Origin of the sequence: Poseidonibacter lekithochrous (genome assembly GCF_018861145.1) — a bacterium.
Classification (GTDB): Bacteria; Campylobacterota; Campylobacteria; order Campylobacterales; family Arcobacteraceae; genus Poseidonibacter; species Poseidonibacter lekithochrous_A.
This window is the reverse complement of record NZ_JAHKQT010000032.1, coordinates 115,344-162,929: the sequence shown is the minus strand read 5'-3', so window position 1 is coordinate 162,929 and position 47,586 is coordinate 115,344. Positions and strand designations below refer to the sequence as shown.

At 27.5% G+C, this 47,586-nt stretch carries 55 protein-coding genes (1 of these 55 cut by a window edge); 26 read left to right on the top strand and 29 right to left on the bottom strand.

Going from position 1 to position 47,586, the window contains the following annotated elements; all coding sequences use genetic code 11:
• The 4 genes from KO488_RS12495 to KO488_RS12480 all read left to right on the top strand — a co-directional run.
• The coding region (locus KO488_RS12495; protein ID WP_216057343.1) for an aldehyde dehydrogenase family protein at window positions 1–258 on the top strand (258 nt) is incomplete at its 5' end.
• A 66-nt stretch (window positions 259–324) separates the two neighbouring features.
• Window positions 325–1,290 carry a multidrug resistance efflux transporter family protein gene (locus tag KO488_RS12490; RefSeq protein ID WP_216059146.1) on the top strand — a complete coding sequence of 322 codons (966 nt, stop codon included), beginning with the start codon at window positions 325–327 and terminating at the stop codon, window positions 1,288–1,290.
• 95 nt (window positions 1,291–1,385) lie between these two features.
• Window positions 1,386–2,249 (top strand): hypothetical protein, encoded by an 864-nt coding sequence (locus tag KO488_RS12485; RefSeq protein ID WP_216059145.1) that lies wholly within the window; start codon window positions 1,386–1,388, stop codon window positions 2,247–2,249.
• A gap of 117 nt (window positions 2,250–2,366) precedes the next feature.
• Entirely contained in the window at window positions 2,367–3,110 is a 744-nt protein-coding gene (locus tag KO488_RS12480; protein ID WP_216059144.1) for a DsbA family oxidoreductase, read from the top strand.
• 44 nt (window positions 3,111–3,154) lie between these two features.
• On the opposite strand, the gene KO488_RS12475 is transcribed toward KO488_RS12480, so the two are convergent.
• The 7 genes from KO488_RS12475 to KO488_RS12445 form a co-directional block, all read right to left on the bottom strand.
• Window positions 3,155–3,988 (bottom strand): universal stress protein, encoded by an 834-nt coding sequence (locus KO488_RS12475; protein ID WP_216059143.1) that lies wholly within the window; start codon window positions 3,986–3,988, stop codon window positions 3,155–3,157.
• Between the two features lie 8 nt (window positions 3,989–3,996).
• The gene (locus KO488_RS12470; protein WP_216059142.1) at window positions 3,997–5,595 is read right to left on the bottom strand and encodes a cation:proton antiporter; all 1,599 of its coding nucleotides are present in this window, start codon (window positions 5,593–5,595) and stop codon (window positions 3,997–3,999) included.
• A gap of 112 nt (window positions 5,596–5,707) precedes the next feature.
• On the bottom strand, window positions 5,708–6,742 hold the full coding sequence (locus KO488_RS12465; RefSeq protein WP_216059141.1) for a hypothetical protein: 1,035 nt from the start codon (window positions 6,740–6,742) through the stop codon (window positions 5,708–5,710).
• Between the two features lie 73 nt (window positions 6,743–6,815).
• Window positions 6,816–7,748 (bottom strand): ferrochelatase, encoded by a 933-nt coding sequence (hemH, locus tag KO488_RS12460; RefSeq protein ID WP_216059140.1) that lies wholly within the window; start codon window positions 7,746–7,748, stop codon window positions 6,816–6,818.
• Between the two features lie 87 nt (window positions 7,749–7,835).
• A complete protein-coding gene (locus tag KO488_RS12455) occupies window positions 7,836–8,030 on the bottom strand; it encodes a CPXCG motif-containing cysteine-rich protein (protein WP_216059139.1) in 195 nt (64 codons plus the stop codon).
• Between the two features lie 11 nt (window positions 8,031–8,041).
• Window positions 8,042–8,302 (bottom strand): hypothetical protein, encoded by a 261-nt coding sequence (locus tag KO488_RS12450; protein WP_216059138.1) that lies wholly within the window; start codon window positions 8,300–8,302, stop codon window positions 8,042–8,044.
• A gap of 21 nt (window positions 8,303–8,323) precedes the next feature.
• Entirely contained in the window at window positions 8,324–8,911 is a 588-nt protein-coding gene (locus tag KO488_RS12445; RefSeq protein WP_216059137.1) for a ParA family protein, read from the bottom strand.
• A gap of 170 nt (window positions 8,912–9,081) precedes the next feature.
• Between KO488_RS12445 and KO488_RS12440 the strand changes: the two genes are divergently transcribed.
• The 5 genes from KO488_RS12440 (at window position 9,082) to KO488_RS12420 (ending at window position 11,736) form a co-directional block, all read left to right on the top strand.
• Window positions 9,082–9,513, top strand: coding sequence for an NUDIX hydrolase (locus KO488_RS12440; RefSeq protein WP_323134188.1), 432 nt, complete (start codon window positions 9,082–9,084; stop codon window positions 9,511–9,513).
• A 63-nt stretch (window positions 9,514–9,576) separates the two neighbouring features.
• On the top strand, window positions 9,577–9,891 hold the full coding sequence (locus KO488_RS12435; protein WP_216059136.1) for a hypothetical protein: 315 nt from the start codon (window positions 9,577–9,579) through the stop codon (window positions 9,889–9,891).
• Window positions 9,892–10,137: 246 nt separating this feature from the next.
• Window positions 10,138–10,464, top strand: a complete 327-nt coding sequence (locus KO488_RS12430) for a DUF2325 domain-containing protein (RefSeq protein ID WP_216059135.1) — start codon at window positions 10,138–10,140, stop codon at window positions 10,462–10,464.
• A gap of 2 nt (window positions 10,465–10,466) precedes the next feature.
• Window positions 10,467–11,228 carry a hypothetical protein gene (locus tag KO488_RS12425; protein WP_216059134.1) on the top strand — a complete coding sequence of 254 codons (762 nt, stop codon included), beginning with the start codon at window positions 10,467–10,469 and terminating at the stop codon, window positions 11,226–11,228.
• 10 nt (window positions 11,229–11,238) lie between these two features.
• Window positions 11,239–11,736, top strand: coding sequence for a flavodoxin (locus KO488_RS12420; RefSeq protein WP_216059133.1), 498 nt, complete (start codon window positions 11,239–11,241; stop codon window positions 11,734–11,736).
• A gap of 41 nt (window positions 11,737–11,777) precedes the next feature.
• Here KO488_RS12420 and KO488_RS12415 read toward each other — a convergent pair whose 3' ends face one another.
• On the bottom strand, window positions 11,778–12,215 hold the full coding sequence (locus KO488_RS12415) for a Fur family transcriptional regulator (protein WP_216059132.1): 438 nt from the start codon (window positions 12,213–12,215) through the stop codon (window positions 11,778–11,780).
• 202 nt (window positions 12,216–12,417) lie between these two features.
• On the opposite strand from KO488_RS12415, the gene KO488_RS12410 reads away from it, so the two are divergent.
• A complete protein-coding gene (locus tag KO488_RS12410) occupies window positions 12,418–12,651 on the top strand; it encodes a FeoA family protein (protein WP_216059131.1) in 234 nt (77 codons plus the stop codon).
• On the top strand, window positions 12,641–14,746 hold the full coding sequence (gene feoB / locus KO488_RS12405) for a ferrous iron transport protein B (protein WP_216059130.1): 2,106 nt from the start codon (window positions 12,641–12,643) through the stop codon (window positions 14,744–14,746). Before KO488_RS12410 ends, feoB begins: the two co-directional genes overlap by 11 nt.
• A 21-nt stretch (window positions 14,747–14,767) precedes the next feature.
• Here feoB and KO488_RS12400 read toward each other — a convergent pair whose 3' ends face one another.
• Genes KO488_RS12400 through trpA form a run of 4 tightly spaced genes read right to left on the bottom strand, consistent with a single transcriptional unit; the run spans window position 14,768 to window position 16,859 of the window.
• Window positions 14,768–15,157, bottom strand: a complete 390-nt coding sequence (locus tag KO488_RS12400) for a hypothetical protein (RefSeq protein WP_216059129.1) — start codon at window positions 15,155–15,157, stop codon at window positions 14,768–14,770.
• On the bottom strand, window positions 15,150–15,374 hold the full coding sequence (locus tag KO488_RS12395; protein WP_216059128.1) for a hypothetical protein: 225 nt from the start codon (window positions 15,372–15,374) through the stop codon (window positions 15,150–15,152). The genes KO488_RS12400 and KO488_RS12395 overlap by 8 nt, the downstream gene beginning before the upstream one ends.
• Window positions 15,364–16,101, bottom strand: coding sequence for an arginyltransferase (locus KO488_RS12390; RefSeq protein WP_216059127.1), 738 nt, complete (start codon window positions 16,099–16,101; stop codon window positions 15,364–15,366). The genes KO488_RS12395 and KO488_RS12390 overlap by 11 nt, the downstream gene beginning before the upstream one ends.
• 2 nt (window positions 16,102–16,103) lie before the next feature.
• Entirely contained in the window at window positions 16,104–16,859 is a 756-nt protein-coding gene (gene trpA / locus KO488_RS12385) for a tryptophan synthase subunit alpha (RefSeq protein WP_216059126.1), read from the bottom strand.
• 150 nt (window positions 16,860–17,009) lie between these two features.
• Here trpA and panB point away from each other — a divergent pair, with 150 nt between their 5' ends.
• From panB to KO488_RS12370, 3 genes are read left to right on the top strand one after another with little or no spacing between them, the layout of a single operon-like run.
• Window positions 17,010–17,819 (top strand): 3-methyl-2-oxobutanoate hydroxymethyltransferase, encoded by an 810-nt coding sequence (panB, locus tag KO488_RS12380; protein ID WP_216059125.1) that lies wholly within the window; start codon window positions 17,010–17,012, stop codon window positions 17,817–17,819.
• Window positions 17,820–17,822: 3 nt separating this feature from the next.
• Window positions 17,823–18,851 (top strand): Holliday junction branch migration DNA helicase RuvB, encoded by a 1,029-nt coding sequence (gene ruvB / locus KO488_RS12375; RefSeq protein WP_216059124.1) that lies wholly within the window; start codon window positions 17,823–17,825, stop codon window positions 18,849–18,851.
• Window positions 18,848–19,897 (top strand): AI-2E family transporter, encoded by a 1,050-nt coding sequence (locus KO488_RS12370; protein ID WP_216059123.1) that lies wholly within the window; start codon window positions 18,848–18,850, stop codon window positions 19,895–19,897. Before ruvB ends, KO488_RS12370 begins: the two co-directional genes overlap by 4 nt.
• A gap of 29 nt (window positions 19,898–19,926) precedes the next feature.
• Here KO488_RS12370 and KO488_RS12365 read toward each other — a convergent pair whose 3' ends face one another.
• The 3 genes from KO488_RS12365 to aat all read right to left on the bottom strand — a co-directional run bounded on the left by KO488_RS12365 (window position 19,927) and on the right by aat (window position 21,645).
• The gene (locus KO488_RS12365; protein WP_216059122.1) at window positions 19,927–20,673 is read right to left on the bottom strand and encodes a ferredoxin-thioredoxin reductase catalytic domain-containing protein; all 747 of its coding nucleotides are present in this window, start codon (window positions 20,671–20,673) and stop codon (window positions 19,927–19,929) included.
• 62 nt (window positions 20,674–20,735) lie between these two features.
• Window positions 20,736–20,960 carry a VF530 family DNA-binding protein gene (locus KO488_RS12360; protein WP_216059121.1) on the bottom strand — a complete coding sequence of 75 codons (225 nt, stop codon included), beginning with the start codon at window positions 20,958–20,960 and terminating at the stop codon, window positions 20,736–20,738.
• Between the two features lie 16 nt (window positions 20,961–20,976).
• The gene (gene aat / locus KO488_RS12355; protein WP_228319167.1) at window positions 20,977–21,645 is read right to left on the bottom strand and encodes a leucyl/phenylalanyl-tRNA--protein transferase; all 669 of its coding nucleotides are present in this window, start codon (window positions 21,643–21,645) and stop codon (window positions 20,977–20,979) included.
• 167 nt (window positions 21,646–21,812) lie between these two features.
• Here aat and KO488_RS12350 point away from each other — a divergent pair, with 167 nt between their 5' ends.
• Genes KO488_RS12350 through KO488_RS12335 form a run of 4 tightly spaced genes read left to right on the top strand, consistent with a single transcriptional unit; the run spans window position 21,813 to window position 24,271 of the window.
• Window positions 21,813–22,328, top strand: a complete 516-nt coding sequence (locus tag KO488_RS12350; protein WP_216059120.1) for a hypothetical protein — start codon at window positions 21,813–21,815, stop codon at window positions 22,326–22,328.
• The gene (locus KO488_RS12345) at window positions 22,325–22,582 is read left to right on the top strand and encodes a hypothetical protein (protein WP_216059119.1); all 258 of its coding nucleotides are present in this window, start codon (window positions 22,325–22,327) and stop codon (window positions 22,580–22,582) included. Before KO488_RS12350 ends, KO488_RS12345 begins: the two co-directional genes overlap by 4 nt.
• 23 nt (window positions 22,583–22,605) lie before the next feature.
• Window positions 22,606–23,250 carry a response regulator transcription factor gene (locus KO488_RS12340; RefSeq protein ID WP_216059118.1) on the top strand — a complete coding sequence of 215 codons (645 nt, stop codon included), beginning with the start codon at window positions 22,606–22,608 and terminating at the stop codon, window positions 23,248–23,250.
• Window positions 23,237–24,271 (top strand): sensor histidine kinase, encoded by a 1,035-nt coding sequence (locus KO488_RS12335; RefSeq protein ID WP_216059117.1) that lies wholly within the window; start codon window positions 23,237–23,239, stop codon window positions 24,269–24,271. The genes KO488_RS12340 and KO488_RS12335 overlap by 14 nt, the downstream gene beginning before the upstream one ends.
• Window positions 24,272–24,278: 7 nt before the next feature.
• Here KO488_RS12335 and KO488_RS12330 read toward each other — a convergent pair whose 3' ends face one another.
• The 6 genes from KO488_RS12330 to KO488_RS12305 form a co-directional block, all read right to left on the bottom strand.
• A complete protein-coding gene (locus KO488_RS12330; protein WP_216059116.1) occupies window positions 24,279–24,503 on the bottom strand; it encodes a hypothetical protein in 225 nt (74 codons plus the stop codon).
• A 16-nt stretch (window positions 24,504–24,519) separates the two neighbouring features.
• Window positions 24,520–24,711, bottom strand: coding sequence for a hypothetical protein (locus KO488_RS12325; protein WP_216059115.1), 192 nt, complete (start codon window positions 24,709–24,711; stop codon window positions 24,520–24,522).
• Between the two features lie 297 nt (window positions 24,712–25,008).
• Entirely contained in the window at window positions 25,009–25,242 is a 234-nt protein-coding gene (locus KO488_RS12320) for a hypothetical protein (protein WP_216059114.1), read from the bottom strand.
• Between the two features lie 145 nt (window positions 25,243–25,387).
• Complete coding sequence (locus tag KO488_RS12315; RefSeq protein WP_216059113.1) at window positions 25,388–26,248, bottom strand: c-type cytochrome; 861 nt, start codon at window positions 26,246–26,248, stop codon at window positions 25,388–25,390.
• 106 nt (window positions 26,249–26,354) lie between these two features.
• Window positions 26,355–28,565 carry an ATP-dependent Clp protease ATP-binding subunit ClpA gene (gene clpA, locus KO488_RS12310; protein ID WP_216059112.1) on the bottom strand — a complete coding sequence of 737 codons (2,211 nt, stop codon included), beginning with the start codon at window positions 28,563–28,565 and terminating at the stop codon, window positions 26,355–26,357.
• Window positions 28,566–28,865, bottom strand: coding sequence for an ATP-dependent Clp protease adaptor ClpS (locus KO488_RS12305; protein WP_216059111.1), 300 nt, complete (start codon window positions 28,863–28,865; stop codon window positions 28,566–28,568).
• Between the two features lie 74 nt (window positions 28,866–28,939).
• On the opposite strand from KO488_RS12305, the gene bioD reads away from it, so the two are divergent.
• The 8 genes from bioD to mscL all read left to right on the top strand — a co-directional run bounded on the left by bioD (window position 28,940) and on the right by mscL (window position 39,092).
• Window positions 28,940–29,581 carry a dethiobiotin synthase gene (gene bioD / locus KO488_RS12300; RefSeq protein WP_216059110.1) on the top strand — a complete coding sequence of 214 codons (642 nt, stop codon included), beginning with the start codon at window positions 28,940–28,942 and terminating at the stop codon, window positions 29,579–29,581.
• Between the two features lie 337 nt (window positions 29,582–29,918).
• On the top strand, window positions 29,919–31,049 hold the full coding sequence (locus KO488_RS12295) for an HpcH/HpaI aldolase/citrate lyase family protein (RefSeq protein WP_216059109.1): 1,131 nt from the start codon (window positions 29,919–29,921) through the stop codon (window positions 31,047–31,049).
• A 15-nt stretch (window positions 31,050–31,064) separates the two neighbouring features.
• Window positions 31,065–33,584 carry an aldolase/citrate lyase family protein gene (locus KO488_RS12290; RefSeq protein ID WP_216059108.1) on the top strand — a complete coding sequence of 840 codons (2,520 nt, stop codon included), beginning with the start codon at window positions 31,065–31,067 and terminating at the stop codon, window positions 33,582–33,584.
• 10 nt (window positions 33,585–33,594) lie between these two features.
• Complete coding sequence (locus tag KO488_RS12285; protein ID WP_216059107.1) at window positions 33,595–34,665, top strand: MaoC family dehydratase; 1,071 nt, start codon at window positions 33,595–33,597, stop codon at window positions 34,663–34,665.
• A 114-nt stretch (window positions 34,666–34,779) separates the two neighbouring features.
• On the top strand, window positions 34,780–35,763 hold the full coding sequence (locus tag KO488_RS12280) for an HpcH/HpaI aldolase/citrate lyase family protein (RefSeq protein ID WP_216059106.1): 984 nt from the start codon (window positions 34,780–34,782) through the stop codon (window positions 35,761–35,763).
• 204 nt (window positions 35,764–35,967) lie between these two features.
• Window positions 35,968–37,461: a fumarate hydratase gene (locus KO488_RS12275; protein ID WP_216059105.1), complete on the top strand. Its 1,494-nt coding sequence runs from the start codon at window positions 35,968–35,970 to the stop codon at window positions 37,459–37,461.
• 174 nt (window positions 37,462–37,635) lie between these two features.
• The gene (locus KO488_RS12270) at window positions 37,636–38,469 is read left to right on the top strand and encodes a DUF5718 family protein (protein ID WP_216059104.1); all 834 of its coding nucleotides are present in this window, start codon (window positions 37,636–37,638) and stop codon (window positions 38,467–38,469) included.
• Window positions 38,470–38,654: 185 nt separating this feature from the next.
• Window positions 38,655–39,092: a large conductance mechanosensitive channel protein MscL gene (gene mscL / locus KO488_RS12265; RefSeq protein WP_216059103.1), complete on the top strand. Its 438-nt coding sequence runs from the start codon at window positions 38,655–38,657 to the stop codon at window positions 39,090–39,092.
• Window positions 39,093–39,141: 49 nt separating this feature from the next.
• Here mscL and KO488_RS12260 read toward each other — a convergent pair whose 3' ends face one another.
• The 8 genes in view from KO488_RS12260 to flgL are tightly spaced (at most 28 nt apart) and all read right to left on the bottom strand, a layout consistent with a single transcriptional unit that may run on beyond the window.
• On the bottom strand, window positions 39,142–39,705 hold the full coding sequence (locus tag KO488_RS12260; protein ID WP_216059102.1) for a flavin reductase family protein: 564 nt from the start codon (window positions 39,703–39,705) through the stop codon (window positions 39,142–39,144).
• A 28-nt stretch (window positions 39,706–39,733) separates the two neighbouring features.
• Window positions 39,734–39,958 carry a hypothetical protein gene (locus tag KO488_RS12255; protein ID WP_216059101.1) on the bottom strand — a complete coding sequence of 75 codons (225 nt, stop codon included), beginning with the start codon at window positions 39,956–39,958 and terminating at the stop codon, window positions 39,734–39,736.
• Window positions 39,949–41,130 (bottom strand): MFS transporter, encoded by a 1,182-nt coding sequence (locus tag KO488_RS12250; RefSeq protein WP_216059100.1) that lies wholly within the window; start codon window positions 41,128–41,130, stop codon window positions 39,949–39,951. The genes KO488_RS12255 and KO488_RS12250 overlap by 10 nt, the downstream gene beginning before the upstream one ends.
• Window positions 41,117–42,823: a molybdopterin-dependent oxidoreductase gene (locus tag KO488_RS12245; RefSeq protein ID WP_216059099.1), complete on the bottom strand. Its 1,707-nt coding sequence runs from the start codon at window positions 42,821–42,823 to the stop codon at window positions 41,117–41,119. Before KO488_RS12245 ends, KO488_RS12250 begins: the two co-directional genes overlap by 14 nt.
• Entirely contained in the window at window positions 42,810–43,517 is a 708-nt protein-coding gene (locus KO488_RS12240) for an HlyD family secretion protein (RefSeq protein WP_216059098.1), read from the bottom strand. Before KO488_RS12240 ends, KO488_RS12245 begins: the two co-directional genes overlap by 14 nt.
• A gap of 11 nt (window positions 43,518–43,528) precedes the next feature.
• A complete protein-coding gene (locus tag KO488_RS12235) occupies window positions 43,529–44,989 on the bottom strand; it encodes a BatD family protein (RefSeq protein ID WP_216059097.1) in 1,461 nt (486 codons plus the stop codon).
• Between the two features lie 2 nt (window positions 44,990–44,991).
• Window positions 44,992–47,103 carry a flagellar biosynthesis protein FlhA gene (gene flhA, locus KO488_RS12230; RefSeq protein WP_216059096.1) on the bottom strand — a complete coding sequence of 704 codons (2,112 nt, stop codon included), beginning with the start codon at window positions 47,101–47,103 and terminating at the stop codon, window positions 44,992–44,994.
• Window positions 47,104–47,120: 17 nt separating this feature from the next.
• Window positions 47,121–47,586 carry the 3' end of a flagellar hook-associated protein FlgL gene (gene flgL / locus KO488_RS12225; protein WP_216059095.1) on the bottom strand. 665 nt of this gene lie beyond the right edge of the window, so 466 of the gene's 1,131 nt are visible here — the last part of the coding sequence; its start codon lies off the right edge, out of view; the stop codon is at window positions 47,121–47,123.

Genomic DNA, 47,586 nt, shown 5'->3' with positions numbered 1-47,586 from the left:
GAAGCATTTGATAGAGCTAATGCTTTAGATGTATCTTTCCAAGCAGCGGTATTTACAAAAAATCTTGATACTGCATTAAAAGCAGTAAAAAGACTTAATGGAACTGCCGTTATGGTTAATGATCATACAGCATTTAGAGTTGACTGGATGCCATTTGGAGGAGCAAAAGCTTCTGGACTTGGATTAGGTGGGATTCACCATTCTATGGAAGAATGTTCAAATGAAAAACTGATGGTAATCAAATCACCTGTTTTATAAACTTTCATTTATTCCTAAAAGGGAAGAAAAGATTTCTTCCCTTTTTTTAAATTATTAGGATATCACTTGAATCAAATCAAAACCTTTATAGAAAAGTATGAAAAAAAGCCTTTATATTTACTTATTATTGGACTTATTGCTGCACTTTTTTTTTCTGCAACTTTTTTAATTAATAGAGCTATTTCACTTGATGGAGGACATTGGTATTGGTCAGCATCACTTCGTTTTATTTTCACAGTGTTTTTTTTGACTATTGGATTTATTTTATTTAAAGGACTTAATTATTTTAATAAAATTCTTACAGAATATATTAAAAATTTCAAATTTTGGAGCATTGCAGGAACCATAGGTTTTGGTTTTTTCTATTCATTAATTTGTTATGCTTCATATTTTTCTCCTGCATGGGTGATAGCAACAACTTTTCAATTTACTATATTAGCATCACTAATTGTTTTATCTTTTTTTGGACAAAAACTATCCAAAAAAATATGGGCAATAACTATTATTGTTTTTATAGGAGTTACATTAGTTAATATTAGTCACTTTGATTTAAGTAATACAGATCTTCTTTTAGGAGGCTTTTTACCTGTCTTAATTGCAGCATTCTCATTTCCAGTGGGAAATCAAATGGTTTGGGAAGAAAAAGAAAAAAGAAAAATTCACAATAATGATATTTCCATAATAAAAAACAATTTTGTAAAAATTTTCTTACTTACACTTGGAAGTTTTCCTTTTTGGATTATACTTTACTTTTTAAATGATGCAGGAATACCTAGTCGGGGACAATATATTAATGTGTCATTAATTGCACTCTTATCTGGAATCATTGCAGGTTCACTATTTTTATATGCACGTTCTTTGTGTGATACTCCAAATAAGCTTGTATTAGTAGATACAAGCCAATCAGGAGATGTGTTTTTTGCACTTTTTGGCGAAATAATATTTTTGGGTACTGCATTTCCTAATATAATAGGAATAATAGGAATATTTATTACAATAATAGGACTTCTATTTTTAATGAAGTTTAAATAACAACTATTAACTTTAAGATAAACATAGTTTAACGAATCTCAGTTACTTTACATTTACTTTCAAATTGTATACTTTTAATATATAAAGGAAATATTATGATAGATACAGCAAACATGGGAATTATGGCAAACCTTATACAGCAAAGTTCTAGTTCTATTTCAACACAGATGATATCAAAAAAAGATACGGATGAGGATTCTTCTCTTAGTATTGAAGAAATAGGTGTTAGTGATAATATCTTTGCATCATATGATTCTGATTCAAGTGGCTTAATAAATCAATCTGAGTTAACAACAGCTATTGATAGTGCAATGTCTGAATTTAGTGAAGGAATGCCTTCAAAAGAAGATTTTCAATCTATGCTTTCTTCTTTTGGTTTTGAAGCACCTACTGCTACTGAAAATAATACATCATCTTCATCTAATGAAGAGACAATTTCATCAGTTTTAGCAGAATATGATGCTGACAACTTAACTCAAAGTGATGCACAAGCTATTGTAGCTGCTTTTCAAGATGCAGGTATTGAACCATCTGAAGAGTTAGCATCTGCTATGGAAGAAGCTGGCTTTGATGCTAGAGAAGTAGGAACATTAGCAGGTGTAGAACAAGGTGGAACTCCTCCCTCTCCTCCAAATGGAGGAGATACAATATCTCAAACTGATGAATATGACTCGCTTGACACAAATGAAGATGGCATAGTTTCTTTTGATGAACTTCAAGAAGCATTTGGAAATAGTAATAATGAAACTACGTCATTAACTCAAAACCAACAAAATGCACTTGATAATTTAGGTATTCTAATGGATATGTTAAAAGCTGGTACAGACGGTCAAGAATCTTCAGTTGATACAAAAGATTTTGATGGATTATTAAAAGCTATAAACAATCAAAATAACAATAGTAATATCAACTTATACTTACAAAATACAAATACAAGTTCATTATCTGGTTACGCATAATAGCGTAACTAGATTGTAAATATTTCAAAACCTTTATACCTTATTTTTATTAAGTCATATTTTAGAACAGATATTCTATAATTGAAGATTAAAAAATTAAAATCAAAGTGAAGAAATATGAAAAATATAATTAAGACCCTTGTAAAAATTACAATGATAGCACAGTTAAGTTTCTTAAGTCTAAATGCATATGCAGCAGAAACTAAAGATAAAATACAAATTGATATCATCTCTGATGTGGTATGTCCTTGGTGTGCAATTGGATATAAAAGATTGAGCCAAGCTATAGATGAGTTAGGTATAAAAGACGATGTGCATGTTCAATGGCATCCTTTTCAACTTAATCCAGATATGCCAAGAGAAGGACAAAATGCAAATAAATACTTGATGAAGAAATTAAATCTTAGTAAAGATGAATTAATTCAAAATAGAGAAAGAGTAACAAAACTTGGTGAAACATCTGGATTCAAATTCAATTATTTTGAAGAAATGAAAAAAGTAAATACTTTTAATTCTCATATATTACTTGATTATGCAAAAGAGTTTGATAAACAAACTGAATTAAAAGTACGATTACAAGAAGCATACTTTGGTGAAGGAAAAGATATTAGTAATCGAGAAATTTTAGCTATAGAAGTAAAAAAAGTGGGGTTAGATGTAGCTCAAGCAATGGCAAGACTAGATGATAAAGAAGCAATTAAACGTGTAAAAGATCATGAGAAATATTGGAGAGATCAAGGAGCTAGAGCAATTCCTATTATGATATTTAATAATACAATAGTAAGAGTAGGAGCAAATAAAGCTTCTGAATATAAACAATTATTAACAGATATAATCAACAAAGATATTAAAAAAGAATAAAAAGAAACACTCTTAATCTAATATAAGAGTGTTTCAAAGCTAAATTATTTTCTAATTATCAAAACATCTTTATCTGATCTTTCTAACATTTCAAAAGTAAAAAAGCTAATATTTCCTGTAGTATGAAGAGAAATTAAATCAACCCCATCAAGTAAATCACTATTCCCCTCTGTAAAATATTCTGATGTTAACACATCATTCTCTATAGTCAAAGTTAACTTCTTTTTATTATCTATAAATCTATCTATGAAATTATAACCTTCTTCTAAATTTTGGCTTGCAATATTTGAAACATATTGTTTTGCATTTGTATCATCAATTCCATACATATTTAAACGATTCCCAAAAGGTACACTGTATACATGAAGTAAGTTAATTCGGCATTCAGGAAATAATTTAAAGGAATCTTCAATTGATTTTTTTGACTCATCAGTAAAATCTGTAGGAACTAAAATATATTTATAATCAATAATTTTATTGTTCTTAATCACTAAAGTAGGAATATCTAAAGTACGAATAATCTTTTTTGTAGTACTTCCCATAATTAGTTTTTCAAAACTAAAATTCTCACCACTGTTTCCAATAACAAGCATAGAAGCTTTTATTTCATTTGCAAGCTTTGCAATTTCATCCTCTATACTTCCTACTTTAAAATAAAATCTATTTAATTCTATTTGAGGAAAATTCTTCATTAAAAATTTAATACAATTTGCTTTAATTTTTTCTGGTTTATCTTCAAATTTAAAAATACTATCTTCTACAACATGAACTATATTTAATTTAAGTCCTTTACTATTTGCTAAAGCAAATGCTTTTGTAAGTACTTGATCACAATGTTCAGAAAAATCTGTTGCTACTAATATTGAAGGTTGCTGCATCATAACTCCTATTCTTTTATAATTAAATTTCTAATATTTTGACTTGTAATAATATTTTCTACAAAAATATTTGATATTGAAAAATCCTTAATTATCTCAGCTTCCGCCTGCGTATGAACTTTTACAATAATTTTATCAGTTGATACCATTTGTTGAACTGCATCACATACTTGATATAATTTATGAGGATTATCAATAGCTATAATTATATGTTTCGCTTCTTTTAAATTCACACTTTTTAGTAAATCTTTATTTGTTACATTTCCAAATACTACGTTATATCCACTCTTTGAAGATCTATAAAAACTTTCAACATTGTTTTCAATAGCAAGATATGGTTCTGAATTTATTCTTAGTTCATCTGCAATATTTCGTCCAAACTCCCCTAATCCTAAAATAACAGTATGATTACTTAGATTAGTTGATTTAACTTCTTCTACATCTGGTTCAATACTTTCTATAAAATAATCTGCAATTGAACTAAGATTTTTTAAGATTATTGGTGTAATTATCATTGATAATACAATAGTAATAATCATAATTTGACCATGAGGAGAAGGGATTAAACCTCCAGTTCTTGCTAATTCTAATAAAGCTAGTGAAAACTCACCTATTTGAACTAAAGAAAGTGCTGTTTTTAAACTAACTCTTTTATTTTCATTTATTCTCATAATTACATAAATAATAATAAATTTTAAGAACATTACAGCAAATAATAATACTAATATTATATGAATATATGAAGTAATAATATCAAACTTTAATTGCATTCCTACAGTTACAAAGAAAATTCCTAGTAACAAATCTCTAAAAGGAACAAGATCCGCTTCTGCTTGATGTTTATATCTAGTTTCGGCAATCAACATACCTGCAATAAATGCACCTAAGGAGTAAGAAAAACCTAATTTATGAGCTAACAATGAAGCCCCTATAGCTAAAAATAGAATAGAACCTACAAAAAGTTCATCAGAATTTGTTTTTGTAATCGCTTTAAAAAATGGCTCTAATAAATATTTACCAATAATTACCATTAAAGCTAATAAGATAACTGCATGAAACAACATCTCAAATATTACATCTGAAATATTTGAACTAGATGTTGTTGACATAAAACCTATAATTAATAATATAGGAATAACTGCAATATCTTGCATGATAAGAACACCTAAACTTCTTTGTCCATATCTTTTATTTATTTCACTTGTTTCATTAAAAGTTTTAAGAACAATTGCAGTTGAAGATAGAGCAATAGCTAAGGACAAGATAAATGAAACATTCTTTTCAATATCTAATAAATAATAACTTGTTAAAAATACGATAATCGCAGTAACTGATATTTGCAAACTTCCTGCTACAAATACCTCATTTTTCATTTTCTTTAGATGTTCAATAGAAAACTCTAACCCTATTGTAAACATTAAAAATACTACACCAAACTCTGCAATTTCTTTTAAAGTATGATTATTTACAGCATCATGTAAGTCAAAAGAATAGGCAATAACTGTTCCTGTGAATATATATCCAATAATTGTTGGTAAATGTATTTTCTTTAAAAATATATTAATAACTAAAGCAAAAAATAATGTAGTCACTATAATAGTTAACATTGTTCTCCTTGTTTATTTTATGTAACTTACACTATAGCAAATAATTTTTTTAATTAGGATTAAATAAGCTAAAAATACAAAGTATTTTGAGCTAATAAGAAGTAAATAATATTTAATTTCTATTTTCTTCATCATATAAATTTTTTGTCTTAATTACATGCCAACTTGAATATCTACCTTTTTTTAAAGCTTCTTTATCTTTTATTTCACGTAGTTTATGTAAACCCCAATTATTCAATGCATCAATAATCTTTAAATCAAATCCAATAAAAGGGTTAAAAGGATTAGTTCTACTCATTCCCCAAATCTCAGAACGTATACTTTTTTTATCAGTATCACCTCTTCTATGAAAGCCAAAAGTATTCACTATTACTAATGTATTTTTTAAAACACATATTTCTTCAGGTAAAGGTAAACCTAAATATTTTAGCTCCTCTTCTTCAATTCTAAAAGAACCACTTTGTGAATAAGAAGTTTTTTCTTTATCCATACTAATACTTTTTTGATATTCCCATTTTAACCTTTTAATTGTAAGCTTATTTGAACCTTTTACATATGTAAAAGGAGCCATATTTGGTCCAACATTTTCTAAAAAGTACCAATATTTCATCGTAGGATGAAAAGTATCACTATGAAGATTTTTTTGAGGATCACTCTCTCCTTTAATATAATTACTTTTAATAACTTGAATATGGGAAAGAGGAAGATGATTTTTACCAGCAGCAAATTTAAATAAATTTACGATATCTTTTCTTTTAATTAAATTATTAATTGCAGGTGTTTGAGATAAATTATATTTATCTAAATGTATTCTTTGAGTTAAGGTATTTCCTTGTATGCATTCTCTAATTTCAGATCTAATTTCTTTTGTTTCTTTATGAATTTCATTGTAGTTATCTTCACTTTCTATATCTTCAATAAGCATATATCCCTTTTGATAATATTGTTCTCTTAAATGCTTAGGTATTCTCCTAGATAAACACATCATTCTAAAATTCATAATACTATGAGAAATAATTAATCTTAATACATGAAGTCCCATAATATTTAAAAATTTATTGCCTATAACTGGATTTGATTTAAATGATTTTGAGACAGTAAATAACTGAAGAAAAAACAAAGGTAATAAAAAAAATTTTTTAATCAAAATAACACCTTTATATAAAATATAATTAAAGAAATACTTTTATTATACACTTTTTAACTATAAAGAAATACTTTTATTTCATTTTTTCATATATCTCTTTTATTGCTTCAATAAAAAAAGGATGATGATTTGGTGTTCTTGCAACTCTATAATCTTCAAGACCTAATTCTTCTGCAATTTCTAAATACTCCATATCTAACTCATATTTAGTTTCTGAGTTATCAACTGTAAAAGATATAGGATAAATAATTACTTTAGATTCAATTTCTGCTAGTTTATCTTCTAAATATGGTCTTAACCACTCTAAAGGACCTAGTCTTGATTGATATGCTACATGTATTTTTTTAAACTTTATTCCTTGCTCTTCTAACTCTTTTTTAGCATATTCAACATTTGCTAAAATATGTTTTTGGTATAAATCCCCTTTATCAATAATTCTTTTTGTTAATCCATGAGCTGAAAAAATTAATTCAAAATCCTCTGTTTTCTCATCCTCTTTAATTGTTTCTTTTATTCTTTCAACAATTGCTTTGTTATAATTCTTATTCTTATAATAACTATTTATAGTTTTTACTTTTTTATCAAGATTATATTCTTTTGCAATTTTCATAAAATTTTCAATTGATGATTTTGTTGTTGTACTTGAATAATGTGGATACATTGGAATCGCATATATCTCATCATATTTTACAAGTTTTTTCATTACTTCTGAAGCAAAAGGAGGAGTATATCTCATTTCATAAAATACATCTGCATCTAATTCTTTGTTGAGTCTTCGTACTAGTCTTTTTGTATGCCCTACAATTGGTGACATACCACCTAATTTATTATAATTTTCTTGTGATTCTTTTAACCTCTTAAAGATAATTAATTCACTAATTATTGCCCTAATTGGCTGGGGAGCTCCTATAATATACTTATCATTAAACATATTTCTTAAAAAAACTTTTACTTCATTTACATCATTAGGTCCACCCATATTCATTAAAACAACTGCTCTTTTCAAACTCTTATACCTCTTTTGTAAATATTTTATATACTTTACAATATTGATATATTTTTCATAGGTATTTTTTGTTAATTAATAAATATTTTAAAATTCATTCCCGTCAATACTGTTATAAGAAAGACTAGAGACTTCACCATTTTCAACACTGTAAGATATCTCAATTGGTCTACAACAAACTTCACAATCATCAACTAAAGTTGTATATTCATAAACTCCTGTATCTACTAAAACAGTAATTGCTTGTAAACAATATGGGCACTGGATATTCATTTCTTCCATAATTTTAATCCTTATTCATTTATTCTTATAATATCATTTTTTATTAAGAGCATTTTTATTACACTTCCAACTGATCTATACTCTTTTTTTGCATACTCTTCTAATTCTTCTTTTTGACTTGGCGTTAGTGCTATTGTTAAAGAAGCATTAGATTGCTCCTTTTTTACTTTACTTCCATTTGGACGTCCAGCTTTTTTTTGTTGTAAATCTTTATGGGTAAAAGTTTCTCTATTTTCTATATTTTTCAAGTTTTCAAATTTTGCTCTTGCCATAATATACCTTTTTATAATTATCTATAAATATTCTTCTACAGTATTAACAAATTCTTTCATTGTAGCACTAATTTTTCTATATGTGTGTTTTCTTAAACCATTTGTATTTGCAAACTCTATGATACTCACACCTTCATTTTCTACTGTTTGAAGTGCTCTAGTATGTGGAATTACAAAATACTCAATTTCATCTTTTGTATTCTCTTTTATAAAATTTATTGATTCATCTACATCTTTTTCATTTAAGACAGCATTTACAACAAATAATATTGGAATATTTTGTTCTTTAACTCTTTTGTAACTTTTAAGAGTAGTTCCAAGTGAATTTATTGTTGGATTAAAAGGGATAATGATCAAATCTGCATTTTTTGATATATCATCAAGTCTTAAATCATCAAAACCACCAAAATCAAAAATTACATCACCCTCTTTTATATTAGGAACAGTCTCATTTAATCCTACTTTATAAACTATCTCATCTCCTAAAGTATCACTTAACATTCCATATGGATCAAGTTCTACAATAGTTGCATCAAAACTAAGTGCTAATTGTGTTGCAATCATTGATTTACCTACACCACCTTTTTGATTATATATAATTATTTGCATTTAAATACCTTTTAGTATATTTATTTACAATATATTACAATTGTTTATCTTATAATAAATTTAATTTAATTTTTTACATTTAAATACACTTATATATATTTAATTACCTTGTATTTAATTAGAGTTTATTATTTATATTATGATAAAATACTTTTTTTAATAAAGGATAAATTATCGCAAATTTTGAACTAAAGACTCCATATTTAGCAAGTGATGGAATAATAAAGTTATATGATGAAAAAGATGTTTTTCAAGGTATTGTATTAATTCAAAGACTAAATGAACCAAAAGGTATTGCAATTCCAGGTGGTTTTGTAGATATTGGTGAAAGTGTCGAAGATGCAGTTATAAGAGAAATGAAAGAAGAAGTTACACTTGATGTCACAATAGAAAAACTTTTAGGTGTTTATTCAAATCCATTAAGAGATAAAAGATTTCATTGTGTATCTTGTGTTTTTATATGTAAAGCTAATGGAATTCCAAAAGCAGCAGATGATGCAAAAGATGTATACATATACAAACTAGAAGATATCCCTTTTGAAAAACTAGTTTTTGATCATTCTCTGATTTTAAGAGATTTTATAAAAGATTTTAACAAATAAACATAAGTGTTCTTTAAGTACATAATACATAGAATATAGCACTTTATAATAAGGATAATAATATTGGAAGCACAATATGAAGAAATGACGGTACTTGTAATAGTATTACTTGCAGCGTTTATAACTTGGAAAATGGTAAAAGATTTCTATATTACAAAATTACATAGGATCGTAGCACACTTAATAGCAGTTACAACTGCATCTTTCATGCTTTTATCTGGTATGTTTTTATTTATGCCTAAAAATTACCAAAGAACATTAGATGGTACGGGTTCAGAAGTTGAACTTAGCTTTATGTCTGTATTTACACTAGTAGTTATGATTGCAGTTCTATATGTATTTTTTAAATACTCTCCACAAAGTACTAAAAAGAAATAGGTTTATCGAACCTATTCTCTTCTCTTAAATTCTTTTAACTTACTATACACTTAAAATAAAACACATTTTCTATTCTTTCTTATTAATGATATTTATTATCAATATTAATATATATTTAAGTTTCCTACTGATACTATTACAATAATGATTATCAATACAAGGAATTTAAAATGTATGAATTTAATATATCAAATAAAAAAAACTTAGTAAAACCGACCGGTTGCACTTGTTAACATAGGAGTTAATATGAGTATCTTAATTATAGGTGGAGATAAAATTTCACACATTTCTACTATGCTAGAAAGTCTTGGTGCAAAAACAATTAATCATTGGGATGCAAGAAAAAAATCTTCTGCACCTAAGAAAAAAGTCCCTCAAGACACAGACTGTATTTTGATGCTTACTTCTTTTTTAAATCATAATACAATGCTTAAATATAAAAGTGAAGCAAAAAAAAGAAATATTCCATTTGTATGTGCAAAGAGGTCAGTATCTTGTGTATATGAAGAGTATGTAAAAATAATGGGTATAAAAGATTGCAGTGAATGCTATGCAGACTGTAAAGGAAAATAAAAATGAATTATAATAATTTTGTAGGTTTTAATGGAGATAAAGAATTATTAACAAAAGATTTTGATACTTTTGATTCAGAATTTAAATTAAGACAGTTATTTTTACACCTTAGTAATTTTGTTACAAATTCTATTTGTAATTTCACAAAATATGAGCAAAAAACTTTTGCAAAGCTACCTTTAAAAGTTGCATTTGAATCAAAGATAAATGCCCTTCTTCCAAAATCAAATATAAAAAAACAGCCACGTAATAGAATTTTTAATTTGTGTATAAATTCAACAAAAATTATAAATAATTATACTTCATTAAAAGCTAAGAAGCAAATTATTGTAAATAATAAAAACTTGTTACCAGCTGCAAAGTTAATATCGCATTGTTACATTAACAATAAAATGCAACTACTAATAGATAAAAACTTATTATTTCATGAATTTGTACTTGAAAAATTAAGAAATTTACATAAAGATAAAGAAGTGAAAGATTTAGGTGATTCAATATCAATTAAACAAAAAGATGTTTGTGCTCTTAAAATATATACTTCATGGAAAAATATTCAAAGAAAAAATCCAAATATAGAAAATGAAGTAAATCATGCAATTAAAGTTATAAACAAAGGTGAATTTAATCAAGTATACTTGGTATATCCAAAAGACAATGACTTTACAAGACATATTCCAGTTTACGTTGATGAATTGAAATATAAAAATTATCAAATAAAAGCAATACCTTATTCTTTAAGGTCAATAATTAGAAAAAATATATAGAGGAGTTAAAATGGCAACAGCATTATTCTACGCAAGTAGTACAGGAAATTCAGAAGAAATAGCAAGTAAAATTTCAAAAGAACTAGGGGATATAGAAGTATTTGATTTAAGTGATACTAATATAGAAAAAATAAATGATTATGAAAAAGTAATTTTAGGTGGTTCTACTTGGGGTGATGGTGAGCTAAATGATGATTGGGATGAAGCGTGGGATTCATTTAAAACACTTAAATTAGATGATAAAACAGTAGCTTTATTTGGTTTAGGTGATCAAGATGGTTATCCTGATGATTTTTGTAGTGCATTAGGAATTATCTATGAACAAGTAAATACAAGTGGTGCTAAAATAATTGGATTTACTTCAAGTGAAGGTTATGATTTTGATGATTCAAAAGCTCAAATTGATGGAAAATTTGTTGGTTTAGTAATTGATGAAGATAATCAAGATGATTTAACAGATGAAAGAATTAAAAATTGGGCTGAAAATATAAAAGATGAAATTTTATAAAGGATAAAATAAAAATATATTAAGAAGAAATTCTTAATATATTATTGGCAAGCTCCACAAATTCCATATAATTGCATAGAATGATTAGTTATTTTAAACTTATTTTTCTTTGCAATTCTTTCTTGTCTTTTTTCGATTTCATCATCTAAAAACTCTACAATTTTCCCACACTCAGTACAAATTAAATGATCATGATGTGATTTTGTATTACTTTCATATTTTTTGCCATCACTACCAAAGGTAATTGATGTAATTAAATCTACTTCTTCTAGAAAACTTAAAGCTCTATATACTGTTGCAATTCCAATATTTGATTCAGGATGCTCCAATTTTACTTCATGATAAACTTCTTCAGCACTTAAATGATCTTTTGCATGAATTAAAATACTTAATACAATTTCTCTTTGTTCTGTATACTTAAGACCTTTTTGCTTAACAATTTTTTTTAACTCATCAATAACATCTTCACTATTAATCATTATAAATATACCTTTTGTAATTACCTATGTAATTATCTAATTTAAAGTAGTATAGCTAAAGTCTTTTAAAAAAACAATAGCATATATAGCTAATTATTAGCATAAATAATTATAACTTTTTATAAGAATTATTGATACTAATCAAGATATGATAAGTATCAATAAGTTATAATAATCATTATTAGTTTTAAAAAGGTAGAAGATGACTCTTGATAAGTTAAATATCGGTGATAAAGCAGTTATTAAGGCTGTAAATTGTGATAATGAGTTAAAAAATAGATTTTATTCATTTGGAATGGTAAAAGAATCAATTATAACTGTTGAAGAAATTACTCTTACAAGAAGCACTATGGAAATAAGAATCAAAAATACAAAAGTAGCTATAAGATTTTCAGAAGCTGCAAAAATAGAAATAGAGATAGTAAATGAAAAATAAAATTATAAAAGTAGCACTAGTTGGTCAACCAAATGTTGGTAAATCAATGCTTATTAATTCAATTTCAAATGCGAGATTAAAAGTTGGCAATTTTTCAGGAGTTACAGTTGCAAAAGAAGAGGTTTTTTTAACTTACAAAGATTATAAGATTGAAATTACTGATTTACCAGGAGCTTACTCTTTAAATGAATATACACTAGAAGAAAAAGTCACTAAAGAATTTTTGGATAATTCACCCTATGATATCATTCTAAATGTTTTAGATTCAACAAACCTAGAAAGAAACTTGTTTTTAACATCAGAACTACTTGCATTAGATAAAAAAATGATTATTGCATTGAATATGATAGATGAAGCGCAAAAAGAAGAAATACAAATTGATGAAAAACAATTAAGTAAAATTCTTGGGAAACCTTGTTTTAAAACAAGTGCAGCTAAAAATATTGGTATTACTGAAGTTATTGAAGCAATAGTTACAAAATTCGAGAATGAAAAACTTCCGACAAAACTTATTTTCTCAGATGTAATAGAAGAAGAAATTAAAAATATTTCAAAACTATTTAAAGAAACAGGATTTAAAACTCATTGTACCTATAGAGAATTAGCTTTAAAACTTTTAAAAGAAGATAAACAAACATATAAAATATTCCATGATGAACCAATTTGGGTTCAATTACAACCTATTTTAAATCAAGCTTTTGAGCATTTAAATATTCATTATAATACAAGAAATATAGAAGATATTTTTAATGATGAAAAGTTTGCTTTTGCAAAGGGTGCTGCTACTGAAACTGTTAAACAAAAAATTTCTACAAAAAAAACTCTTACAGAAAAAATTGATGGTCTTTTAATTCATAAGTTTTTTGGTATTCCAATTTTTCTATTTTTAATGTGGGGATTATTTCAATTAACTTTTGTACTTGGAAATATTCCAATGGAGATGATTGATGCATTCTTTGCTTCATTAATTGACTCAACAAAAGAAGTTCTAGGAGACAATGAAATCTCATCTATTATTGCTGATGGTGCAATTGCAGGTGTTGGTGCTGTAATCTTATTTCTTCCTAATATTGTAATTTTATTTTTTGGTATTGCCTTACTTGAAACAACAGGATATATGAGTAGAGTTGCTTTTCTTTTAGATGGCTTCTTCCATAAATTCGGATTACATGGAAAATCATTTATTCCTTTAGTTACAGGTTTTGGATGTTCAGTTCCTGCATATATGGCTGCACGAACTCTAAAAAATGAAAAAGACAGATTACTTACATTGTTTATCATTGGATTCATGTCTTGTGGAGCTAGATTACCTATTTATGTTTTATTTACTGGTGCATTTTTTTCTGCTGAAAATGCAGGGAATATAATATTCTTAATATATATTTCTGGTGCAATTTTAGGTTTAGTTGCTGCAAAAGTATTAAAAATTGTAGTATTTAAAAGTGAAGATGAACCTTTTGTAATGGAAATGCCAAAGTATAGAATGCCATCTTTTAAACTTATAAGACATACAGTTTCAAATCAAGCGTATATGTATTTAAAGAAGGCGGGAACTTATATCTTAGCAGCATCTCTTTTAATATGGTTTGCTTCAAATTATCCAAAATATCCATTAATTGAAGAAGAATATTCTATAAAAATTGAGCAAGCAATTAGTGAAGAAGAACAAAGTTATTTAGCAGGAAAACTTTCATTATATAATTTAGAGAATTCATACTTAGGTAAAATAGGAAAATTTTCTGAACCACTTTTTGCACCATTAGGTTTTGATTGGAAAATGTCTATAGCACTAGAAACAGGGTTAGCAGCAAAAGAAATTGTTGTATCAACTTTAGGTATTTTATATGGATTAGGTGAAGATAGTGATGAAAATTCTAAAGGCTTATTAGAAAAGATTCAAAATAATATACCTTTTCCATCAGCTATATCATTTATAGTATTTGTCATGATATATTTACCTTGTTTAGCTGCATCAATGGTATTTGCTAGAGAAGCTGGAGGATGGAAATATTTAGCTTACTTATTTGTATTTACAACTGCAACGGCATGGATATTCTCATTTATTGCATATAATATAACAAGATTAATTGTATAAGAAAATTCTTATACAATTAATCTATTTTAGCTCAAAGTTAGTTGTATATTCTTTTTCATCCTCAATAACTTTAAAAGTCCAAGAACCTGTTAGTCTACCATTAATATATCTGTAATCATAAATTGAAGCATGTCCAGCTGGTACTAGCATATTTCTACTTCTTGAAATATCACCTTGGGGATCAATCCATTGAATTACAATTTCTTGATCTTTTAAAACTCTATTTGTTTCGAACTTACATATAATAGAATTTTCATCTTCTAAAATTAAACAATCAACTGAAGGTTCAATTTTTACGTCATCTATATTTTCTATTGGATATTCATCTTCCAATACATCATTATCAGTATTAATATTTTCGGCATTAACAATTGTTAAAAATAATAAAAAAGGGAATAAATATTTAATCATCTATTGTCTCACTTTCATCTATATTCATATATTTTAATAATATATGTTTAATTGGAGCATAAAATGTCGTCATTGACACTATTGCTATAATTAATTGTGCTATTTTAAAAAGACCACTATTTTCATCTAAAATTAGTAATACTCCATAATAACTTAATAACAAAGAAAGTATAGCACAAATAATAATACTTACAATTACTATAATATTATAATTCATATTTTTCCCATATAGTTTCTTCATCTAAATCTGGTCTATTTACTAAAACTTCAAAAGGAGTATATGCTTCTTTATAACCCATAGAAAAATGATCTTTTATCCAATATCCTAAGTATATATAAGGAATATTCATTTCTTTTGCTATTTTAATCTGTGCTAAAATTGAAAACTTTCCTATAGATAAATCTGCATAATCATGATCATAATAGCAATAAATTGAAGACATTGCATTAGGTAAAATATCTACCAAAGCAACACCAATTAATTGATTATCCCTCATATACAAAAACTCTTTGGCATAATCTTCTTTAGCTTCAACATAAGATTTTGAGTATTCATTTGCTTCAATTGGTGAATAAGGCCAATCCTTTTTCTTATTCATAAACTCATGATATTTATCATATAACTCTAAATGCTCCATTGTCATTGAGGGAGGTCTAATATAAAGTTTAGTATCTCTATTTTTATTTATAACTCTATTTTCAGATTTTGAAAACTTGTAATTTGCAACGTCAATTCTCATTGAAACACACTTTGTACAAGCTCTACATTCTGGAACAAAATGCATTTTTCCAAAACGTCTCCAACCTCTTTCTAACATCTCTTGATAAGAACTAGGTGGACATGAAAACATATATTTGTATCTAATATCAGATATTTTTTCTTCGAAATAAGAACAATCCCTTTGCTCTTCTAAAAATTCAATATCTTTGTTTAAAATATGCATAATTATTCGTTTATTTTTTCTTTAATTTCTTTAGCTAGTGCTGTTATTTTACTAATTTTTTCATTATTAGATAAAGAGTCATCTATTATATGTTTAACAAAAGCACTTCCAACAATTACGCCATCAACACCTTTTGCTTTTTCTTTACAAGTATTTTCATCCACACCAAAACCAATATATAAAGGAGTTTTCGTATATTTTCTTACATTTTCAATAATTTTAGATAAATTTTCACTTTGACCACTACCAGTTATTCCTGCATATGCAACCATGTAAATAAACTTTTTACTATCACTAATAATTTCTTTTATTCGCTCTTGGCTATCAGTGGGTGCAACAAATGAAATATTCGCTTTATTATATTTTTCATATAAAGGTAAAACATTTTCTGCCATTTCAAAAGGAAGATCGGGAATAATTGTTCCACTAACTCCTAATTCTTGGGCTTTTTGCAAAAAGTTTTCAACACCATATTTATAAAAAGGATTCATATATCCCATCCATAAAGTATCCATGTGAGGTGCTATTTTTGAAGAAACATCAAAAAGGTCCTTCAATTTAAAACCATTATTTAAAGCAATCAAATTAGCTTTTTCAATTACAGGACCATCTGCAACAGGATCTGAAAAAGGAATTCCAAGTTCCAAAGTATCAACTCCAACTTCTTTCATGCTTAAGCTTAAATCTACTGTAAAATTGTTATTTGGGTAGCAAGCTGTTATATAACCTACAAGTTTCTTATCAATATTTTTACTCATTAAAATATATCCTAATTAATTAATAGTTTATATATTATCTAAACTCATGTTTAATTTGACTTTATAAAAGTTCATAATCCTCTTATTTATTTATAAAAAAGATTTTTGTGATAAAATATCTCTTAAGTTAAATAATGGGACGAATATAAAATGAGTATTATAAAAAATGATTTTGAAAAAATGAATGTTACTAAAATAAAAAATTCTAAAAATAATAAAAAGCTTACAATGATAACTGCATATGATGCACTTTTTGCCAAACTTTTTGATGAAATTGCAGATATGATTTTAGTAGGTGATAGTTTAAATATGAGCTTTGCTGGTATGCCTGACACACTTTCAGCAACACTTGATCAAATGATTTATCATACAAATGCAGTATGCAAAGGTGCACCAAAAGCTTTTGTAATTTTAGATATGCCATTTGGTACATATATAAATGAAAATCAAGCCTTACAAAACGCAGTAAAAGTTTACCAAGAAACACCAGCTGCTGCTGTTAAAATTGAAGGTGGAGCAGATAGAGCTAATATTATAAAACATCTAACTTCAAATTCAATTGCAGTTATGGGACATATTGGTCTTATGCCACAATATGTACGAAGTGAAGGTGGATATAAAGTTAGAGGTAAAACAGTAGAAGATACAGAACAATTAATCCAAGATGCAATTGCTGTTGAAAAAGCAGGTGCTTTTGCAATTGTTGTAGAAGGTGTTATGAGTGATGCTGCTTTAAAAATAACACAAGCTGTAAATATACCAATAATTGGAATTGGTGCAGGTAATGTTACAGATGGTCAAGTATTAGTTTGGTCAGATATGTTAGGTTTTTTTGAAGATTTTAAACCAAAATTTGTAAGACACTATTTAAATGGTGCCCAATTAGTTAAAGATTCTGTGAATCAATACAGAAGTGACGTACAAGATGCTTCATTCCCTTCAAAAGAAGAAGAATACTAGGATATGGAAAGAATTGTAGAAGTTGAATCCGTATCTTTTGAAGAAGATAATACTGAAGTAAGTTTAAGACCATCCTCTTGGGATGACTATATTGGTCAAGAAAAGATAAAAAGAAATTTAAAAGTTTTTATTGAAGCTAGTAAAAAAAGAAATGAAGCTTTAGATCATATACTTTTTTACGGGCCTCCAGGACTTGGTAAAACTACAATTTCATATTTAATTTCTAATGAAATGAATACAAATATTAAAATTACAGCGGGGCCTATGATTGAGAAATCAGGAGATTTAGCAGCAATTTTAACAAACTTAGAAGAAGGTGATATCTTATTTATTGATGAAATACATAGACTCTCACCTGCTGTTGAAGAGATACTTTATCCTGCTATGGAAGATTATCGATTAGATATAATAATTGGTTCAGGACCTGCTGCTCAAACTGTAAAAATAGACTTACCAAGATTCACATTAATAGGTGCAACAACAAGAGCAGGAATGCTTTCTAATCCTCTAAGAGAAAGATTTGGAATGCACTTTAGAATGCAATTTTATAATCATGAAGAGTTAGCAAAAATCATTCAAATAGCATCTGAAAAATTAAATAAATATTGTGAGGATAATGCAGCAAATGAAATTTCAAGAAGAAGTAGAGGGACTCCTCGAGTTGCCTTGAGATTACTTAGACGTGTAAGAGATTTTGCTGAAGTTGCAAATGAAGATAGTATAAATTTATCTAGATGTAAATTTGCCTTAGATGAATTAGGAGTTAATGAAAGTGGTTTTGATGAAATGGATATAAATCTTCTTGAGCTATTAGTTTCAAATAAAGGGAAACCTATGGGACTTTCAACTATGGCTGCAGCTTTAAGTGAAGATGAGGGAACAATCGAAGATGCAATTGAGCCTTATTTACTTGCAAATGGGTTTATTGAAAGAACAGCTAGAGGAAGAGTTGCTTCAATTAAAACATATGAAATGTTTAGACTCTCATATCCAGCAAGCGAAAAATTAGACGAAGAAAGTAGTTTGTTTTGAAACCCGTTTACTTTTTAATCTTTATAGCAGCAGTAACTATATTTTTTATGGTGGAGTTATTTAGTCCATTTTTAAAAGCAATGTTCGTTGCCCTACTTTTAGCAGTTGCAACAAACTCTTTAACACTTTATATAGAAAATAGATTAAAAAGTAGAGCTATGTCTTCAGTAATTATGACAATAACACTTGCTGGAATATTTTTTATTCCTGTAATGTATTGTATTTTTGCCTTTGCTAACTTTTTTAACCATGTAGATAAACAAGCTCTATTTAGTGTTTTTGAAAATATTAAATTTTGGGTTGAAAATATATCTGATGATTTTTTATTTTTAAAACAACAGTTAAATCAAATTTTAGCAAAAATTGACGTAAGAGAAGTTGTTCAAAAGATACTATCTATTGGAGCTTACCTAGGTAGGAATTCTGCTAACTTTATGATTGATATGGTTATGATTTTGATATTTTTCTTTTTCTTTACACTTTATGCAACTGGTTTATCAACATTTGTAAAAGGATTATTACCAATAAAAAAAGATGATTCTATTACACTTTTTTATGAATCATCTAATGTTATGACAGTAGTTTTATACTCTATTTTAATTACAGCAATATTCCAAGGCTTTTTATTTGGATTCTTCTTAACATTTTATAGATATGATGGATTATTACTTGGAGTTTTATATGGCTTTGCATCACTAATTCCAGTTATTGGAGGAATTATTATGTGGTTACCTGTAGTAATTTATGAAGCAATGACAGGTTCAATTACAAATGCTATTGTAATTGCTGCATACTCGATAATTATGATTTCAGTTTTTGCAGATACTTTTGCTAAACCTGTAATTATAAAATATATAAATCAAAAAGTTGTAAAAACACCTACTAAAGTAAATGAAATATTAATATTCTTTTCGATTGTAGCTGGACTTTCAACATTTGGTTTTTGGGGAATGATTATAGGACCTGCAATGGTGACATTCTTCATATCAATTATGCATTTATTAAAAACTTATACAGAAGATTATAAAGATAATGTATCCGAATAAGGATACATTATCTACTAAATTATACTCTTTTACTCTTCTCCACTTTCTCTTTCACCTTGATAAGTAGAAATTCCATAATCTAAATTTGCAACTGACTTATACCCTAAATCAAGCATAATTCTTTGACAATAAGCAGATCTACTACCACTTAAACAATATACAATTACAGGAGTGTCTTTTTGGTCATCAACTCTTTCAAGTGCTTGATAAAAAGATGTTGTAGGAATTAAATAATCTGTACCTTTAATTCTTGTACCAACCCACTCCATCCACTCTCGTGTATCAATAAGATTAAATTTAACAAACCCTAAATCTCTAGCTTCTAATAAAGATTCTAGTTCTTGAGAATTCAATTCTTGTTTTAAAAGTAAATCTTCACACTCTTCTTTTGAAATACCTCTTGAATGAGTTGCAATCGCATCATGTAAATCTTCTTCTTTAGCAGATTTAGAAGCAAACTCTTGAGTACAGAAAATACCACAGTGACAGTTTCCATTTTCTGGTATTTCTTTTTCAAGAGCAGGTTTACAGGGACATAATCTATTATCTGCTGCTTTTTGTTCTTCTTTAGTCTCACCAATAACCATAAAACATGGACAAAACCTTTTTCCATATATCATCTTATTTCTAGTAAGTCCCATTTGAATTGATTCATTTACTTCATCATTTGGATTATATGCAAAGCTAAAATTTTTAACAACTTTATCTGTAAATTGCTTTGTTAATTCAAATTCAGTTTGAAACTCTTCACTATTTGTATCTATTTTTTTTATCATTTTAAATATCCTATAAATTTTTGAAAACGTATCTTAGTATAATTTTCATTAGTTTTGATATATTATGATTTTTTAAAAGTTGCAATATATAAGTTTTCTACTTTAGTTCTAGCCCAAGGAGTTCTTCTTAAAAACTTCAAAGAAGATTTAATAGATGGATTATTATAAAAACAATTTAACTTTATCCTTTTATCTAATTCTTCCCACCCAAATTCATCTACTAATTCATTTAGAATCATTTCTAGTTTTATTCCATGTAAGGGATTATTTTCATTATTACCTGCCATTTTTTTCCTTTATATTTTAAAATTCTTTTAAGTTCTCAGATGATTTTTTAACACTTAAGAGAAACTCTTTTCTCTCCATTGTTTTAGCACCAAGTGACAATAAGTGAGGTGTTGGGATTTGACAATCAATAAAAGAAAACCCTTTTTCTTTTAATCTTTGAATCAAAAAATAAAGAGCAACTTTTGAAGCATCAGTTTTTTTTGCAAACATTGATTCCCCACAAAAAATATTTCCAACGTTAATTCCATAACCACCACCAACTAACTCATTATTGTAATAAGCTTCAAAAGAATGGGCAAATCCCATCTTATGTATTTTAGTATAAGCTTCAATCAACTCATCTTGTATCCAAGTACCTTCTTGATTCTGTCTATTAATATTTTTACACTCTTTCATAACTTGCGTAAAATTAGTATCAAACTTAATTTCAAATATATTTTTATCTATAACTTTACGAAGACTTTTAGATACTTTAAAATCTTCAAAACCTAATATACATCTAGGATTTGGGCTCCACCACAAAATTGGATCACTTTCGTTATACCAAGGGAAGATTCCATTTAAATATGCAGTCATAATTCTTGATGGATTTAAATCTCCACCATAAGCTAATAAGCCTTCATCTTCAGCATAAATTGGATCAGGAAAAATATATGAGTTTTTATCTAAAGGATAGACATCCAAATATAAGCCTTATTTTTTAAAAATATTATACCTAAAAGTTAATAATATATTGAAAAACAGGTTGTTTTAACTAAAAATAATGAACTCAAATTTAATTTAGTTTTTAATGACTTTTCCTATATAATTATATTCAAAATAATTATTATATTCAAAAAAGAAAGGACAAAATGTTTATTCAAAAATATACATATTTTATCACAGTTTTTATATTGATTTTTTCAGGATGTACTTTAACAAACACTAATAAAACTCCAATTCCACAAGTAGAAGTAAAACAAGAAATTAAGGAACCTGTAGTTGTTGAAAAAGTTGTAAAAGAACCTGTTAAAATAAAACCACCTAAGATTAAAAAGAAAAAAATTCCTATATATAAATTTTGCCATAAACATACAAGTATTATGTCACATGCCTCTAAATATATTCAAGATGAATTTAAAAAAGGTTATTTTATTCAAGAAGATATTATAGGAGCAAAAGCACAACTTTTTTTAATTGAAAGTAACTCTAAAAGTATTTTTTCAGAAAATATAAATAATGCAATAAAGTCATATGATAAACAATATAACTTAGCAAAAAAAAATAAATGTAATTTAAAAAAGTTTAAAACACCTCCTCTTGAAATTGTTAAAAAGGAAATTAAAACTCTTGAAAAACAGATAAAAGAAAAAGAGAATAAAAAATGAAAAGAGCAAATTTAATAATTATTTCTTTACTATTTTTTAAAAGTATTTTATTTGCACAAAATAAAGAAGTAAGTAATCTACTCGAAAAAGTAAATCAGGCCCCATCAACTAATGAAAGAAAAGAGCTTATTGAAGAATTAAAAGAAAAATTAGCAGCAGAGAATAAAAAAGCACAAGAAGAAGCAGATGCAATAATAAAAGCAAAAGAGAAAATGCCTATTAAAATTTATAAAGAAAAAGCACCATTAAAATAAATTTCTTACAAAAATGGATAAATATGAATAAAAAATCTAAAATTCTATTATTAGAAGATGACGAAATATTGGCACAAACCATGGTACAAATTTTAGAACAAGAAAAATACGAAGTTACTCTAGTTAATGATGGAGAAGAAGTACTTGAATACACCTATGAAAATAAGTTTGATTTATACTTATTTGATATTAATGTTCCTTTGCTTAATGGCTTAGAAACTTTAAAACTTTTAAGACAAGCTGATGATTCAACTCCTACATTTTTTATTACAGCAAATCGGGATACACAAACAACATTAGAAGGTTTTGATTGTGGATGTGATGATTATATTAAAAAACCATTTGATTTGGATGAACTATTAGCACGAATAAAAGCTATCTTAAAAAGAAAAAATCCAATTATTCAATATAAAAATATAACTTTTGATTTACTAGAAAATAGAGTTTTTATTGATGAAGAAGAAATAGCTTTAGGAATAGTTGAAAAAGAGATTTTTTCACTTCTTATACGAAATATAAATATGACGGTAAATAAATCTACATTTTTTGACTATATGAATAAACCAAGTGATAGTGCACTTCGTGTGTTAATAAGTAAATTAAAGAAAGTATTAGATTTAAATATCTCGAATACAAAAGGTATAGGATATAAACTTGAAAAAGTATGAAAAAAAATCGTTTTTTACAACACTATTTCTTTTCTTTGTTCCTCTACTTTTACTTTCAAGTATTGTGTTATACATGTATCATCAAGATAAAATTCAAGATATAGAACAAAATATCCTTTATCAAATGAAAGATTATACCTTTGATTTCAAAGGAGATAAATTTTCACTAGATATCATCGAAAATGATAAAGAAAAACAACTATTTAAAATCTATCATTGTAAAGAAGGTCTTTGTGCATATTTTCAAACAGTTTCAACTAGTCCTTATTTATTAAAAATAGTATATGATAAAGAAAAATATAAAAAACTATATAATGAATTTTTAATAAAAATTTTTAAATTTAGTATTATTGTTCTTTTTTCTCTTTTTATTATTTCAATTGGTTTTGCTATTTATTCTTTAAGACCTATAAGGGAAGCACTCTATCTTTTAGAAAATTTTTTAAAAGATATTATTCATGATTTAAATACTCCTGCAACATCTATTTTATTAAACTCGAAACTCTTAAGAAAACGTGGAAATTTTGAAGAAATAGAAAGAATAGAACTTAGTGCACAAAGTATTGCATCATTATATAAAAACTTAGAATTTATGAATCCAAATAATATTCAAAGAGATGAGAATGTATCAATAGAAGAAATTGTAAATGGTAAAATAGAGATTTTACAAAAGATATATCCAAAAATTTATTTTACTAAAGATTTAACTCCATTAGTAATTAAAAGTAATCAAAATGGAATTGAACGAATTATTGATAATATTATAACAAATGCATGTAAATATAATAAAAAAAATGGACAAGTACATTTAAGTATCCATAAGAACAAACTTATAATTAAAGATACGGGTATAGGAATAAAAAATACTAAAAAAGTATTTCAAAGACATTATAAAGAAAATACATTAGGTCTTGGAATTGGTATGAGTATTGTAAAGCAGTTATGTGAGGTATTAAATATAGGTATTGAGATAAAAAGTACTATAGGGGAAGGAACTCAAGTTACACTTGAATTCCCCTAGGTTACTTTTATTTTTTTAGTTTAGTTTCAATAATTGCTTTTGCTTTTGGAACATCTTTTTTATCCATAACAGCAATTTCAACATCTAACTTTTTCATTAAAACACTTTTTTCTTTTGCATCTGTAGTTTTATTAATCTGATCCACTAATGCATCAACATTACTAATCCCATCTGCAAATAAACTAACCGCTCCAGCAATTGCTAAGATTGCTAATAATTTTTTTAATTTCATTTAAATATCCTTTGAATTATTTAGTTTTAGTTTTAATAACATCTTTAACTTTTTTAACATCTTCTTTAACTTTTTTTTCTAACTTTTTTTCTTGAAGACCTTTTTCTTTTAAATCAATAGTTTTATTACTTTGAGATGCTGTCCCCTCTGCAAATAAACTAACTGCTCCAGCAATTGCTAACATTGCTAATATTTTTTGTAATTTCATTTAATTCTCCTTAATTTGAATGTGTGAAATTATAGGATTGTAGTGTTAGTTGAATGTAAGTTTTACATTAATTTTTATTTTTTTAATTAGTTTATAGGATTATTTCAAATTTAATATAATAAATAAGTTAAGTTTTAAATGAGGAAAGAAAAAGAGATATAAAAACTTATGATTTGGTATAAAGTAGAAGATAGTAGATAAAAGAAGGTAAATCCTTCTTTTATAATATTTAGTATTCAGAATTAAAATAAACCATGCTGACAAGTCTATTTCAACTCCAGATATTAAAAAACAATTTTATTTTGAATTTATTTTGAGTTTAGAATCAATAATCTCTTTTGCTTTTGAAACATCTTTTTTATCCATAACTGAAAGTTCAGTATTTAATTTTTTCATTAAAGCACTTTTTTCTTTAACATCTGTAGTTTTATTAATTTGATCCACTAATGCATCAACATTACTAATCCCATCTGCAAATAAACTAAGCGCTCCAGCAATAGTTAACATTGCTAATATTTTTCTTAATTTCATTTAATTCTCCTTAATTTGAATGTATGAAATTATATGATTGTAGTATTAGTTAAATGTAAGTTTTAAATTAATTTGTTTTTTAGAAAAAATAGAATTTTAGAAGTGAAGTAAATAAAAGAAGGAAAACCTTCTTTTATTTTATATATTATAAGTTAGAAATAAATTCTGCTAAGGCATCAATCTCAGCGTCAGATTTAGTTACAACTTGACCTTTCATAACACCTTTCATAACTCCACCATAAGAACCATCTTTATATCCATTTAAAGCAGCGATAACTTTAGCTTTATCCCAACCTTGAATAATTTGTGATTTACCTAATGCAGCTTTTTCACCATTTTGACCATGACACGCTGCACAAGCTCCAAATAATACTTTTGCATTAATAGAAGGTGCTGCTGCTGCAACTTTTGCAACAGTTTCAGTTTTAACTGCTTCTGCTTTTTCAGTTGTTGCTTCTTTTGTAGCAGTAACTGCTGCAACTGTACTTGCAACTTTAGCTGTAGCACTTTCTGCAACACTTGATACAGCTTCTTTAGTTTTTTCAACTGTTGCAGATACTGCAGCAGTTGTAGTTTCTTTTGCTTTTTCAACAGAAGCTGCAACTGCTTCTTTAGCTGTATCTTTAACTTCAACAGCTTTTTGCGTAACTGCAGTAACAGAGCTATTAGCCATTTCTTTTGAATCAGTAGAACCAGTTGCCATTGCAGTCTTTGCAGTCTCAACAACAGATGCTGTAGTTTCTTTAACTACAGCAGTAGTGTTATCAACAACTTTAGTAGCTGCTTCGCTTACTGTAGTTTTTAATTCAGTTGCTGCTTTCATTACAGTATCTTTAACATCAGTAGTAGCTTCTTTTACAACTGATGTTGTAGATTCTGCTGCTTTAGCCATTTCAGCTTTAGCAGGTTCAGTTACTTTTGCTACTTCTGTTGTAACCTTTTTATCTTCGCCACACCCTGTTAATAGTAAAACTGCAACTGCAGAACTTATTAAAATTTTTCTCATTTGTTTTGATCCTTTTATTAAATAATTTTGAATTTTACTTTCTTTATCTTAAGAAAGTAATTAAACTTTATATATATTAAATTACAATTGTATATAAATCGTGTTATTACACAACATATTCAAATGTAAACTCATCCTTGTAATCTATATTTACTATTCCACCTTTTTTAAGTTTCCCAAATAAAATTTCATCTGTTAATACATTTTTGATTTTATCAGAAATCACTCTATTAAGAGGTCTAGCACCCATTGCTTTGTCATAACCAATTGTTGCAAGTTCTTTTTTTGCTTTATTAGTAATATTAATTTTAATATTTTTATCACCTAATTGTTCTTCTAAATCACTAATAAATTTACTAACTACTTTTGTTACAACATCAATTGATAAACTTTCAAAAGAAACTACACTATCAAGTCTATTTCTAAATTCAGGAGCAAAGAATTTTGTAATTGCTTTATTTTCATTTAAATTATCATCTTTTGCAAATCCCATAACATTTGCTTCTGTTGCACCTAAATTTGATGTCATTACAAGTATTACATTTTGGAAATCTGCTTTATTTCCTGCATTATCAGTTAATTCTGCATTATCCATTACTTGAAGTAATACTGACATTAAATCAGGATGAGCTTTTTCAATTTCATCAAGTAATAAAACTGTATGTGGATGCTTTCTAATAGCTTCTGTTAATAATCCACCTTGTTCGAACCCAACATAGCCAGCAGGTGCTCCAATAAGTCTTGAAATTGTATGAGCTTCCATATACTCACTCATATCAAATCTTTCAAAATGAACACCCAATTGTAAAGATAACTCTTTAGCAACTTCTGTTTTACCAACACCAGTAGGTCCTGTAAATAAGAAACTTCCGATTGGTTTTTTATCCAATCCTAATCCAGCTTTATTTCTCTTAATAGACTGAACAATTGTAGTAATTGCAGAGTCCTGTCCATAAACTCTTTTTTGCATATTTTTTTCTAATGATTTTAATAAAGATAAATCAGATTTAGTTGCAGATTTAGCTGGGATATGAGCCATTTTTGCAACTGTATTTTCAATATCTTCTTGTGAAACTGTAATATTATTCTTACTTTTTGTTTTTAAAGTTGCTACTAAAGAAATCTTCTTTGAAGCCCCAACCTCATCAATTACATCAATAGCACAATCAGGTAAAAATCTATCAGTAATATATTTTTTACTTAATTCAACAGCACTTCTAATTGCTGCTTTTGAATACTTAATACCATGGAACTCTTCATATTTAGATTTTAATCCATCTAAAATTAATATTGAATCTTCAATTGAAGGCTCTTCCACATCAACTTTTGCAAATCTTCTAGAAAGTGCTTTATCTTTTGAAAAATCATTTCTGTATTCTGCAAAAGTTGTAGCACCAATACATCTTAATTTTCCATTGGAAAGCATTGGTTTTAAAATATTTGAAGCATCCATCGCAGATCCACCAACACTTCCTGCTCCAACTATTGTATGAATTTCATCAATAAATAAAATTGCATTAGGAACTTTTATAACTTCTTGTAATAAAGATTTTAATTTTTTCTCAAAATCTCCTCTATACTTAGTTCCTGCAATCATAGAACCCATATCAAGAGAGAATACTTTTGCATCAAATAAAAACTCCGGTACTTTTTGCTCTGCAATTTGTAAGGCTAAACCTTCAGCTATTGCAGTTTTACCAACACCTGGTTCCCCTACTAAAATAGGATTATTCTTTTTTCTTCTACTTAAAATTTCGATAACTCTTGAAATTTCTTTTTCTCTTCCAATTACAGGATCAATTTCACCTTTTTGTGCAACAGCCACTAATTCACTAGAGTTTTTATCTAATACTTTATTATTCTTATCCTCCGTCTCTTCTATAACCTCATCTTCTTCTTTATGAGAAATCTCTTCTAAGATATCAATTCTTTCAATACCAAGAGTTCTTAAAAGATAAAGAGCATAAGACTTTTCATCTTTTAAAATTGCCACAAACATATCTTCTACTGTTGCATTTCCTCTCCCTGATGTTTGAGTATGTGCTACCATATATTCTATAGTCGAAGTTAAAGAGATAGTCTCTAAGGGTTCATCTTCAACATCTTCTGGAAGTTTAGGCGTATTCTCATCTATATACTTTTTTGTATCATCAAATAACTTATTTGAATCAACTCCTAGATCTATAAATAAATTTTCTATAGACTCATCATGTAATAACATTAAAAAAATATGTTCAATTGTTAAATATTCATGTTTACTACTTTTTGCATAACCAACAGCTTGCGAAAAAATACTTCTTAATTCTTTACTTATCATTTATTCTTCTTCCATTACAGCTTTCAATGGAAAGCCTTTCTCTCTTGCAAGTGTTTTAACTTGTCCAACTTTAGTAGCTGCTATTTCATGTGTATAAACACCGCATACTTCTCTACCATTATTATGTATGTTTAACATTATAGTTGCTGATTCATCTACACTTTTTCTAAATACTTTAACTAATACATCAATTACAAAATCCATTGTTGAATAATCGTCATTCAATAAAAAAACTTTATATTTTTTTGGCTCTTGTAAATCTAAATCATTATCTAATTCTATTTCAATCTCATTACTCACTTAAAACCTTTTTTTATGATAAAATATCATTCTAATTTTTAATATAGAAAATATTATACCAAAAAAGAAATTATATGAATGAAGAGATAAACTACTATAAAAATAAATCAATTTTTATAAGTGCTACAAATACAGATGTTGGTAAAACTTATGCATGCGAAAAGTTTCTAAGATACTTTGCAAGTAAAGGTTTTAAAGTTGGTTATTTTAAACCTTGTGAAACTGGTGTTATTGATTTACCTATTGATGGTTCTAAGATGTTAACATTAACAAAAGAGCTAAATCCAGATTTTAATGTATCTATAAATGATGTAGTACCTTATCAATTTAAACTTCCAGCAGCTCCTTATGTTGCAAAAGAAGAAACTACAATATCTTTACCTTATTTAAAACAGAAAAAAGAATACCTATCCTCTTTATGTGACATTTTAATAATTGAAGGGGCTGGAGGTCTTATGGTACCTTTAGAAGAAGACTTATTTATTATTGATTTAATAAAAGAATTTAAAAGTGAAGCTATTTTAATAACTCCTTCTAAACTAGGATGTATTAATGACACCCTACTTTCTATTGAAGCTTTAAAAAATAGAAATATAGATTTTGAATTTTTTATCAATTTATATGAAGATAAAGATAGTTTTGAAAAAGTATCAAAACCTTTTTTACAAAAGTACTTTAAAAAGCTATCATTTTTAGATGAATTGCAGATAGTTTAAATTTCATTAAATTTTTTGCAAATTTATCAAATATGAGTAAATTTGCAAAAGAATTTGCAAATTTGCAAATTTATATTATTTTTTATCCTTAATTTTTCAAGCCATTTCATATCATTTTGACTATATTTTACTACTGCTTTAAGTTTATTTCTCCTAATTTAAGGGCTTTCTTAGAGTTTTTTGAATCTAAGCTTAAGTTAAAACACTATTTTTTTTTACATAAAAACAATTCATTTTAAATGATGTATAACTTTCACATCAGTTTTATTCTATATACTTATAGAGTTACAAACAGTGATTAAAAAGCACAAATTAACAAAAGAAAGGTAGATAAAAAATGACTTCTGCAATAGATTTATCAAAATTAACAGCAAACGATGATTTAACACCGGTTCTTGGTGGATACTGGCCTGGTATTCAAATTTATTACCCACCAATTAAATTCAATCCACTTGATGGTACGTACGAGAGTATGGAGCAAGCTAAATTAAGATTACAAAAACATGCTTATAAAACAAAAGCACATACAGTATTATTCGATTTAGAAGATGGTTGTAGACAAAAAGCTATGTCTAGAGAATTATTAATTCAAGAACTTCCAAAGTTTCCTGAAAGAACTTTCCAAATTGCCGTGAGAATAAATCCATTCAGAACAGATGAGTATGAAGAAGATTTAAAAATGTTAAAACAAATTCATAAATATATTGATGTAATTGTTTTAGCAAAAGCTGGAGAAGTTTACGGATCTGCTGAAATTAGAGATTTATCTTCTTGGTTAGTATCTATTGGATCAAATTTAACAATTCAACCAATTATTGAACATCCAAAATCACTTCAAATAGCTGATAGATTAATGGATCATTCAACTGTTAAACATGTTGTTTTTGGTATCCATGATTTCTCTAAAGCAATGGCTTATAAAATCACACCAGAAGGTTGGATTAATGAGTTAGAAACATTCTTTAATATGCTTACAATGGAAGCTAGAGTTAAAGGTGCTGGAGTTATTGGTGGAGTTGAAGTTATGTTAACACCACACTCTCTACCTGATCATTGTGTTGAGAAAAAAGACATTAGAAGATGGTTAGATTTACATGGTGATGATGCTTCAAGACATGTTTATGCACATGCACAAAGAGAAAACGCGATGGGATTAACTGGTAAACAAGTTATTACTCCAAATCATATTAACGTATGTAAAGTTGCATTTACTCCAAGTCCTAAAGAACTTGAACATGATATTACTGTATTAAAATTAGCTATTGAAACTGATGCTTTATTAAGTGGAGCAATTAGATATAAAGGTGAAATGTTAGATCCACCAATGTTTGGTAAAGCTCTACAAAATATTTTAAGAGCATATGCACTTAGAAGTTTAAATAAAGAAGATGAGATATTTGCATTATCGGTATTAAATAGAATGCCTATACATACATTTAAAGAAAACTGGCCATACGGTCAAATTTAATAAGGAGTTATAACAATGAGTTCAAATGTAAAAATTGAAGTACCAGAATACTTAAATATTGGTGTTGCTTGTACATCTAAGCATGTAGGAACAGCTAAAGAAAATAGTACTGCTATGATCATAGAAGATGATAAATTAGGTACAGATGAAATATCATATAAACAATTAGCTGAAAAATCTGATCAAATTTGTAACTTTCTTACAGGAATTGGTCTTGAAGCTAGAGATAGAGTTTTAGTTTGTTTAAAAAACTCTTTAGCATATCCTATTTCATTTTTTGGAGCTATTAAAGCAGGTATTATTGCAGTTCCAACTTCAACTTTATTATCAGGTTCAGAAGTTAAGTATTTAGCTGAAGATTCACAAGCAAGTGCTATTGTATTATCAGCAACTATGTATGATAACTTATTACCTTACTTAGAAAACCATGATAATTTAAAAACAATTATTGTTGCAGGAATTGATTCAACTGAAGGGTTAAATATTCCTAAAGATATGAAAGTTTACTCTTTAACTGAAATATTAAATACTGCAGATAAAAAAGCAAATCATTATAAATCAAAATCTGGAGAACCTGCTTATTTAGTATATACATCAGGAACTACAGGTTACCCAAAGGGTGTTTTACATTCACATAGATCATTAGTTGGAAGAACACCTGCTACTGAATATTGGTTTGATTTTAAAGAAGATGATAGAATCATGCATTCTGGTAAATTTAACTGGACATATGTATTAGGTTCAGCACTTATGGATCCATTATTTAACGGTCACACTGTTATTGCCTATGAAGGTGCTAATGATGCGGGAACTTGGGTTGAATTAATTAAAAAACATAAATGTACAATCTTTATAGGCGTTCCTACAATTTACAGACAAATTATTCAAAAAACAGAATTTACAGCTGAAGATTGTCCATCATTAAGATATTGTATGTCTGCTGGTGAGCATTTATCTGATGAAATGATTGCATTATGGAGAGATAGATTTAAGCAAGATATTTTTGAAGCAATTGGAATGAGTGAATGTTCTTATTATATTTCACACTCTAAAAACAATCCAATTAGACCAGGAAGTGCTGGATTTGTGCAACCTGGACATACTGTAAAATTACTTAACCCTGACACACTAGAAGAAGTGCCAGATGGTGAAGAAGGTATGATTTCTATTGGTGAAGATGATCCAGGATTATTCTTAGAATACTGGCAATTAGAAGATGAAACTAGAGAAGCTAGACATAATGGCTACTTCTTTACAGGTGATTATGCTAAAAGAGATGAAGATGGCTATATCTGGTTCATTGGTAGAAAAGATGATATTATTAATACATTCGGATTTAGAGTATCTCCACATGAAATTGAAAGAGTTGTAAAAACTCATGATTTAGTAGCTGATTGTGTTGCTTTTGGTTTAGAAATTGGAAAAGATAAAGTAATTGTTGCAATTGCTGTAATTGGACATGAAGAATTATCAGCAGAACAAGAAGCAGAAGTATTAGCATTTTCTCAAGCTAATCTTGCAAAATATAAAGCACCTAAAACAATTTTTGGAATGAAAGATTATCCAAGAACAAAAAATGGAAAAGTTTTAAGAAAACAATTAGTTAAAAACTTACATGATATTTACCATGCAAAAGAAAGTGGTGAAGAAATCAAAGAATATAAAGCCAGAAGATCTATGTTATTTGTTCCTTCTTATAATAGACATAATGTTGAAAAAGCAAGAAGTGTATTAGCTGATAGTGTTATTTTTGATTTAGAAGCTATTCTTTCAGAACAAAGAGACGTTGCTAGGAACACAATAAAAGATGTTTATAAAGAAAGTGGTTCTAAATTTGGAGATTCTGAAAGAATTTTAAGAATTAATAACTTAGGAAGCGAAGATATTGCAAAAGATTTAGAACTTGCTCGAGATATTGAAATTGATGGTTTATTATTCTCTAAAATTGAAACTGGAGCTCAGGTATTAGAGGCAGTTAAATTAATTGAAGAAGTAAATCCAGATTTAACTTTAATGATTATGATTGAAACTCCATTATCAGTTTTAAATATTCAAGAAATCTGTGCAGCATCTACTAAAGTAGAAGTTGTTGTTGTTGGTTCAAATAAACTTGCTAGTAGACTTCAAATTGATATCAAAAAAGGTTCTAAAGCAATGTTTAACTATTTATCGCAAATTGCACTAGCTGCAAAAGCGTATGGACAAACTGTTATTGATGGTCCTCACTTTGATATTCATGATGAATTTGCTTGTGAAGATTCAACAAAAGATGCATTTAACTTAGGATTCGATGGAAAATCATTAGTTCACCCAATTCAAATTGAATATATTAATGATATCTTTACTCCAAAACAAGTTGAAGTTGAAGATTATGAGAAAATGATTAGTAAATATGAAGAAGCTAAAAAAGAAGGTAAAGAAGTAATTTATCACAATGATAGATTAGTTGATGGTTCTAGAATTAAATGGGCTAAAAAAATGATCACATTATATGAAACATATAAATCATTAGGTCAAAACCTATTTAATAAATAAGGAGATTATATTGTCTAAAATTAACCCTAAAATCAACGTGGGAAATTTTTTCGAAGATTTTTCAATTGGTCAAAAAATAGTTCACCCACTTCCACGAACAATTAGCGAAGGTGATGTATCTTTATACATCGCTTTCACTGGTTCTAGATTTGCACTTAACTCATCAGATTTAGTTGCACAAGAAATGGGCTATGATAAAAGACCAGTTGATGATACATTAATGTTCCATTTAACATTTGGTAAATCTGTTCAAGATATATCTTTAAATGCAATTGCTAACTTAGGTTACGCAGAGATGTCATTCCCTAATCCTACTTATGTAGGAGATACGGTATCTATGACTTCTACTGTAATTGGATTAAAAGAAAACTCAAGTGGAAAAAGTGGAGTTGTTTATGTACACTCTATTGGAGTAAATCAAGATAATAAAGAAGTATTAAACTTTAAAAGATGGGTTATGGTTCATAAAAAAGATAAGGAGACAACTTCTGGTATTAATGAAGTTCCAACTTTTCTTAAAACGACACCTATTGCTGATGTTATTAATCTTCCAGAGATTAAGTGTGTTAACACAGATTCTACTGGTGGGAAATACTTTTTTGAAGACTATGAAGCAGGAGAGAGATTAAATCACCCTGAAGGTATTACAGTTGATAATAGTGACCATACTCTTGCAACTAAGTTATACCAAAATAATGCAAAAGTACATTTTAATGATCACATGATGAAAAGTACACCAATGGGTCAAAGACTTATGTATGGTGGTATTGTTATTTCAATGGCACGTGCTTTATCATTTAATGGTTTTCAAAATGCACAATGGATTTATGCAATAAATAGTGGTGCACATGCAAACCCTACTTATGCAGGTGATACAATATATGCATATACTGAAGTTTTAGAAACAATTGATCATAAAAGAGAAGATATTGGATTATTAAGATTAAAAACAGTTGCTATTACTAATCAAAAATCTGATGAAATTTCAAATGCAAAAGATGAAAATGGAAAGTACTTAAAAAATGTAGTACTTGATTTAGACTATACTGTTGTTATTCCTAAGAGAAAAACAGTAAAATAGTAAAAGAGTGAAGGCAATAAATTGCCTTCTTTAGGATTTTACTTCTTTTAGTGGGAATTCACTTCCTACGTTAAGAAGAACTATATAAATTAAATTTAACAAAAGGAAAATATTATGACACACCCTAATGAAGCACTATTTGGTTCTGGAGATAATTTACCAATTATCCCATCTTGTGAGCACTTTGCAGGTAGCGAAAAGCTAATCCTAAAAGGTTTCCAAATGCAAGAAAAGCTTGGACCTGTTTTTGATATTACTTGTGATTGTGAAGATGGAGCTGAAACTGGTAAAGAAGTTGAGCATGCTGAAATGATCGTAAGAGTAGTAAACTCTGAAGCTAATAAATATGCGATGGCTGGTACTCGAATCCATGATTTTGATCATCCAGATTGGAGACAAGATATTGATATTTTAGTACCTGGTGCTGGTGAAAAATTAGCATATATTACTATTCCAAAATCAACTTCATATGAAGATGCAAAAACTCAAGTTGAATATATTCAAGCAGCAGCTAAAAAAGCTAATATTTCAAGAGAAATTCCAATTCACGTTTTAATTGAAACTCACGGTGCATTACAAGATGTAGAAAAAACTGCAACTTTACCATGGGTACAAGTTTTAGACTTTGGGTTAATGGACTTTGTATCTGGTTACCAAGGTGCTATTCCAGCTTCAAATATGAGATCTCCAGGTCAATTTGATCATAGATTAATTGCTGCTGCAAAAGCTAAAGTTGTTCAAGCAGCTTTACAAAACCATATTATTCCTTGTCACAATGTTACACTTGATTTAAAAAACCCATACCAAACTTATAAAGATGCTGAAAAAGCAAGAAATGAGTTCGGATTCTTAAGAATGTGGTCTATTTATCCAACACAAGTACAAGCTATTGTTGATGCAATGAAACCAGACTTTACAGAATTAGAAGCTGCACAAAATATTTTAATTGCAGCACAAGATGCTGAGTGGGGACCAATCCAATATGATGGTGAGTTACACGATAGAGCAACTTACAGATATTTCTGGGAATTAGTTCAAAGAGCAAACTTCTCTGGAACAAAACTACAAGATATAGTAAAAGAAAGATTCTTTTCTTAACATCTTTAGCAACTTAAGACTTTAGGTCTTAAGTTGACCTATTTAAGCTATTTTCAAAACAAATTTCAAAATTTCTCAAAACTATATTTATAAGGTGTTAAAACATAACACTTTTTAAAATAATTTCCATGTATTCTAATAAAAAAGAATCCTTTCATTAGTGCATTGGTATAATATTAAAATTTCAAAGCAAAAAGGAAAAAAATGAGCGTAATAAAAGAACAAGATATTATAGATAGCATTGCAGATGCCTGTCAATATATTTCATATTTTCACCCTGAAGATTTTGTAAAATCAATAGTTGAAGCTTATGAAAACGAGCAATCAGAAGCAGCAAAAAATGCATTAGGTCAAATTTTAATTAACTCTAAAATGTGTGCTTTAGGTCATAGACCTTTATGTCAAGATACAGGAAGCGTTAACATTTTTGTTAAAGTTGGGTTAAAAGCTAATTTAGAAATAACAAAAGAATTAGTAGATGTATTAAATGAAGGTGTTGCCAAAGGTTATACTAATCCTGATAATACTTTAAGATACTCTGTTGTTTCAGATCCAGCAGGTACAAGAACAAATACAAAAGATAATACTCCTGCTGTTATTCATGTAAGTGTTAATAATTCTGATGAAATAGATATTACAGTTGCTGCAAAAGGTGGAGGAAGTGAAAATAAATCTAAATTTGCAGTATTAAATCCATCTGATAGTGTATATGATTGGGTTATGGCAAATGTTAGAGAAATGGGTGCTGGTTGGTGTCCTCCTGGTATTTTAGGTATTGGTATTGGTGGAAATCCTGAAAAATCTATGCTTTTAGCAAAAGAATCTTTAATGGATCATGTTGATATTCATGAACTTCAAGAAAGAGGTCCTAAAAATGCTTTAGAAGAATTAAGATTAAGACTTTATACAGATATAAATAAAATTGGAATTGGAGCTCAAGGACTTGGTGGTTTAACAACTGTAGTTGATGTTAAAATTTTAGATTATCCATGTCATGCTGCATCACTTCCAGTTGCTATGATTCCAAACTGTGCTGCTACTAGACATATTCACTTTAAATTAAAAGCTGGAGAAGGTGTAGCTAAATTTAAAAAACCAGATTTAGATTTATGGCCAGATATTGAATTACCATTAGATTCAATAAAAAAAGTAAATATTGCAGATTTAACAAAAGAAAATTTATCTCAATTTAAATCAGGTGATACTTTATTATTAACTGGAAAAATTTTAACAGCAAGAGATGCTGCTCATAAAAAAATCGTTGAGTATAAAAATGCTGGTAAGCCACTTCCAAATGGTGTTGATTTAAAAGATAGATTTATTTACTATGTTGGACCAGTTGATCCAGTTAGAGACGAAAAAGTAGGACCTGCGGGACCAACTACTTCTACAAGAATGGATAAATTTACTAAAGATATGATGGAAATTGGAATCATGGGTATGATTGGTAAGGCTGAAAGAAAACAACCTACAATTGATTTAATTAAAGAGTACAAATCTATGTATTTAATTGCAACTGGTGGAGCTGCATATTTAATTTCTCAATCAATCAAAGATTCAAAAGTACTTGCATTTGAAGAAATGGGAATGGAAGCTATTTATGAGTTTGATGTAGTTGATATGCCTGTTACAGTTGCTGTTGATACAGAAGGTGTTTCAATACATACTACGGGTCCTGCAAAATGGAGAACTATCTAATTATAAAGGCTTAGGCCTTTATAATTAAACTCTACATTCCTCTTTTTAGTAAACCTCTCCTAAAAAAAATCTTATACGAAAAAACTAGCTTTAATATTTGACTTCTAGCATTAGAAATTATGATATATTCTTTTTTATATAAATATAAAATAAATAATATATACAGGATAATAGATGTTATTAGATGATTTAAAAGATTATTTAGGCTTTGCAGTTGCAGGAAACTTTGCAAATCACTTAGGTGAAGCTGGAGAAGCAGATGAATTTGATGTAATTAAAACTGATGAAAAAGATGCTCCAAAAGGGATGTTTCCTTTTTATATAAAAGATCATAATAGTTTTTTAGGGACCTATCCTATTTGTGATGAAACTATATTAACGCATGGAAGAGAAGCTGAAAAGCTTCAAGTAGAAGCCGAAGTTGCTTTAATTTGTGATTTTGTATATGAAGATGGGAAGTTTATAGATATTATTCCAAAATACTTTTCAGCTTTTAATGACTGTTCAATTAGAATTCAAGATGGAAATAAATTAAGCACTAAGAAAAATTGGGGAAAGAATACAAAAGGTATTTCTCAAGAACTTATTGAAATAGATAATTTTACAGAAGATGGAATTTTAAGTAAATATCATATTGCCTCATTTATAAAAAGAAATGGAATTGTACATGATTATGGAATGACATCCTCTGTAAAATCATATAGCTACTTTTTTAATCAATTAAAAGAGTGGATGATTAATAAATTAAATACACAAGAAGATTGTGGTCCATTAGAAGAATTAACACAATTTACAAAAAATGCAAAAGATGCAAAAGGTATTTTAATAGCCGCAGGAGCTACAGCCTATGCTGAATTTGGAAAAACTAATTATTTACAAAAAGGTGATGAAATCTTTGTTTATGTTTATGATGCACACTTTCACTCATTTGATGATATGTATAATGATATGTGTGGAATGGATACTTTTTTAAGTAAATGTTCAAAATTACATCAAGTAGTTCAATAAATCATCAAAAGTACAAATATAAGATTTTTCTTATATTTGTACTTTTTACCTACCTTAATTAATATTCAATCAAATTATTTCTATTATAAACTACTAATTTTGATACAATATATAAGTTATTAACTAATTAATCTAATTATAAGAATTTTACAATATAATCACGAAAATTATTCAAAGGACTTTATATGTTAAAAGAATTCAAAGAATTCCTTATTAAAGGAAATATGGTAGATATGGCAGTAGGATTTATTTTTGGTGCTGCTTTTGCTACATTAATTAAATCACTAGTTGCAAATGTTATTATGCCACCAGTTGGTATGTTATTAGGAAATGTAGATTTCTCTCAATTATTTGTTGCACTTGATGGTAAAACTTATGAGACAATGGCTAAGTTAACTGAAGCAGGAGCACCTGCTATTAAAATTGGTTTATTTATGAATGATACAATTTCATTTGTAATCTTAGGATTTGTAATGTTTATGTTTATTAAATCTTACAATAAAATGCAAAAGAAAGAGGAAGAAGTTCCAGCAGAACCAACTACAAAAGTTTGTGGTGATTGTGCTATGGAAATTCCAATTGCAGCTAAAAAATGTGCTCACTGTGGGAACACAGAAGTATAAAAATTAATTAAAAGGCTTTATGCCTTTTAATACTTAAATTTCCTAAAGCTTATAAGTCTACTAAAGCTTTAAAAGTAGCTCCACATCTACCAACATTTTCAATATTAACATGAAATCTCTCAGTTAATCTACCCTCTTCTAAATATTGTTGCTTAATCTCTAAAATTACAGGCGTTGTAACCCCTGGAATATCTACAGTACTATAATATTCACATAAAAGTGCACTTTGAGACGAAGTAATTCTTGGAGGGAAACTCTCTAGAACTTCACTTACATCAATATCAAATTTTTCTATTTCACTTTCATCTTTACCTAAAGGAATTGCACACTTTTGAACTAATGACGCATTATCTTTATTTGCAAAACAAATAGTTGCTTTTTTATTCTTTAAAATATTAGCAAGTGAATCTTTTGGAGTTCCATCTTCTTTTTGTCCAATTGCAACAATAACTAAAGCAGGATTAGTTGAGATTGGTACAAAATATGAAAAAGGAGCTGCATTTAATACACCTTCATCTTCAGTAACAATCCAAGCAATCGGTCTTGGAATAACAGTATCCGACATTATTTTGTATCTATTTAAATCATTAATATCTTTATAGTCTAAAATCATTAATTTCCTTTTTGTTTATTTTGTAGTGCTATATTTTAAATTCTTGCTCTACTTCTTTTGCTATTAAATCACCTTTTAATGTTAGATGACCCTCAGTAAGAAACTCTTCACTTTTTAATTTTTTAAGAAGTTTTTTGCCTTCTTTTAATGTAAAAAGTTGAGTATTTTCCAAAGTTGATACTACATCCATTAATGTTTCATCATCTTTTTTCTTTAATATTGCAAGTAATAATATTTTTTCGTTTATATCCATTTTAATATCCTAGTATAGTAATAGGCAAAAATAATAAAACCTAGGCCTAATAGAATAGTAATTATAGCAAGCGAACTTAAACTTGCCATTAATCCGATAAACAAGGTAGTTAGAATACACGAAATCATAAAAAACATATCATTATATGATATAACTCGACCTAAATATTTTTCTTCACATTTATCTTGTAATAATGCATAAGTAAATGACCAAAGTACTGTTGTAAAAAGTCCTACGAAAAATAAAGAGATAAGTGAAATGTAAAAATTAAATTGTGTTAATCCCCATATCATTATCATTATTCCTTGAAGACATAATAAATAATGCAAGTTATTTTTATTAACATATTTTGAGATTAGAAATGGCCCTATCATTAATGCTACTGCTCTTGTAGCATTTGATATGCCAATTGCTAAAGGCACAGATATAACATACTTATATTCACTTTTAGCAAGCAATGTAACTAAAGTATCAAAAGATGTTAAACCAACACTTGCATGTAAAAATATCAAATGCATAATAATTTTATTCTCTTTTATATATAAGAAGCCATCTTTAATTAAAGTAAATATTTTATCTTGAACAATACTTGCCTTTACAACAAAGTCTATTCTATAAAAGGCGATAAAAGCTACAAGAAAAAATAAAGAATCAACTATAAAAGCAGCTTTTATACCTATATAATTTACAATTAATGCACTAACTGCCATTCCAGCTGCATAACAAAAGGACCAAATAATAGAGTGTATTTCATTTGCTTTTTGTAAGGCCTCACCTTTTAGAAGTTTTGCTAAAAGCGACATTTCTGTTGAGAAGAATATCGAAGCAGCACTCATTCTAATAAATATAAATATCATTAAAAGCCATATTTGACTTTCGTTTTCTATTGTTAAAAAAAGTAAGGTCATTATAAATTCAACAACTAATAAAGAAAGCATCAAAGGTTTGATTTTAAATCTATCTATAATAGCTCCTGAAAAAGGAGCCATTAGAACAGCTGGTAAAAAATGCATAGCAGTAACTGTTGCAATTGCTAATTCAGAAGAACCAAAATCTACAAGCATTGTATAAATTGCAACATTTGAAAACCATGCTCCAAAATATGCAATAAATTGAACTAGTGATAAATCACGAATTATTTTATGTTTAGCAAATAACTTACGATAATTCAATTTCTATTAAAACCTCTTGGAACATTGCAGAAAATGATTCTTCATCAGCTTTATTTGGTGTTAAATAGTTTGTTTTCTTATTTCCTGTGTAAAAAAATGCACACTCTTCTTTAATATCTTCGCTAATTTTAACAGTAAATATGGCTTCCCCATAAGGTGAAGTGATTTTTACATTATCTTCAGTAGAAAAACCACTTGAAGGATGTAAATACACATGATTATCAATTGTAAATTGAGAATTTAAAGAGTTTTTACTCTTCCCTGTAATTAAATAAAAGTTTGAAGAAGTTTTATTTTTATATAAAGGTTCAATATCTAACTCTTCAATAAATTCAAATGTTTCAAAATCTTCATGAACTACTATTGTATTTTTATAATAATCAATAATTTCATCTTCTGATTTCATTGCTTTAAAGCCAAATCTTTCTATTAAATATGTTGCTAATTCATATTCACTTACAGTATTTTCAAGTGAAGGTTCAACTATTTCTGAGATTGCTTTATATTCATGTCCATAAGATAGCCTTACATCTCTTTTAGAAAGAAAAGATGAAGAAGGTATAACTAAGTTAGCATATTCACAAGTATCATTATAAGTAGTCGTAAAACAAACTACAAAGCTGTTTTTTAAACCTTCAATTACACTTTTAGTGTTTGGTGCAGAAACTACAGGATTTCCACCTTGTATAAATACTAAATCATAAGAAGAAAAATCAACTTCAGCTACTGAAACTTTTTTATTTTTTCCTTCAATTTTTAACTGATTTTCATAACCATGTGAAGAATCACTTAAGTACCAAACACCACCTGAATCTTTTTTATGAACACCCAAGTATGCAGCAAAAGAATCTATACATCTCATTATTTGTGCACCTTCAAAATACTTTTGAACACCAAGTCCTACAACTATTGAAACTTTTTTATTTTCAACTAATTCTAAAAGCTCATTAACTTGTGATAATGGCACTCCTGTAGTTGCTTCATAAGAAACTACAGGTCTATTTCTAGTAATATCAAAGAACCAATCAGAACCTTCTGTATGTTCTTCTAAAAACTCTTCATCTTCCATATCTTGCATATGTGTAAATCGTGTTAATAATAATGCTAATTCATAATCTGTTTTAGGATTAATCTGCATATGAATTTTAGATTTTTTTGCAATATCTGTTTTTATAGGATCAATAGTAATAAATGTTTTATCTTTTACAAGATTGTACATATGTGAAGAAGTTACTGAAAAGTTTCGTCCCCAAACAATAATAATATCTGAGTTAATAAGTTTTTCAATTGGTGGATTAATTACAGCTTGTCTTCCTTGCTCAATCCCTAATCCACCTCCACCGTCACATAAACTTCCTTTTGTTAAAACAGATCCATATTGAGTAAAGAAGTTTTTTGTTGAGTTTTGCATAACTCCTAGATTTCCACTACCTGTATAAAATAAAGTTTTTGAAGGCTCAGTATTTTCTAATTTTTCACTTAATATTTTTAAAGACTCATCTAAAGAAATTTCACTCTTATCAAAAATTGCACTCTTTAAATAATCCTGTTTTAATAACTGCGCAAAATTTACACATAACTTTCCATTAGTCACTACATTATTTTTTGTGCCTTTAACATTACCCTCAATCACTTCTGCTTGACAAGCATCGTAACAGTCCATAGGACATGCTACTTTTTTATTTGAATTCAATTTTCACCAATCTTGAAAAAGTTTTTACATTAGGGACTAAAAGCTCTACTTTATATGAAGATATATTTTGGCTATCAGCAATATTAAAAATTTTATTTATTTTTACATCACTTTTTGAACCATCAAGATAAACAGTTTTATCTTTTAATTTTTCAGCTTCTAAAATAGGTACAAAAATTTCTAGCTTTGCTTTTGATAAATCTTTTGATTCATAAAGTAAAGTTCCAGGACTAACATAATCTCCTTCTTTAACTGAAATCATCGAAATATAATTTGATTTTTCAATTAATTTTTTATTTTTAATAGTATCTTTTAAATTCTCGATCTTTATAATCATGTCAGCTTTTGAGGACTTAAGATTTATAACTTTTAATTTTTGAGTATCTTTTTCAAAGGCAGATTTAGAAGAAACTTTTTTTAATCTATTATAATTATTCGTTTCAATAGTAATCATCTCATCAATAAATTTTAATTTACTTCGAGATTGTTGTAAATCCATTTGATTAACTGTAGAATCTAATTCTACAATAGTTGAATTATTTGCATTAAAACCTTCTATATCAGTATTTGAGAAAATTACTTTTCCTGCAACGGCTGCTTTAACTTTGTAACTTTCAATTGGCTCCAATTTTGCATAATACTCTGCTGCAAAGACTGCGTTGAATAATATAAAACATAATATCAATATTTTCATCTAATTTATCCTTATAACTTTAATTCTTTTATTTTTATTATGATATCTTTTTTTAGTAATTTGATATCATTTTTTTCTTCTAATTTGAAAATTAATTTATCTAAAGAAGAATCTATGTTTATGTAAACGGCTAAAACCTTCAATAATTCATCTTTATTTTTTAACTTCTTTATTTTCTTTAATAAAGCTGTATCAGAAGATTTATTTTTATTCTTATATTTTATAACATAGTAATATAAACCTAATATTAATATTCCTACAATAAGACCTAAGCAAAAGAATATCACCCTATCTTTAGTAGAGTTTTTCTCTATTATTTTTACCACTTCTTTTTCTTTGATTTTAACTTCAGGTTTTTGTATTAATTCTACTTGTTTTACTATCTTATCTTCTAAAACTTCAATATTAATTTCATCACTTTGTTTTAAAACAACTTTTTCTAACTCTTTATCAAAATACTCTAAATTTATCTTTGGGATGGTCATTGATTTATTTGGAATAATTGAAAATACTTTAGTATATGTTCCTTTATACTTATTATCTGCATACTTTGCAATTATAACTGGTTTGTTTTCATAAATTGTGGCATCTTTTAAATCAAGTTTTATATCACTAATATCATCAATATTACCATATCCATTAATCTCTAGCTTATAAGATATCGCTTCTCCTTGATTGATTTTTACTTTATCAACTTGTGTTTTAATATCAAATTTTCCGATTAAATTTATATTTGAAGGTAAATCTTTAACATTAAACTCTAATCCATTTGAATAAATTTTTACATTTGAGGTAGGATTTGAAAAGAAAGAAAATGACTTATTAGCTTCAATTATTTGTGCATTTATTTTTAATGGATTTATTTTTAAAGTACCACTTTTAAGAGGAAATAATAAAAAATTTAATTCTTGTATAACAAATTCGCCTTCTTGATATTGTTTTGAATTATCCAATTGCTTATACCAGAAATTATCAAAACTAGGTTTTTCAAAAGATAAATCAACTATATTTGCATTCTTTTTATATTTAAAAAACAGAGTTAATATAAAGTTCTCATTTACATATAGCTCATTTGTATTAGCTTTTAAAGATAATTCAAAATTTGATGAAATAGTTTTTTCTGGATTTTTTAATACTATATTTTGTTTTTTTGAGAAATAATCCTTTCCATCTACTACAAATTTTAAAGCAGGAAATATAAAATCTTTTGTAGGATATAAAGAATAGACTTTTTTAATTTTTTTTATAATTTGACTATTTATTATATTTGTTGACGTTGAACTTGATACTTCCTGAACAGCATAAGAATCTATAGTTTTCAAATTAGGAAAAGAAATATTATTTCCAGTAATCTCAACAGAAAAGTATAAAGCTTCACCTCGTACAACATCTTTTGGAATACTAAGTTGTACATTTGCAAACAGTGATAATAAAAAAATAGTTGATAAAATAAAATACTTAATTAAAAACATGGCTAAAAATTTAATGTTCCTTCTATTGCAAAATTAGCTTTTGAATCAAGTTCTGCATGGGATAATACGGCAACTTGTAATCCAAATTTTTCATAAATTTCTGATATTCTTTTTCTTAAAACAGGGTCTACAACCATGGTTACTTTTGAAAAACCTTTAACTTCAATTTCATCTAATAACTCTTTTGTTTTAGTAACTAAATTGTTAATCTCTGCAATTGAAAGCATTAATTGAGAAACTCCGTGTTGCTCTTGGAGTTTACCAATAAACTGCTGTTCTAACTCAGGCTTGATTGTAATAATATGTAAAACACCATCCGTATCTTTGAACTTTTCAGTGATTAATCTAAATAGTTTAGATCTAACATGTTCAAGTAAAATATCAGGAGCTTTTGTAAACTCTGCAATATCTGCAATGGCTTCAATAATTGTAAGCATATCAACAATAGGGATTTTTTCATGTAATAAATCTTTTGATACTTTTAATAAAGCACCATAAGAAGTTACTTTCATAGCTTCTTCTATTACAATAGGGAAATCTTTTTTAAGTCTGTCAATAATATCAACAATATCTTGTCTTGTAATAATATCTTCAGCATGTTTTTTTATTATTTCAGAAATATGTGTTGAAATAATTGTAGGAGCATCAACAACAGTAAAGCCTTTCATTAATGCTTCTTCTTTTAATTCTGGTTTAATCCATGTAGCTTCCAAATTAAATACAGGTTCTTTTACTTTTAAACCTTGAAGCTTTTCATTTCCTAAACCACCCATTGCAAGAAGTTTCTCAATTTCAACTTTCCCACTAACTAGGGGTATTCTTTTTAAGAATAATCGATATTCATTTGGAGCTAATGTTGCATCATCTGAAATTCTAATTTGTGGAATTACAAATCCTAATTCTGTTGCAATAGTTTTTCTAATAGCTTTAATTTTATCAAGTAATTCTGAATTTCCTTGTACTAATTGTAATAATCTAATACCTAATTTTAATTCTAAAACTTCAAGTTTCATTATAGTTTCAATAGATTGTTCTTCATTTGGAACTGCTGCTTTTTTCTTTCTATCTTTAAGAGTATCTATATTATCATCAACTTTTGCTTTTGCAGTTTCTGGTTTAAAAAACCTAGTAATTGCATTATCTTTTTGCTCATTAATCATTCCAATTGTATAACCAATAAATACTAATAATAAGCCCATTACAACTAAAATTCCAGTAGGAAACCCTGGTATTAATGAAAATAATACCATGCCAATTCCAACTAAAATTAAGGACTTACTATCTTTAACTAATTGGTTAATAGATTGATCAGCAAATTTTTCTTCATCCATATTAGATCTGGTAATAATAATAGCCGTTGCAGTTGATAAAATAAGTGCTGGAAGTTGTGCAACTAATCCATCACCAATTGTTAAAATCGTATATATCTCACCACTTTCAGCTACTGTCATATCATGTTGAAATAATCCTATAAGTAATCCACCAATTAAGTTTACTAAAGTAATGATAATACCAGCAACAGCATCACCTTTTACAAACTTTGAAGACCCATCCATTGCTCCATAAAAGTTTGCTTCCGAGATTAACTCTTTTCTTCTTTGCTGTGCTTGTTTGTCATCAATAAAACCAGCATTTAAATCTGCATCGATAGCCATTTGCTTTCCAGGCATTGAATCAAGTGTAAATCTTGCAGTTACCTCAGCAACTCTCGTTGCACCCTTTGTTACAACCATAAAGTTTATAAGTACAAGGATAATAAATATGATTACACCAATAACCATATTCCCACCAACAACAAAATCCCCAAAAGCAGAAATTATCGAACTTACAGCCTCTGGACCATTATGTCCTTCACTTAAAATAGATCTAGTAGTTGCTATATTTAGGGATAGTCTAAAAAGTGCTAAAATTAATATTATTGTAGGGAACGTAGTTAAGTCTGCAGGCTTTTGTATATATAAAGAAATAAGTAAAATAAGTAAAGACAAAGACAAAGAGATTATTAGAAAAAAATCTAAAATCCCTTTTGATAATGGAACAATAATAATCGTTAATATTGATACAAATATTGCAACAACAAATAAATCTTTACTAAATATCTTTCTTATGTTCATGTATTACTTTTATTTAACTATTTTAGAAAATTTACTAATGATAATTCATTTGTTTTTTGTATCGTTGAATATAGTGCTGTATAAGTTATCTCTAGTGATTTGGATTCAATAGCAACTGCAGCTAAATCAACTGCACCAATTTCTTGAGACAAAATATTATATTGTGTTAATTTTGATGAAACTCTTTCTAATGAAAGTTCAAATATTTGATTTTTAGCACCCAATTTAGCATGTGCAACATTTAAAGAATCATAAGCACCAGAAAAAATTTCTTGGCTTTCAGATAGAGTATCCATATCACTATTATTTAAACTTTCTGTTATAGTATCAAGTAAATCAAAAATACTTGATCTATCTTCAAATTTTATTCCCTCATCTACACCAATAGTTGAACCAATATCAGCTATAGTATAAGTAGTAGGAGTTAATCCATCATTTGATGAGATAGGCTTTGATTCTAAAGGAATTGATAAATTACCTTCT

Excerpts from the sequence above, each read along its gene's own strand:
- KO488_RS12350 (WP_216059120.1), top strand. The coding sequence starts at position 21,813 with ATGTTTATTCAAAAATATACATATTTTATCACAGTTTTTATATTGATT.
- KO488_RS12425 (WP_216059134.1), top strand. The coding sequence starts at position 10,467 with ATGAATTATAATAATTTTGTAGGTTTTAATGGAGATAAAGAATTATTA.
- KO488_RS12255 (WP_216059101.1), bottom strand. The coding sequence starts at position 39,958 with ATGGATATAAACGAAAAAATATTATTACTTGCAATATTAAAGAAAAAA.
- KO488_RS12450 (WP_216059138.1), bottom strand. The coding sequence starts at position 8,302 with ATGGCAAGAGCAAAATTTGAAAACTTGAAAAATATAGAAAATAGAGAA.
- KO488_RS12325 (WP_216059115.1), bottom strand. The coding sequence starts at position 24,711 with ATGAAATTACAAAAAATATTAGCAATGTTAGCAATTGCTGGAGCAGTT.
- KO488_RS12420 (WP_216059133.1), top strand. The coding sequence starts at position 11,239 with ATGGCAACAGCATTATTCTACGCAAGTAGTACAGGAAATTCAGAAGAA.
- mscL (WP_216059103.1), top strand. The coding sequence starts at position 38,655 with ATGTTAAAAGAATTCAAAGAATTCCTTATTAAAGGAAATATGGTAGAT.
- clpA (WP_216059112.1), bottom strand. The coding sequence starts at position 28,565 with ATGATAAGTAAAGAATTAAGAAGTATTTTTTCGCAAGCTGTTGGTTAT.
- KO488_RS12260 (WP_216059102.1), bottom strand. The coding sequence starts at position 39,705 with ATGATTTTAGACTATAAAGATATTAATGATTTAAATAGATACAAAATA.
- KO488_RS12485 (WP_216059145.1), top strand. The coding sequence starts at position 1,386 with ATGATAGATACAGCAAACATGGGAATTATGGCAAACCTTATACAGCAA.
- KO488_RS12430 (WP_216059135.1), top strand. The coding sequence starts at position 10,138 with ATGAGTATCTTAATTATAGGTGGAGATAAAATTTCACACATTTCTACT.
- KO488_RS12410 (WP_216059131.1), top strand. The coding sequence starts at position 12,418 with ATGACTCTTGATAAGTTAAATATCGGTGATAAAGCAGTTATTAAGGCT.
- KO488_RS12455 (WP_216059139.1), bottom strand. The coding sequence starts at position 8,030 with ATGGAAGAAATGAATATCCAGTGCCCATATTGTTTACAAGCAATTACT.
- KO488_RS12240 (WP_216059098.1), bottom strand. The coding sequence starts at position 43,517 with ATGAAAATATTGATATTATGTTTTATATTATTCAACGCAGTCTTTGCA.
- KO488_RS12395 (WP_216059128.1), bottom strand. The coding sequence starts at position 15,374 with ATGAATTATAATATTATAGTAATTGTAAGTATTATTATTTGTGCTATA.
- trpA (WP_216059126.1), bottom strand. The coding sequence starts at position 16,859 with ATGAGTAAAAATATTGATAAGAAACTTGTAGGTTATATAACAGCTTGC.
- KO488_RS12360 (WP_216059121.1), bottom strand. The coding sequence starts at position 20,960 with ATGGCAGGTAATAATGAAAATAATCCCTTACATGGAATAAAACTAGAA.
- KO488_RS12270 (WP_216059104.1), top strand. The coding sequence starts at position 37,636 with ATGTTATTAGATGATTTAAAAGATTATTTAGGCTTTGCAGTTGCAGGA.
- KO488_RS12470 (WP_216059142.1), bottom strand. The coding sequence starts at position 5,595 with ATGTTAACTATTATAGTGACTACATTATTTTTTGCTTTAGTTATTAAT.
- KO488_RS12290 (WP_216059108.1), top strand. The coding sequence starts at position 31,065 with ATGAGTTCAAATGTAAAAATTGAAGTACCAGAATACTTAAATATTGGT.
- KO488_RS12330 (WP_216059116.1), bottom strand. The coding sequence starts at position 24,503 with ATGAAATTAAAAAAATTATTAGCAATCTTAGCAATTGCTGGAGCGGTT.
- KO488_RS12400 (WP_216059129.1), bottom strand. The coding sequence starts at position 15,157 with ATGATTAAATATTTATTCCCTTTTTTATTATTTTTAACAATTGTTAAT.
- KO488_RS12345 (WP_216059119.1), top strand. The coding sequence starts at position 22,325 with ATGAAAAGAGCAAATTTAATAATTATTTCTTTACTATTTTTTAAAAGT.
- KO488_RS12340 (WP_216059118.1), top strand. The coding sequence starts at position 22,606 with ATGAATAAAAAATCTAAAATTCTATTATTAGAAGATGACGAAATATTG.
- flhA (WP_216059096.1), bottom strand. The coding sequence starts at position 47,103 with ATGAACATAAGAAAGATATTTAGTAAAGATTTATTTGTTGTTGCAATA.
- KO488_RS12390 (WP_216059127.1), bottom strand. The coding sequence starts at position 16,101 with ATGCATATTTTAAACAAAGATATTGAATTTTTAGAAGAGCAAAGGGAT.
- KO488_RS12280 (WP_216059106.1), top strand. The coding sequence starts at position 34,780 with ATGACACACCCTAATGAAGCACTATTTGGTTCTGGAGATAATTTACCA.
- ruvB (WP_216059124.1), top strand. The coding sequence starts at position 17,823 with ATGGAAAGAATTGTAGAAGTTGAATCCGTATCTTTTGAAGAAGATAAT.
- KO488_RS12315 (WP_216059113.1), bottom strand. The coding sequence starts at position 26,248 with ATGAGAAAAATTTTAATAAGTTCTGCAGTTGCAGTTTTACTATTAACA.
- KO488_RS12365 (WP_216059122.1), bottom strand. The coding sequence starts at position 20,673 with ATGATAAAAAAAATAGATACAAATAGTGAAGAGTTTCAAACTGAATTT.
- feoB (WP_216059130.1), top strand. The coding sequence starts at position 12,641 with ATGAAAAATAAAATTATAAAAGTAGCACTAGTTGGTCAACCAAATGTT.
- KO488_RS12320 (WP_216059114.1), bottom strand. The coding sequence starts at position 25,242 with ATGAAATTAAGAAAAATATTAGCAATGTTAACTATTGCTGGAGCGCTT.
- KO488_RS12415 (WP_216059132.1), bottom strand. The coding sequence starts at position 12,215 with ATGATTAATAGTGAAGATGTTATTGATGAGTTAAAAAAAATTGTTAAG.
- panB (WP_216059125.1), top strand. The coding sequence starts at position 17,010 with ATGAGTATTATAAAAAATGATTTTGAAAAAATGAATGTTACTAAAATA.
- KO488_RS12235 (WP_216059097.1), bottom strand. The coding sequence starts at position 44,989 with ATGTTTTTAATTAAGTATTTTATTTTATCAACTATTTTTTTATTATCA.
- bioD (WP_216059110.1), top strand. The coding sequence starts at position 28,940 with ATGAATGAAGAGATAAACTACTATAAAAATAAATCAATTTTTATAAGT.
- KO488_RS12475 (WP_216059143.1), bottom strand. The coding sequence starts at position 3,988 with ATGCAGCAACCTTCAATATTAGTAGCAACAGATTTTTCTGAACATTGT.
- KO488_RS12295 (WP_216059109.1), top strand. The coding sequence starts at position 29,919 with ATGACTTCTGCAATAGATTTATCAAAATTAACAGCAAACGATGATTTA.
- KO488_RS12445 (WP_216059137.1), bottom strand. The coding sequence starts at position 8,911 with ATGCAAATAATTATATATAATCAAAAAGGTGGTGTAGGTAAATCAATG.
- KO488_RS12480 (WP_216059144.1), top strand. The coding sequence starts at position 2,367 with ATGAAAAATATAATTAAGACCCTTGTAAAAATTACAATGATAGCACAG.
- KO488_RS12275 (WP_216059105.1), top strand. The coding sequence starts at position 35,968 with ATGAGCGTAATAAAAGAACAAGATATTATAGATAGCATTGCAGATGCC.